This is a genomic window from Pseudomonas morbosilactucae (genome assembly GCF_023241715.1).
Taxonomy (GTDB): Bacteria; Pseudomonadota; Gammaproteobacteria; order Pseudomonadales; family Pseudomonadaceae; genus Aquipseudomonas; species Aquipseudomonas morbosilactucae.
In genome coordinates, this window is record NZ_JALQCW010000065.1 from 1 (window position 1) to 57,671 (window position 57,671).

At 62.3% G+C, this 57,671-nt stretch carries 46 protein-coding genes and 6 pseudogenes (1 of these 52 running past the window's edge); 31 read left to right on the top strand and 21 right to left on the bottom strand.

What is annotated here, in order from left to right; all coding sequences use genetic code 11:
- Window positions 1-327: 327 nt before the first annotated feature.
- The 4 genes from ntrC to glnA all read right to left on the bottom strand — a co-directional run bounded on the left by ntrC (window position 328) and on the right by glnA (window position 5,100).
- On the bottom strand, window positions 328-1,764 hold the full coding sequence (ntrC, locus tag M1B34_RS22560; protein ID WP_268262919.1) for a nitrogen regulation protein NR(I): 1,437 nt from the start codon (window positions 1,762-1,764) through the stop codon (window positions 328-330).
- Complete coding sequence (gene glnL, locus M1B34_RS22565; protein ID WP_123329234.1) at window positions 1,761-2,846, bottom strand: nitrogen regulation protein NR(II); 1,086 nt, start codon at window positions 2,844-2,846, stop codon at window positions 1,761-1,763. Before glnL ends, ntrC begins: the two co-directional genes overlap by 4 nt.
- A 296-nt stretch (window positions 2,847-3,142) precedes the next feature.
- Entirely contained in the window at window positions 3,143-3,511 is a 369-nt protein-coding gene (locus M1B34_RS22570; RefSeq protein ID WP_268266272.1) for a hypothetical protein, read from the bottom strand.
- A 182-nt stretch (window positions 3,512-3,693) separates the two neighbouring features.
- Window positions 3,694-5,100 (bottom strand): glutamate--ammonia ligase, encoded by a 1,407-nt coding sequence (gene glnA, locus M1B34_RS22575; RefSeq protein ID WP_123329238.1) that lies wholly within the window; start codon window positions 5,098-5,100, stop codon window positions 3,694-3,696.
- Between the two features lie 331 nt (window positions 5,101-5,431).
- On the opposite strand from glnA, the gene thiI reads away from it, so the two are divergent.
- Both thiI and typA read left to right on the top strand, forming a co-directional pair.
- On the top strand, window positions 5,432-6,886 hold the full coding sequence (thiI, locus tag M1B34_RS22580) for a tRNA uracil 4-sulfurtransferase ThiI (RefSeq protein ID WP_123329242.1): 1,455 nt from the start codon (window positions 5,432-5,434) through the stop codon (window positions 6,884-6,886).
- Window positions 6,887-7,025: 139 nt separating this feature from the next.
- Window positions 7,026-8,846 carry a translational GTPase TypA gene (gene typA / locus M1B34_RS22585; RefSeq protein WP_236485026.1) on the top strand — a complete coding sequence of 607 codons (1,821 nt, stop codon included), beginning with the start codon at window positions 7,026-7,028 and terminating at the stop codon, window positions 8,844-8,846.
- A 113-nt stretch (window positions 8,847-8,959) separates the two neighbouring features.
- Here typA and M1B34_RS22590 read toward each other — a convergent pair whose 3' ends face one another.
- Window positions 8,960-9,397 carry a YkgJ family cysteine cluster protein gene (locus M1B34_RS22590; RefSeq protein WP_123329246.1) on the bottom strand — a complete coding sequence of 146 codons (438 nt, stop codon included), beginning with the start codon at window positions 9,395-9,397 and terminating at the stop codon, window positions 8,960-8,962.
- Window positions 9,398-9,664: 267 nt separating this feature from the next.
- Between M1B34_RS22590 and M1B34_RS22595 the strand changes: the two genes are divergently transcribed.
- The 5 genes and pseudogenes from M1B34_RS22595 to M1B34_RS22615 all read left to right on the top strand — a co-directional run bounded on the left by M1B34_RS22595 (window position 9,665) and on the right by M1B34_RS22615 (window position 19,220).
- Entirely contained in the window at window positions 9,665-12,115 is a 2,451-nt protein-coding gene (locus tag M1B34_RS22595; protein WP_268266273.1) for a glycogen/starch/alpha-glucan phosphorylase, read from the top strand.
- Window positions 12,116-12,346: 231 nt separating this feature from the next.
- Window positions 12,347-16,051, top strand: coding sequence for a DUF2339 domain-containing protein (locus M1B34_RS22600; RefSeq protein ID WP_268266274.1), 3,705 nt, complete (start codon window positions 12,347-12,349; stop codon window positions 16,049-16,051).
- A 5-nt stretch (window positions 16,052-16,056) separates the two neighbouring features.
- Window positions 16,057-17,421 carry a DUF3999 domain-containing protein gene (locus M1B34_RS22605; protein WP_425273433.1) on the top strand — a complete coding sequence of 455 codons (1,365 nt, stop codon included), beginning with the start codon at window positions 16,057-16,059 and terminating at the stop codon, window positions 17,419-17,421.
- A gap of 182 nt (window positions 17,422-17,603) precedes the next feature.
- On the top strand, window positions 17,604-18,614 hold the full coding sequence (locus M1B34_RS22610; RefSeq protein WP_268262925.1) for a class 1 fructose-bisphosphatase: 1,011 nt from the start codon (window positions 17,604-17,606) through the stop codon (window positions 18,612-18,614).
- 3 nt (window positions 18,615-18,617) lie between these two features.
- Window positions 18,618-19,220, top strand: a pseudogene (locus M1B34_RS22615) (DUF924 family protein).
- A gap of 32 nt (window positions 19,221-19,252) precedes the next feature.
- Here M1B34_RS22615 and M1B34_RS22620 read toward each other — a convergent pair.
- From M1B34_RS22620 to M1B34_RS34145, 4 genes and pseudogenes are all read right to left on the bottom strand, one after another.
- On the bottom strand, window positions 19,253-19,621 hold the full coding sequence (locus M1B34_RS22620; protein WP_268266275.1) for a type II toxin-antitoxin system RelE/ParE family toxin: 369 nt from the start codon (window positions 19,619-19,621) through the stop codon (window positions 19,253-19,255).
- Window positions 19,618-19,890 carry a type II toxin-antitoxin system Phd/YefM family antitoxin gene (locus M1B34_RS22625; protein WP_268266276.1) on the bottom strand — a complete coding sequence of 91 codons (273 nt, stop codon included), beginning with the start codon at window positions 19,888-19,890 and terminating at the stop codon, window positions 19,618-19,620. The genes M1B34_RS22620 and M1B34_RS22625 overlap by 4 nt, the downstream gene beginning before the upstream one ends.
- 143 nt (window positions 19,891-20,033) lie before the next feature.
- Window positions 20,034-20,798 carry a methyl-accepting chemotaxis protein gene (locus M1B34_RS34140; RefSeq protein ID WP_425273535.1) on the bottom strand — a complete coding sequence of 255 codons (765 nt, stop codon included), beginning with the start codon at window positions 20,796-20,798 and terminating at the stop codon, window positions 20,034-20,036.
- Between the two features lie 93 nt (window positions 20,799-20,891).
- A pseudogene (locus M1B34_RS34145) lies at window positions 20,892-21,926 on the bottom strand (HAMP domain-containing protein); the annotation flags it as partial.
- 280 nt (window positions 21,927-22,206) lie between these two features.
- Between M1B34_RS34145 and M1B34_RS22635 the strand changes: the two are divergent.
- Complete coding sequence (locus M1B34_RS22635) at window positions 22,207-22,461, top strand: hypothetical protein (protein ID WP_011058771.1); 255 nt, start codon at window positions 22,207-22,209, stop codon at window positions 22,459-22,461.
- 31 nt (window positions 22,462-22,492) lie between these two features.
- On the top strand, window positions 22,493-23,062 hold the full coding sequence (locus M1B34_RS22640) for a lipocalin family protein (RefSeq protein ID WP_123329259.1): 570 nt from the start codon (window positions 22,493-22,495) through the stop codon (window positions 23,060-23,062).
- A 46-nt stretch (window positions 23,063-23,108) separates the two neighbouring features.
- On the opposite strand, the gene M1B34_RS22645 is transcribed toward M1B34_RS22640, so the two are convergent.
- On the bottom strand, window positions 23,109-24,473 hold the full coding sequence (locus tag M1B34_RS22645; protein ID WP_268262927.1) for a formimidoylglutamate deiminase: 1,365 nt from the start codon (window positions 24,471-24,473) through the stop codon (window positions 23,109-23,111).
- A 190-nt stretch (window positions 24,474-24,663) separates the two neighbouring features.
- Here M1B34_RS22645 and hutC point away from each other — a divergent pair, with 190 nt between their 5' ends.
- From hutC to M1B34_RS22740, 19 genes and pseudogenes are all read left to right on the top strand, one after another.
- Entirely contained in the window at window positions 24,664-25,332 is a 669-nt protein-coding gene (hutC, locus tag M1B34_RS22650) for a histidine utilization repressor (protein WP_259740352.1), read from the top strand.
- Window positions 25,329-25,901 carry a HutD/Ves family protein gene (locus M1B34_RS22655; protein WP_268266278.1) on the top strand — a complete coding sequence of 191 codons (573 nt, stop codon included), beginning with the start codon at window positions 25,329-25,331 and terminating at the stop codon, window positions 25,899-25,901. Before hutC ends, M1B34_RS22655 begins: the two co-directional genes overlap by 4 nt.
- A gap of 485 nt (window positions 25,902-26,386) precedes the next feature.
- Window positions 26,387-28,065 (top strand): annotated as a pseudogene (gene hutU / locus M1B34_RS22660) (urocanate hydratase).
- Window positions 28,066-28,176: 111 nt separating this feature from the next.
- Window positions 28,177-29,649, top strand: coding sequence for a purine-cytosine permease family protein (locus M1B34_RS22665; RefSeq protein WP_123329269.1), 1,473 nt, complete (start codon window positions 28,177-28,179; stop codon window positions 29,647-29,649).
- A gap of 68 nt (window positions 29,650-29,717) precedes the next feature.
- On the top strand, window positions 29,718-30,683 hold the full coding sequence (locus tag M1B34_RS22670; protein WP_268262930.1) for an ABC transporter substrate-binding protein: 966 nt from the start codon (window positions 29,718-29,720) through the stop codon (window positions 30,681-30,683).
- Window positions 30,684-30,753: 70 nt separating this feature from the next.
- Complete coding sequence (locus M1B34_RS22675; RefSeq protein ID WP_123329273.1) at window positions 30,754-31,605, top strand: ABC transporter permease; 852 nt, start codon at window positions 30,754-30,756, stop codon at window positions 31,603-31,605.
- Complete coding sequence (locus M1B34_RS22680; protein WP_123329275.1) at window positions 31,602-32,432, top strand: quaternary amine ABC transporter ATP-binding protein; 831 nt, start codon at window positions 31,602-31,604, stop codon at window positions 32,430-32,432. Before M1B34_RS22675 ends, M1B34_RS22680 begins: the two co-directional genes overlap by 4 nt.
- Before the next feature lie 69 nt (window positions 32,433-32,501).
- Window positions 32,502-34,023: pseudogene (locus M1B34_RS22685) on the top strand (HAL/PAL/TAL family ammonia-lyase).
- A gap of 116 nt (window positions 34,024-34,139) precedes the next feature.
- Window positions 34,140-35,678, top strand: a complete 1,539-nt coding sequence (gene hutH, locus M1B34_RS22690) for a histidine ammonia-lyase (RefSeq protein ID WP_123329279.1) — start codon at window positions 34,140-34,142, stop codon at window positions 35,676-35,678.
- A 141-nt stretch (window positions 35,679-35,819) separates the two neighbouring features.
- Window positions 35,820-37,228 (top strand): annotated as a pseudogene (locus M1B34_RS22695) (amino acid permease).
- 15 nt (window positions 37,229-37,243) lie between these two features.
- On the top strand, window positions 37,244-38,449 hold the full coding sequence (gene hutI / locus M1B34_RS22700; protein ID WP_268266279.1) for an imidazolonepropionase: 1,206 nt from the start codon (window positions 37,244-37,246) through the stop codon (window positions 38,447-38,449).
- Window positions 38,450-38,459: 10 nt separating this feature from the next.
- Window positions 38,460-39,260: an N-formylglutamate deformylase gene (gene hutG, locus M1B34_RS22705; protein ID WP_123329285.1), complete on the top strand. Its 801-nt coding sequence runs from the start codon at window positions 38,460-38,462 to the stop codon at window positions 39,258-39,260.
- 205 nt (window positions 39,261-39,465) lie between these two features.
- A complete protein-coding gene (pip, locus tag M1B34_RS22710; RefSeq protein WP_268262935.1) occupies window positions 39,466-40,437 on the top strand; it encodes a prolyl aminopeptidase in 972 nt (323 codons plus the stop codon).
- On the top strand, window positions 40,434-40,871 hold the full coding sequence (gene dtd / locus M1B34_RS22715; RefSeq protein WP_268266280.1) for a D-aminoacyl-tRNA deacylase: 438 nt from the start codon (window positions 40,434-40,436) through the stop codon (window positions 40,869-40,871). The genes pip and dtd overlap by 4 nt, the downstream gene beginning before the upstream one ends.
- A 276-nt stretch (window positions 40,872-41,147) precedes the next feature.
- Window positions 41,148-42,962, top strand: a complete 1,815-nt coding sequence (locus M1B34_RS22720; RefSeq protein WP_123329903.1) for a glucan biosynthesis protein G — start codon at window positions 41,148-41,150, stop codon at window positions 42,960-42,962.
- Window positions 42,955-45,525 (top strand): glucans biosynthesis glucosyltransferase MdoH, encoded by a 2,571-nt coding sequence (gene mdoH, locus M1B34_RS22725; RefSeq protein WP_123329291.1) that lies wholly within the window; start codon window positions 42,955-42,957, stop codon window positions 45,523-45,525. The genes M1B34_RS22720 and mdoH overlap by 8 nt, the downstream gene beginning before the upstream one ends.
- 231 nt (window positions 45,526-45,756) lie before the next feature.
- A complete protein-coding gene (locus M1B34_RS22730; protein ID WP_123329293.1) occupies window positions 45,757-46,554 on the top strand; it encodes a transporter substrate-binding domain-containing protein in 798 nt (265 codons plus the stop codon).
- A 109-nt stretch (window positions 46,555-46,663) separates the two neighbouring features.
- Window positions 46,664-47,623, top strand: coding sequence for an amino acid ABC transporter permease (locus tag M1B34_RS22735; RefSeq protein WP_123329295.1), 960 nt, complete (start codon window positions 46,664-46,666; stop codon window positions 47,621-47,623).
- Window positions 47,616-48,350 carry an amino acid ABC transporter ATP-binding protein gene (locus M1B34_RS22740; RefSeq protein ID WP_123329297.1) on the top strand — a complete coding sequence of 245 codons (735 nt, stop codon included), beginning with the start codon at window positions 47,616-47,618 and terminating at the stop codon, window positions 48,348-48,350. The genes M1B34_RS22735 and M1B34_RS22740 overlap by 8 nt, the downstream gene beginning before the upstream one ends.
- A 61-nt stretch (window positions 48,351-48,411) precedes the next feature.
- On the opposite strand, the gene M1B34_RS34150 is transcribed toward M1B34_RS22740, so the two are convergent.
- The 11 genes and pseudogenes from M1B34_RS34150 to ubiE all read right to left on the bottom strand — a co-directional run bounded on the left by M1B34_RS34150 (window position 48,412) and on the right by ubiE (window position 56,526).
- A complete protein-coding gene (locus tag M1B34_RS34150; RefSeq protein ID WP_425273435.1) occupies window positions 48,412-49,284 on the bottom strand; it encodes a methyl-accepting chemotaxis protein in 873 nt (290 codons plus the stop codon).
- Window positions 49,267-50,328: pseudogene (locus tag M1B34_RS34155) on the bottom strand (methyl-accepting chemotaxis protein); the annotation flags it as partial. The pseudogene M1B34_RS34155 and the gene M1B34_RS34150, both read right to left, overlap by 18 nt.
- Window positions 50,329-50,458: 130 nt before the next feature.
- A complete protein-coding gene (locus M1B34_RS22750; RefSeq protein WP_268262939.1) occupies window positions 50,459-51,166 on the bottom strand; it encodes a 16S rRNA (uracil(1498)-N(3))-methyltransferase in 708 nt (235 codons plus the stop codon).
- Window positions 51,163-51,957, bottom strand: coding sequence for a twin-arginine translocase subunit TatC (gene tatC, locus M1B34_RS22755; RefSeq protein ID WP_123329303.1), 795 nt, complete (start codon window positions 51,955-51,957; stop codon window positions 51,163-51,165). The genes M1B34_RS22750 and tatC overlap by 4 nt, the downstream gene beginning before the upstream one ends.
- Window positions 51,954-52,400, bottom strand: a complete 447-nt coding sequence (gene tatB, locus M1B34_RS22760) for a Sec-independent protein translocase protein TatB (RefSeq protein WP_268266282.1) — start codon at window positions 52,398-52,400, stop codon at window positions 51,954-51,956. The genes tatC and tatB overlap by 4 nt, the downstream gene beginning before the upstream one ends.
- A gap of 10 nt (window positions 52,401-52,410) precedes the next feature.
- Window positions 52,411-52,692, bottom strand: coding sequence for a twin-arginine translocase TatA/TatE family subunit (locus M1B34_RS22765; protein WP_123329306.1), 282 nt, complete (start codon window positions 52,690-52,692; stop codon window positions 52,411-52,413).
- Window positions 52,693-52,717: 25 nt separating this feature from the next.
- Window positions 52,718-53,050, bottom strand: coding sequence for a phosphoribosyl-ATP diphosphatase (locus tag M1B34_RS22770; RefSeq protein ID WP_123329308.1), 333 nt, complete (start codon window positions 53,048-53,050; stop codon window positions 52,718-52,720).
- A 2-nt stretch (window positions 53,051-53,052) separates the two neighbouring features.
- A complete protein-coding gene (hisI, locus tag M1B34_RS22775) occupies window positions 53,053-53,445 on the bottom strand; it encodes a phosphoribosyl-AMP cyclohydrolase (protein WP_123329310.1) in 393 nt (130 codons plus the stop codon).
- 86 nt (window positions 53,446-53,531) lie between these two features.
- Window positions 53,532-55,136, bottom strand: a complete 1,605-nt coding sequence (gene ubiB, locus M1B34_RS22780) for a ubiquinone biosynthesis regulatory protein kinase UbiB (protein ID WP_268262941.1) — start codon at window positions 55,134-55,136, stop codon at window positions 53,532-53,534.
- Window positions 55,133-55,756: a ubiquinone biosynthesis accessory factor UbiJ gene (locus M1B34_RS22785; protein WP_268266283.1), complete on the bottom strand. Its 624-nt coding sequence runs from the start codon at window positions 55,754-55,756 to the stop codon at window positions 55,133-55,135. The genes ubiB and M1B34_RS22785 overlap by 4 nt, the downstream gene beginning before the upstream one ends.
- Window positions 55,756-56,526, bottom strand: coding sequence for a bifunctional demethylmenaquinone methyltransferase/2-methoxy-6-polyprenyl-1,4-benzoquinol methylase UbiE (gene ubiE / locus M1B34_RS22790; RefSeq protein WP_123329316.1), 771 nt, complete (start codon window positions 56,524-56,526; stop codon window positions 55,756-55,758). The genes M1B34_RS22785 and ubiE overlap by 1 nt, the downstream gene beginning before the upstream one ends.
- 155 nt (window positions 56,527-56,681) lie before the next feature.
- Between ubiE and M1B34_RS22795 the strand changes: the two genes are divergently transcribed.
- The 3 genes from M1B34_RS22795 to M1B34_RS22805 form a co-directional block, all read left to right on the top strand.
- Window positions 56,682-56,957 carry a polyhydroxyalkanoic acid system family protein gene (locus M1B34_RS22795; RefSeq protein WP_123329318.1) on the top strand — a complete coding sequence of 92 codons (276 nt, stop codon included), beginning with the start codon at window positions 56,682-56,684 and terminating at the stop codon, window positions 56,955-56,957.
- A gap of 167 nt (window positions 56,958-57,124) precedes the next feature.
- Window positions 57,125-57,547, top strand: a complete 423-nt coding sequence (locus M1B34_RS22800) for a phasin family protein (protein WP_268266284.1) — start codon at window positions 57,125-57,127, stop codon at window positions 57,545-57,547.
- A gap of 10 nt (window positions 57,548-57,557) precedes the next feature.
- On the top strand, window positions 57,558-57,671 hold the 5' end (the start) of the coding sequence (locus M1B34_RS22805; RefSeq protein WP_268266285.1) for a phasin family protein. It continues 741 nt past the right edge of the window; only the first 114 of its 855 coding nucleotides appear in the window; the start codon lies at window positions 57,558-57,560; its stop codon lies off the right edge, out of view.

Below are 57,671 nucleotides of genomic sequence, written 5' to 3' on the forward strand. Positions count from 1 at the left end.
GGGAATCCCCGGCCTGCCTGTACCAAGGTCCCCGAAACTGGGTAGTGATGAGGTTATTGCAGAGGGCGTGCCAGTTTTCTCCGCGGGCGCGTTTATTCTTCGCCTGAGTGCCGCAAAGCCCCGGAATACGGGGCTTTTGCGTTTTCGAAGGCAAGGCTTTCGGATATGAAGATCCACTGCGCCGCCGCTGTCGGCGTGCCCGATCGAGGTTCACGGCGCCTTCAGGCAGTGCAGGCAGCCCATTGCGGTGCACAAAAAAAATCGCGGGCAACCCCGGCTCCCGTAGGAGTGGGCTTGCGCGATGGCGATGTGGCCGGTCAGTACGGCTTAGGCTTCATCGCCCTCGTCGTCATCACCGCCATCGACCTTCATTCCCAGCTCTTTGATCTTGCGAGTCAGGGTGTTACGGCCCCAGCCCAGCAGCACGGCGGCGTCGCGACGGCGGCCGGCGGTGTGCTTGAGGGCGGTCTCGATCATGATCCGCTCGAAGCTCGGCACGGCGCTGTCCAGCAGGCTCGATTGGCCGCGTGCCAGGGCCTGGTCGGCCCATTGGCGCAGGGCCTGTTCCCAGTTGGTCACTGGCGCCGAATCCTGAGGCAGGCTCAGCAGCTCCGGCGGCAGGTCGCTGATGTGCACTTCGCGTCCCGAAGCCATCACCGTGATCCAGCGGCAGGTGTTCTCCAGCTGACGCACGTTGCCCGGCCACGGCAGGTTCTTCAGGTATTCCTCGGTTTCGCTCTTCAGCAGCTTGGGCTCCACCGCCAGCTCCTGGGCGGCGCGGCTGAGGAAGTGCTTGGCCAGGGTCGGAATGTCTTCACGACGGTCCGACAGGCGTGGAATGTGGATGCGGATCACGTTGAGGCGGTGGAACAAGTCCTCACGGAATTTGCCTGCATGCACCAGGGTTTCCAGGTTCTGGTGGGTCGCCGCGATGATGCGCACGTCGACCTTGACCGGGGTGTGTCCGCCGACCCGGTAGAACTCGCCATCGGCCAGTACCCGCAGCAAACGGGTTTGGGTTTCGGCCGGCATGTCGCCGATTTCATCGAGGAACAGGGTGCCGCCGTCGGCTTGCTCAAAGCGTCCGCGCCGCAGGTTGGCCGCGCCGGTGAAGGCACCTTTTTCGTGGCCGAACAGCTCGGACTCCATCAGGTCCTTGGGGATCGCCGCCATGTTCAGCGCAATGAACGGCGAGGCCGCCCGCGGGCTGTGGCGGTGCAGGGCGTGGGCCACCAGTTCTTTACCGGTACCGGATTCGCCGTTGATCAGCACGGTGATATTGGAGTGGCTCAGGCGCCCGATGGCACGAAACACTTCCTGCATCGCCGGTGCTTCACCGATGATTTCAGGGGTGCGGGCCAGGGTCGGAGCCACTTCCAGGCCTTGCTGTTCCTGGGCGTGCTGGTTGGCGCGCTTGACCAGGGAAACGGCTTCGTCGACGTCGAACGGCTTGGGCAGGTACTCGAAGGCGCCGCCCTGATAGGACGCGACAGCGCTGTCCAGGTCAGAGTGGGCGGTCATGATGATCACTGGCAGGCGTGGGTGCAGCTCGCGAATCCGCGCCAACAGATCAAGGCCGCTGGCACCGGGCATACGGATGTCGGAGATGATCACGTCCGGCTGCTGGCGCGCCAGGCGACTCATCACCCCGTCGGCGCTGTCGAAGCTTTGGGTGGTCATGCCTTCTTGTTGCAAGGCTTTTTCCAGGACCCAGCGGATAGAACGGTCGTCATCGACGATCCACACGGTTTCACTACGGCTCATGTCGATGGGGCTCCTTGTTCCAGTGGCAGAAAGATCGAGAACGTGGTGTGGCCGGGATGGCTGTCACATTCGATCAGGCCCTGGTGCTGGCTGATGATGTTCTGAGTGATGGCCAGGCCCAGCCCGGTACCGTCCGGGCGGCCGCTGACCATGGGGAAGAAGAGGGTGTCTTGCAGCTCGGGCGGGATCCCCGGGCCGTTGTCGATGATTTCGATCTTGGTCACCAGGCGATGGCGCACATGGCCGATGGTGAACTGGCGCATGGTTCGGGTGCGCAGGCTGATGCGGCCCAGGCGCAACTCGTTCTGGCTGCTGATGGCCTGCATGGCGTTGCGCACGATGTTGAGCACCGCCTGGATCATCTGTTCGCGGTCGATCAATACATCGGGAATGCTTGGGTCGTAGTCGCGCACCAAAGTGATGCAACCCTGGCTTTCGGCTTCCACCAGGCTGCTGACCCGCTCCAGCACTTCATGGATGTTGGTCATGGCCAGGGACGGCAGCTTGTTCGAGCCGAGCATGCGATCCACCAGGTTTCGCAGGCGGTCGGCCTCTTCGATGATGACGTTGGTGTAGTCCTTGAGGCTTTCTTCCGGCAGTTCCCGGGCCAGCAACTGGGCCGCGCCGCGAATCCCGCCCAGGGGGTTCTTGATCTCGTGGGCCAGGCCGCGCACCAGCATCTTGCTGGTTTCCTGCTTGGACAGCTGGGCCTCTTCCTTGGTGATACGCAACAGGCGATCACGGGGGTGGACTTCCAGCAGCAGCAGGGTTTCGCCGTTACTGAGGATCGGCGTCACCGCGTAGTCCACGGTCAGGGTCTGGCCCGTCAGGGCGGTGAGCATCGCTTCGCGCTTGGTAAAGGGGTGGGCCTGCTCGACAGCCTGGCGCAGGGAGCTCAGGGCTTCGGCCGATTCGGTGAACAGTTCGCTGATGAATTGCCCATGGCTGCGCTGGCCGCTGATGGCCAGGAGCATTTCCGCCGCCGGGTTCATGTACTCAAGGCGTAGGTCGGCATTGAGCAGGATGGTGGCGGTGGTCAGGTTGTCGAGGAGCAGCCTGTGCAGTTGGTCGCTGATGGTCATGGGTACTGGTTGACCTCTTTTGAAGCAAGACGATCCGGGGCCGGTCCCGGATCGCGCGCGCGGGTAAAGCGCTGATATGGAGAAAATGCAAAAACCAAACCAAGGCTCCGCAAAGAAGCGTTAAAAGCCTGAAACAGGCGTTTGAGGCTCGATTGCGTGGCGTCCGTCCGGCTTTTCAGCGGTTTTTCGACCCAAAATGGGCAGTCGGGTGCCACGGGGTGCAATGGATTGCACCAATATAGTGCCGTTAGCTGAACGGCGTTGAAAAAGGCTCGGGTTCCTGTGCTTGCCCGGCTTTATCGGCGACGGGCCCGCTGCAGATGGAATACCTCGGGCTCGCTCTGTTGCACGACCTGCTCACCCTCCAGTACCTGCACCTCCAGGCTATGCCGGCCGCGGTCGACATCCACCAGCGACAGGTGGGTCCGCTCGCTGGGGCGGGTGTAAGGCCGGCCGTCGAGCAGCAGGCGCAGGCGGTGCTCGGGGCGCAGTGCGGGGTGCAGCTTGATATCGACGCTGACGCGGCCGTTGTTGGCGCGCAGGGTTGTGGGCAGGTTGCGTATCTCCAGTACGGAATACGCAGGGTCGGTGGCGTCGACGTGGCGGTGGCTCTCGGCGCTGGCCGGCAAGCTGGCCAGCATCAGGCAAAAAAGATAAATGCGCATGGAAGGTCGGTCTCTGGCTGTGCAGCCGTCATCTCTTGTTCGGGTACGGATTGACCATAGAGCAGCGACAAGGCTCGGGTCGGCAGCCTTAACCTTTGCTCACACAATGGGTGAAAATCGCCCATAAAAAAGGCCTCCCGAAGGAGGCCTCTCGTTACGCCGCTTGCGCGAGCGCGACTGGATTAGCAGCTGTAGTACAGCTCGTATTCCAGTGGGTGTACGAAGGTGCGTACTTTGATTTCTTCTTCGCTTTTCAGCTCGATGTAAGCATCGATGAAGTCGTCGCTGAAAACGCCGCCTTTGGTCAGGAACGCACGACCTTTGTCCAGCTCTTCCAGGGCTTCTTTCAGGCTGCCGCAAACTTGTGGGATTTCTTTGGCCTCTTCAGGCGGCAGGTCATACAGGTTTTTGTCAGCAGCGTCGCCAGGGTGGATCTTGTTCTGGATGCCGTCCAGGCCAGCCATCAGCAGTGCAGCGAAGCCCAGGTACGGGTTGGCTGCTGGATCCGGGAAGCGAGCTTCGATACGGCGAGCGCGTGGGCTGGACACGTAAGGAATACGGATCGAGGCGGAACGGTTACGGGCCGAGTAGGCCAGCATCACTGGAGCTTCGAAACCTGGGACCAGACGCTTGTAGGAGTTGGTCGACGGGTTGGTGAAGCCGTTCAGGGCCTTACCGTGCTTGATGATGCCGCCGATGAAGTACAGGGCGGTGTCGGACAGGCCGGCATAGCCTTCGCCAGCGAAGGTGTTCTTGCCATCTTTGGCGATGGACAGGTGAACGTGCATACCCGAGCCGTTATCGCCGTACAGAGGCTTAGGCATGAAGGTTGCGGTGCGGCCGTAAGCGTCAGCCACGTTGTGTACGCAGTACTTCAGGGTCTGAACTTCGTCAGCCTTGGCTACCAGGGTGTTGAACTTCACGCCGATTTCGTTCTGGCCGGCAGTCGCCACTTCGTGGTGGTGAACTTCGATGACCAGGCCCATTTCTTCCATGGCGTTGCACATGGAGGTACGGATTTCGTGGTCGTGGTCGAACGGCGGAACTGGGAAGTAGCCGCCTTTGACGCCTGGACGGTGGCCTTTGTTGCCGCCTTCCACGTCCTGGTCGGACATCCACGAGCCTTGCTCGGAGAAGATTTTGAACATGGAACCAGAGATGTCGGACTTGAACTTCACTTCGTCGAAGATGAAGAACTCAGGCTCTGGACCTACAAATACGGTGTCACCGATACCGGTGGACTTCAGGTATTCCTCGGCACGCTTGGCGATCGCACGTGGGTCGCGGTCGTAGCCTTGCATGGTCGAAGGCTCGATCACGTCGCAAACCAGGATCAGGGTCGGCTCTTCGGTGAACGGGTCCAGCACGGCAGTGCTGTCGTCCGGCATCAGGATCATGTCGGAGGCTTCGATGCCTTTCCAGCCAGCGATGGAGGAACCGTCGAACATTTTGCCTTCTTCGAAGAAGGCGTCATCCAGCGCGTCGCGAGCCGGCATGGTCACGTGGTGCTGAGTGCCTTTGGTATCCGTGAAGCGCAGATCAATCCACTTGACGTCATGATCTTTGATGAGTTGAACCGACTTCGACATATGTCCTCCGGGGTGGCTTCGGGCTAAGTAGTGGAGTGCCCTTAGAATGTGGGTGATGCCGGCGCGAATACTCTGCCAAGGCAACCTGCCTCACAAGGGAGCAAATTGCATGCCAGTGCCCCGAGTTGGGTTTTTTGCCCCAAATCCACGCATATAAAGGCTAATTGGCCTGGATTTGGATTTTTAGCGCACCGCAATGTGGCGCTGGATTCTGAAAATGACCTGTTTTGGTGCGGCTAAAACCAACTGCACATTAACTGGTTAAACCTTGAGCAATTTCCGCTATAATCCGCGCCCCCCTTTTTCGGCTGGCCCTGCGCGCGCTGTTTTCATGAAACTAATAGTTAAAGTTTTCCCGGAAATCACCATTAAGAGCCGCCCGGTACGGATGCGTTTCATCCGCCAGTTGGCCAAAAACATCCGTGCCGTGCTCCGCGATCTGGACCCGGCTGTGGTGGTCAATGGTGTGTGGGACAACCTTGAACTGGAAACCGCCCTCAGTGACCCCAAAGCCTTGAAGGAGCTGACTGAGCGCCTGACGTGTATGCCGGGTATCGCGCATTTCCTGCAGGTCGACGAGTACCCGCTGGGCGACTTCGACGACGTCGTTGCCAAGTGCAAGCAGCACTTCGGCGATGCCTTGCCCGGGAAGATTTTTTCCGTGCGTTGCAAGCGCGCCGGCAAGCACGAATTCAGCTCCATGGACGTGGAAAAATACGTTGGCAGCCAGTTGCGTCGTCAGTGCGGCGCCGCCGGGATTTCCCTGAAAGACCCGGAAATCGAAGTGCGTATGGAAATTCGCGACCAACGGTTGTTCGTGATCCATAGCCAGCACAACGGCCTGGGTGGCTACCCGCTGGGTGCCCTGGAACAGACCCTGGTGTTGATGTCTGGCGGTTTCGATTCCACGGTGGCGGCCTACCAGATCATGCGCCGCGGCCTGATGAGCCACTTCTGCTTCTTCAACCTGGGCGGGCGTGCCCACGAATTGGGCGTGATGGAAGTCGCGCACTATATATGGAAGAAGTACGGCAGCTCCCAGCGCGTGCTGTTTGTCAGCGTGCCGTTCGAGGAAGTCCTGGGGGAAATCCTCAGTAAAGTCGACAACAGTCATATGGGCGTCATTTTGAAGCGTATGATGTTGCGCGCGGCGTCCCGAATCGCCGATCGCCTGGAGATCGACGCGCTGGTGACCGGCGAGGCGATTTCCCAGGTGTCGAGCCAGACGCTGCCCAACCTGTCGGTGATCGACTGTGTGACCGAGAAGCTGGTATTGCGCCCGCTGATCGCCAGCCACAAGCAGGACATCATCGACCTAGCGCAGGAAATCGGCACCGCCGACTTCGCCAAGCACATGCCCGAGTATTGCGGGGTCATCTCGGTGAACCCCAAGACCCACGCCAAGCGCCCGCGTGTGGAGCATGAAGAGAAAGAATTCGACATGGCGATTCTGGAGCGTGCGCTCGAGAACGCCAAACTGGTACCGATCGATCGGGTGATCGACGAGTTGGGCCAGGATTTGCAGATTGAAGAAGTCAGCGAGGCGTTGGCCGGTCAGATCGTCATCGACATCCGTCACCCGGATGCCGAGGAAGATGACCCGCTGCAACTGGCTGGCGTCGAAGTACAAGCGATGCCGTTCTATGCACTGAACGCGCGCTTCAAGGAACTGGACCCTACTCGCCAGTACCTGCTGTATTGCGACAAAGGCGTGATGAGTCGCCTGCATGCTCACCATTTGCTCAGTGAGGGGCATGCCAATGTGCGCGTTTATAGACCGAGCTAAGTGCCCGGGGATGTTTGCCTGTGGCCTGCGTCACCGGCCCCCCGACGCCGCCGCCAAGCTGTAACGGCAAGGCCTGACTCTATTGTTAATCGCTGCCATCTGTTGTCAGCACACCGAATCCTCTGATCGAGATACACAAGTGATCGAAAATCTACGCAACATCGCCATCATTGCTCACGTTGACCATGGTAAAACCACCCTGGTAGACAAACTCCTGCGTCAATCCGGCACCCTGGAGCGCAACGAGCTCAACGACGAGCGCGTGATGGACTCCAACGACCAGGAAAAAGAGCGCGGTATTACCATTCTGGCGAAAAACACCGCCATCAACTGGAACGGCTACCACATCAACATCGTGGACACCCCGGGCCACGCCGACTTCGGCGGTGAAGTTGAGCGCGTAATGTCGATGGTTGACTCCGTGCTGCTGCTGGTCGACGCCCAAGACGGCCCTATGCCGCAAACCCGTTTCGTGACCAAGAAGGCGTTCGAAGCCGGCCTGCGTCCGATCGTGTGCATCAACAAGGTTGACCGTCCAGGCGCGCGTCCGGACTGGGTTCTGGACCAGATCTTCGACCTGTTCGACAACCTGGGTGCCACCGAAGAACAGCTGGACTTCAAAGTCGTCTACGCCTCGGCCCTGAACGGTATTGCCGGTCTGGACCACAACGACATGGCTGAAGACATGACCCCGCTGTACCAGTCGATCGTCGACAACGTACCCGCGCCGTCTGTTGACCGTGATGGTCCGTTCCAGATGCAAATCTCCGCTCTGGACTACAACAGCTTCCTGGGTGTTATCGGTGTTGGCCGTATCGCTCGCGGTACCGTCAAGCCGAACACTCCGGTCGTGGCTATCGGTGCCGACGGCAAGAAGCGCAACGGTCGTATCCTGAAGCTGATGGGTCACCACGGTCTGCACCGTGTGGACGTTGAAGAAGCAGCTGCAGGCGACATCGTGTGCATCAGCGGTATGGACTCGCTGTTCATCTCCGATACCCTGTGCCACCCGGATACCGTCGAGGCGATGAAGCCTCTGACCGTTGACGAGCCAACCGTTTCCATGACCTTCCAGGTCAACGACTCGCCATTCTGCGGTAAAGAAGGCAAGTTCGTGACGTCCCGTAACATCAAGGAACGTCTGGACAAAGAGCTGCTGTACAACGTTGCACTGCGCGTTGAAGAAGGCGACTCGGCTGACAAGTTCAAGGTTTCCGGCCGTGGTGAGCTGCACCTCTCGGTACTGATCGAAACCATGCGTCGCGAAGGCTTCGAAATGGCTGTAGGCCGTCCAGAAGTGATCATCCGTCTGGTTGACGGCGTGAAGCACGAACCGTTCGAAAACGTCACCATCGACCTGCCGGAAGAATCCCAAGGCAAGGTCATGGAAGAGATGGGCCTGCGTAAGGGCGACCTGACCAACATGGTGCCGGATGGCAAAGGCCGTGTTCGTCTGGAATACAACATCCCTGCTCGCGGTCTGATCGGTTTCCGTAACCAGTTCCTGACCCTGACCAACGGTGCTGGCATCCTGACCTCGATCTTCGACCGTTACGACGTGATGAAGTCCGGCGACATGTCCGGCCGTCAGAACGGCGTTCTGGTTTCGGTTGAAACCGGCAAGGCGCTGACCTACTCCCTGGAAACCCTGCAGGCTCGTGGCAAGCTGTTCGTTGAACACGGCCAAGAGATCTACAACGGTCAAATCGTTGGCCTGAACAGCCGCGACAACGACCTGGGCGTCAACCCTACCAAGGGCAAGAAGCTCGACAACATGCGTGCTTCGGGTAAAGACGAAACCATCGCTCTGGTTCCACCTGTTCGCTTCACCCTGGAACAGGCTCTGGAATTCATCCAGGACGACGAGCTGTGTGAAGTGACTCCTAAGTCCATCCGTCTTCGCAAGAAGATCCTGGACGAAAGCGAGCGCACCCGCGCTGCCAAGAAAGCCAAGGCATAAGCTTTAGCCCCGGCTAAAAAAACGCCCCCGACCGCAAGGTCGGGGGCGTTTTTGTTTGTCTGGCGAAAACACCGGCCAAGGCGGGCGCCAATCAATGGCGCGCCGGCCTTGGGTCAGAAGCGTTCCAGGGTCCGGCGGCCCGTCTCGCGTTCCACTGCCTTGGGCTTGTAGGCGCAGTAACCTGGGCGTGGGCCGATGCGCGGGTGGTTGCGGCAGGTATCCGGGCGCTTGTCATAAATGGTGCACAGGCGGCTCTTACGATCCAGATACAGGCAGTCGTTGTTGCTCATGCGCTGCAGGGTGAAGATCTCGGACTTCTGGTTGTAGCGCTCGACAATGCCTTCTTTCTGCAGGCGCTTGGCGATGTTCTTCGGCGGATCGCCCAGCTCGAACTCATCGACGATGCCGATGCGCACCAGGTCTTTGATCTTCACTTCCACCGGCAGCGTGCAGCAGCTGGAAACGCAGGAACCGCACATGGGCGCGGTGAATTTGGCCCAGGTATCGAGTCGGTCGATTTCCGCGGCGGCGATCAGGTTGGGCTTCATCATGGGGCGTTTCCAGCGTGTTTCAGGGCGCGCGATCATACCGGGACTGGTGAAATTTTAAACAGCCTTTTGACGGATATTTCTGATCGGTGCCAAGGACATTTCCTCTCGGCACGGCATCTGCATCTTTTTAGCCGTCGCCGACAGGGAGATCGGGTCACTGACCGGGCCTTGGCAAAAAAGCGCCGAACCAGAGCCTTTGCCTCCTGTCAGACCGACTAGGCTCAGACCATTCCATGCTCACTGTCTATCTCGCTCGAGGTCGTATCGATGACTCAGGAACCACTAGTTCGCGACGCAGAGGTGGCCGCATTCCGCGAAGCCGTCTTGACCAAACTCACTTACGCGGTGGGCAAGGACCCGGATCACGCCTTTGACCATGACTGGTTTGAAGCCATCGCTCTCGCGGCCCGTGATCACATGGTCGAACACTGGATGGACCACACGCGGCAGATCTACCGCAAAGGCCAGAAGCGTGTGTATTACCTCTCCCTGGAATTCCTCATCGGCCGTCTGCTCTACGACAGCCTGAGCAACCTCGGGTTGCTGGACGTGGCCCGCGAAGCCCTCACCGAACTGGGTGTGGACCTGGAGCGCATTCGCTTGCTGGAGCCCGACGCGGCCCTGGGCAACGGCGGCCTCGGGCGCCTGGCGGCGTGCTTTATGGAAAGCATGTCGACCCTGGGCATTGCCGGTCACGGCTACGGCATTCGTTACGAGCACGGGTTGTTCCGCCAGGCCATCGTCGATGGCTGGCAGCAGGAACAGACCGAGCACTGGCTGGATTTCGGCAACCCCTGGGAGTTCGAACGCCCGGAGGTGATCTACCCCATCGGCTTTGGCGGCGGCGTGGAAACCGTGACCGACGAGGCCGGCCACACCAAGCAAGTCTGGACGCCGGGGGAAACCGTGCGCGCCGTGGCCTATGACACGCCCGTGGTGGGCTGGCGCGGGGCCAGTGTCAACACCTTGCGCCTGTGGCGAGCGCGGGCCATGGAAGATTTGCACCTGGAGCGTTTCAACGCCGGCGACCACTTGGGCGCGGTGGCGGAAGTGGCTCGGGCCGAAAGCATCTCCCGGGTGCTGTACCCGGCTGACAGCACCGAAGCGGGGCAGGAACTGCGCCTGCGCCAGGAATACTTCTTTGTCTCGGCGTCCCTGCAAGACCTGCTGCGCCGGCACAAAAACATGCACGACTCGGTGCTCAGCCTCGGCGAGCACGCGGCCATCCAGCTCAACGACACGCACCCGTCGATCGCTGTGGCCGAACTGATGCGCCAACTGGTGGACTTGCACGGCATTGCCTGGGAAGCGGCGTGGCAAGTCACCGTTGAAACCCTGTCCTACACCAACCACACCTTGCTGCCCGAAGCCCTGGAAACCTGGCCGGTGGGCCTGATGGAGCGCATGCTGCCGCGGCACATGCAGATCATCTACCTGATCAACGCCCAGCACATCGATTCGCTGCGGGCCAAGGGCATCCACGACTTTGACGTGTTGCGCGCGGTGTCGCTGATCGAAGAAGACAACGGCCGCCGAGTGCGCATGGGCAACCTGGCGTTCCTCGGGTCCCACAGCGTCAACGGTGTGTCCGGGCTGCACACCCAACTGATGCGCAGCACGGTGTTTTCCGAGTTGCACAAACTCTATCCCGATCGAATCAACAACAAGACCAACGGCATCACCTTCCGCCGCTGGCTGTACCAGGCCAACGCTGAGCTGACCTCGATGATGGTCGACGCCCTGGGCCCCGAGCTGCTGGATAACCCCGAGGAGTTGTTGATCGGGCTGGAACCCTTCGCCGAGAAGCCCGGCTTTCGCAAGCAGTTTGCCGAGCAGCGGTTGCACAGCAAGCGGGCGCTGGCGGCGATCATCCATGAGCGCCTGGGGATTGCGGTCAACCCGGCGGCGATGTTCGACGTGCAGGTCAAGCGCATCCACGAGTACAAGCGCCAGTTGCTCAACCTGCTGCACACCGTGGCGCTGTACCAGGCCATTCGTGCCGAGCCGGAAATCGACTGGGTGCCACGGGTGAAGATCTTCGCCGGCAAGGCGGCGGCCAGTTATCACCAAGCCAAGCTGATCATCAAGCTGACCAACGACATTGCCCGTACCGTCAACAACGACCCCACCGTGCGCGGCCTGCTCAAGGTGGTGTTCCTGCCCAACTACAACGTCAGCCTGGCGGAAAGCATCATCCCGGCGGCGGACCTGTCGGAGCAAATTTCCACCGCCGGCTTCGAGGCCTCGGGCACCAGCAACATGAAGTTCGGCCTCAATGGCGCCCTGACCATCGGCACCCTGGACGGCGCCAACGTGGAAATGTGCGAGCAGGTGGGGGCCGAGCATATGTTTATCTTCGGCCTCAGCGCCCAGCAGGTGGAGGCACGCAAGCGCAATGGCGAGTTCAGTGCGGCCCCGGACATCGCCGCGTCCCATCGCCTCAACGACGTGTTGCAGGCGATCCGCGGCGGGGTGTTCTCGCCGGATGACCCGTCGCGCTACACCGGCTTGATTGATTCGCTGATCCAGTACGACCGCTTCCTGGTCTGTGCCGACTTCGATTCCTACTGGAGTGCCCAGGCCCGGGTCGAGGAGCGCTGGCACGATTCCAAGGAGTGGTGGCGCTCGGCGGTGCTCAACAGCGCGCGCATGGGCTGGTTCTCCTCGGACCGGACCATTCGCGAGTACGCCACGGAAATCTGGAAAGCCCTGGAGTAACCCGGGCGCGGATTTTTGCTGGTAAGTGTGCGCAAGGCCCAACGACAGTTGGGCCTTGTCGATATACTGAGCGCCAGTTTTGACCTGCCGCAGCAGTGCCTCTTGTCGCCATCGTCCCCCACCGTACCTGCCTGATCGGCAGGCGCCGGCTGGTCGGTGAGGGCGCCAGTGCTGCCCGCAGGTCTTCAAACGCCGACGCCTCTTGCGGCGGGCCGCTTAGGGATATCGACCATGCAATGGATTTTCATACTGACGGGGCTGGTGCTGGGCGGAGTGCTCGGTGAGTCCTTCAGCGGTGTGCTGATCGGCGCTTTGCTGGGGCTGGGCCTTGGCCAAGCCCTGCGTCTGACGGCCTTGAGTGCCCAGGCGGCAAAGCAGCAAGAGGAGCTGGACCAGGCGCGGCAAGCGGTGCTGAACCTGGGCCAACGCCTGGGCGCCCTGGAGGCGGCCACTTCACCGGCTGACGCTGCATCTACGGCGCCCAGCTTCAGCGCGGCCGCCGAGCCTGTGCCTGAGCCACGCTCGCCCATTGTCCAGGCACCGCCAGCGGTCGACCCGCAACCCGCCAGTTCCGGCCTGGTGTGGGTACTGCCGGCAGAACTCGAACCCCAGACCCGCGCGCCTGCAGAGGCCAGTCAGCCGTTGCCGGCTAATATCTGGACCCCGCAGCCAGCGGCCCAGGATGCGTCGCCCACACCCCGTGAAACGCCGCCACCGCCCCTTCGTCCAGCCGCGTCCATGCAGCGTGAAGAGCCTCTTGAAGGGCCCCGGCGTGCGGCTCCGGCCATCGTCCTCGAACCGAACCTGATCGAGCGCGCCATCGAAGGGGCGCGCAACTGGCTGTTTGGCGGTAACACCGTGTTGCGTGTGGGGGTGCTGCTGTTGTTCCTTGGCCTGGCCTTCCTCTTGCGCTACGCCACTGAAGGCATGGTGGTGCCGATCGAAGTGCGTTACGCCGGGGTCGCCGCTTGCGCTTTGGGCTTGTTGGGGCTGGGTTGGTGGCTGCGACTGCGCAACAGCTATTACGCCTTGATGTTGCAAGGCACGGGGATCGCGGTGCTGTACCTGACGGTGTTCGCCGCCATGCGCCTGCATCCGCTGTTGGACCCGGGCGCGGCCCTCGGTCTGTTGGTGGCGGTCACGCTGTTCTCGGCCATCCTGGCGGTGACCCAGGACGCCTTGGGCCTGGCTGCGGCGGCGGCCCTGGGCGGGTTCGCTGCCCCCATCCTCACGTCCACCGGCGCGGGCAGCCATGTGGCGCTGTTCAGTTATTTCGCCCTGCTCAATGCCGGGATCCTCGCCATTGCCTGGTTCAAGGCCTGGCGCCTGCTCAACCTGATCGGTTTTGTCGGCACCTTCGGCATCGGCTTCGCCTGGGGCTTGAGGTCCTACACCCCTGAGTTGCTGTGGAGCACCGAGCCGTTCCTGATTCTGTTCTTTGTCATGTACCTGCTGATCGGCCTGCTGTTCGCCCGGCGCAAGCTGCTGGAGCTCAGCGATGCGCCCGCGGACGACAGTCGCCAGGCGCTGCTGCACTGGTCTGCCCGCAAGGGTGACTACGTCGATGGCAGCATGCTGTTCGGCCCGCCGCTGGTGGGCTTTGGCTTGCAATGGGCGCTGGTCCAGCACTTGGAGTTCGCCGCCGCCTTCAGCGCCCTGGCGCTGGGCCTGATCTACATGGGGCTGGCCCGTTGGTTGTCCGGCGGCCGTGCCTTGCTGCTGGGGGAAACCTGCCTGGCCCTGGGGGTGATCTTTGCCAGCCTGGCAATTCCCCTGGGGTTGGATGCCCGCTGGACCAGCGCGGCCTGGGCAGTGGAGGGTGCGGGCATCTTCTGGCTCGGCCTGCGTCAGCAACGGCCCTTGGCCCGTGTCTTCGCTTTGCTGCTGCAGGTCGGTGCGGCCCTGGCATTTCTCAGTGAATTGCGCCCGGGTGAGGACAGCCTGCTCGACGGCGCGCCTCTGGGGGCCTTGCTGCTGGGGGGGGGCCTGTTGTTCAGCTTCCTGCAACTGCGCAAGGCGCAGCCTGAGCACGTGGCGAGCTGGGAACTGGCAGTGGCGCCGATGCTCGCTGTCGCTGGCTTGAGCTTTGTCTACCTGCTGGCACCGCTGTTCCTGCAGGTCCATGGCACGGCCATCAGTTGGGCCTTGGCGGGCTTGGTGACCCTGGTGGCCGGCCTGCGCCTGCAATCGCGGACTTTCCTGTTCAGTGCCTTTGGCGTGCAACTGCTGGGCGGTGCCTTGTTCCTGTTGCGTCTGCAAGGTGCCGACGGCGACTCGGCGGCGGTGTTCAGTGCCGGTTGGAGCGGGCTGCTGAGCGCCTCGCTGATTGGTCTGGCGCTGATCGGCGGCATGCTTCTGGCGGCTCGTGACGACATGGTGCGCAACGACCCGCGGCTGCTGCGCGGGTTGTCGGTGGTGCTGCTGGCCGGCTTGTTGATGATCAACCTGGCGGTGCTGTTCGTCCTGCCTTGGCGCACGGCCAGCGGTGTCTGGGCCGCCAGTGGTGTGCTGATCATCTGGCTGAGCCTGTACCTGCAACAACGCGCGAGCTTTGTGTTTGGCCTGCTGTTGCAGGTGATCGGCGGCGTGGCTTTCCTGTTGGCCAGTGCCGATTGGTTCGGCCCGTTGCCGGGCGAGGGGCTGCGACCCCTGGCCAATATGAACTTCGGCACGCCGCTGGTGCTGGCCTTGGCGGCGCTGGTGGGTGCCTGGCGCTTGCAGCGTGGCGACCAGGGCTCGGCGTTCGCCACCTTGCCCCTGGGGCGCCTGTCCGATCTGTTGTTGGCCTGGGGCGCCGGCTGGTGGGCCCTGGCCCTGGTCAGGGAAGTGCTGGTGTTCGCCCCGCCGCACCTGCAAGGGACCTTGTTGTTGCTGGTCGCCGCTGTCAGCGTGGCGCTCTGCACACTGCTGGCAGCGCGTTTGAAGTGGCCGTCCCTCGGGCTGCTCAGCGGACTGTTGATGCCGGCTGCGTTGCTGGTGCTGCTGAGTGCCTGGCAGGGCCGCTATCACCCGGCGGCGGATGCCGGTTGGCTGGTCTGGCCGCTGTTATTTGCCGTGCATTTCTTCAGCCTGCGGCGCCTGGCGACGATGCTGCCGGCCCAAGTGCTGAGCGCCGCCCATGTGCTGGGCTGCTGGATGCTGCTCGGGGTCCTGGCCCTGGAACTGCGCTACGGCCTGCTGCTGTTGTCCGAGCACTACAACGCCTGGCGCTGGCTGGGCTGGGCGCTGCTGCCGAGCCTGTACCTGGTGCTGATGGCGACGCCGCGCAGCCTGCCTTGGCCGGTGGCCGCCTACGCCCGTGAATACCGGGTGTACGCTGCGCTGCCCCTGGCGCTGCTGATGCTGGGCTGGTTCTGGCTGGCCAATCTGTTCAGCGATGGCAGTGCCGAGCCGTTGCCTTACCTGCCGCTGCTCAATCCGCTGGAACTGGGGCTGCTGTTTGCTGTGTTCGGTGTGTTTGTCTGGTCGCGCAGCGCGGCGCAGGTGCTGGCGATCCCGGCCGAGCGGGTCGAACGTATCAGCCAGGGGGTGGCGGCGTTGTCGTTGTTCGCCTTCTTTACCCTGCTGGTGATGCGCACCGCCCACCATTGGGGCGGTGTACCGTTTCAGGCGGATGCACTGCTGGAGTCGATGCTGGTGCAGGCGGGCTTGTCCATCGTCTGGACCCTGATTGCCCTGGGCCTGATGATCGGTGGGCATCTGCGCCACCGGCGCGAGGTCTGGCTGGTGGGCGCCGCGTTGATCGCGGTGGTGGTGGCCAAGCTGTTCCTGGTGGAATTGAGCAACCGCGGCGGGCTGGCGCGGATCGTGTCGTTTATCGGCGTGGGCGGTTTGCTGTTGGTGGTGGGTTACTTTGCCCCGCTGCCGCCCAAGCGCGCCGAAGCCGAGCCGGATCAAGCCGCGCCGGTCAATGCAAATGAAGGAGTGTCGTCTTGAGTCGGATGTCGAGCCTGGGCTGGTTGGGGGCTGTCGGGTTGTGTGTGGCGCTGTCGGCCACGGCCCAGGAAACACCGGGGGATTTTAAGTCCCAAGCGCCGTTGGCCCTGAGTGGGGAGGGGCCCTGGTACCGCCTCGACGTGCCGTTGGCGCTGCAACTGCATGCCAGCCATAGCGATCTGCGGGACATCCGGGTGTTCAACGCTGCCGGTGAGCCCCAGGCGTACGCCCTGGCCCGTCAGCAGGCGCAGACCACCGAACAGCGTAGCCTGCACGAGGTGAAGTGGTTCCCGCTGTACAACTCGGCCGAGGCCAGCGATGCCACGCCGAGCGTGCGCGTGCAGTCCAACGCCAACGGCACCCTGGTGGAAGTACAACCCTCCACCCAATTGGAAGCCGGCGAGGAAGTGCTGCGTGGCTGGCTGCTGGACGCCAGTGGTATCCATGCACCATTGCAGCAACTGGTGCTGGACTGGACCAGCGAGCGTGATGGCTTCCAGAACTTCAGCATCGAAGCCAGTGACGACCTGCAGCATTGGCAAGCCTGGGGTGAAGGCCAGGTGGCCCGCCTATCGTTTGCCGATGAGCGCATCGAGCAGCATGAAGTCGGCCTGCCCGGGCAAACTGCGCGTTACCTGCGGCTGCTCTGGAACAGCCCCCAGCAGGCACCGGTGTTGACCTCGGTGCAACTGGAAAGCACCAGCACCAGCAGCGTGCCCTCGCCGCTGCAGTGGTCCCAGCCGTTGGCGGGGCAGACGGCCAAGGCCGGTGAATACACCTGGGAGTTGCCCGCGGACTTGCCCCTGGAGCGTCTGCAAGTGGCGCTGGACCAGGCCAATAGCCTGGCGCCGGTAACCCTCTATGGCCGGCAGAACAGCAGCCAGCCCTGGCAGGTGCTGACCAGCGGCCTGCTGTATCGCCTGACTCAGAATGGCCAGGACGTGCAGCAGAACGAATTGCAGTTGGCGGGGCAGAAGTGGCGCCAGTTGAAGCTGGAAGTGGATGAGCGCGGCGGTGGCCTGGGTGCGCAGGCGCCGGCTTTGCGCTTTGCCGTGCGTGGTGTGCAGTTGGTGTTCCTGGCGCGGGGCGCGGGGCCTTATCGCCTGGCCCTGGGCAATCCGGCTGCGGGGCCGGCGAATCTGCCTTTGGCCACCCTGATTCCTGACTACAGCCCGCAGCGCCTGGCAGGCCTGGGCCAGGCCCGGGTCGAGGGCGCTCCGCAACAGGTTGCACCCGTCATTGCGGCAGTGCCGGTGGCGCCGACGACCGATTGGAAGAAGATCGGCCTGTGGACGGTGTTGTTGCTGGGCGTGCTGGCGCTGGCGGGTATGGCCTTCAGCCTGTTGCGCAAGCCGGTTGCCAAGCCCTAGGAATGACGTCGCCGCTGATCGTCGGCAAGGCGCTCCGGGGAGGGGGCGTTTTCGCGGTTTCTGGCTAGCCTCAAGCGGGTGCATGAACTCAATCAGGCACTTCCCTGTCTGAGAGGAGGAAATGCGCCACGACTCGCGCTAAACTGCGCGGGTTTTTACCCCCCATTCCTCCGGAGCCGTCCATGTCCCGCGTTACCCTGAGTCGCTATTTGATTGAGCAGACCCGCAGCAACAACACTCCTGCCGATCTGCGCTTCCTGATCGAAGTGGTGGCGCGTGCTTGCAAGGAGATCAGCCACGCCGTGTCGAAAGGCGCCCTGGGTGGTGTTCTGGGCAGCATGGGCACTGAGAACGTGCAAGGCGAAGTGCAGAAGAAGCTCGACGTGATCTCCAACGAGATCCTGCTCGAAGCCAACGAATGGGGCGGTCACCTGGCCGGCATGGCGTCCGAGGAAATGGACAATGCCTACCAGATCCCGGGCAAATACCCGAAAGGCGCCTACCTGCTGGTGTTCGACCCACTGGACGGTTCGTCCAACATCGACATCAACGCACCGGTTGGCACCATCTTCTCGGTACTGCGCTGCCCTAACGAATACCTGAGCCAGAACGAAGCCCTGAACGAAAAGGCCTTCCTGCAGCCAGGTACCGAGCAGGTCGCTGCCGGTTACGCCATCTACGGCCCACAGACCATGCTGGTGCTGACCCTGGGCGACGGCGTCAAAGGCTTCACCCTGGACCGTGAAATGGGCAGCTTCGTGCTGACTCACGAAGACATCAAGATCCCGGAATCCACCCAGGAATTCGCCATCAACATGTCCAACGAGCGTCACTGGGAAGCCCCGGTCAAGCGCTACGTTGATGAGCTGCTGGCCGGCGACACCGGTCCACTGAAAAAGAACTACAACATGCGCTGGGTCGCTGCCATGGTGGCTGACGTGCACCGTATCCTGACCCGTGGCGGTCTGTTCATGTACCCACGTGACAGCCGCGAGCCGGAGAAACCGGGCAAGCTGCGCCTGATGTACGAAGCCAACCCGATGTCGTTCCTGGTGGAACAGGCCGGCGGCGCGTCCACCGACGGTCACAAGCGCATTCTCGACATCCAGCCTGAAGGCCTGCACCAGCGTGTAGCGGTGTTTCTTGGCTCCAAGGAAGAAGTGGCTCGCGTCACCGCGTACCACAAGGAATAAAACATGGCCGCGCCCTGGCAGCCCTTGCTCGATTGGTGGTTCGGTTCAGCCGACAAACCGGCGGACATCGTGGCAGACAAGGGCCGGCTGTGGTTCGGCAAGCATGACAGTCAGGACCTTGAGGCGCGTGAGCGCTTCGGGGCCTTGGTGGAACAGGCACTGGCCGGCGGATTGACCGAGTGGACGCAACGTCCCCAAGGTTGGCTGGCCCTGGTGCTGTTGCTCGATCAGCTCCCGCGAATGATCTTTCGCGACACCGCCCAAGCCTTCTCTGGTGACCCGCGTGCTCAAGCGCTGGTGGCCTAGGGCATCGCCGCGGATTTTGACCGGCAATTGCCGGCCATGCAGCGCAGCTTCATCTACCTGGTGTTCGAGCATTGCGAGCATCTGGCGGTGCAGAACGAAGGGGTTTCGCGTTTTGCCGCGCTGCACGATGAGCAACCGCTGGAAGACCGCGCCGTGTTCGCCGACCACTTGGATTACGCCGAACGGCACCAGAAAGTCATTGCCCGCTTCGGGCGCTTCCCCCATCGCAACGCCATCCTCGGCCGCGAATCCACCGCCGAAGAACGGGCCTTCCTGCGCGAGCCGGGCTCGCACTTCTGATCGCGACATCGACATCGCCGGCAAGCCGGCTCCTAGATCGCCGTTGTCGGTGATGCTAACAATTCACCCCTTGCTTGAAATCCCAACAGTCGCTTAATCAGCAACGACTGCAGGTCTTTGCGTGTGTCCGCGATGATGTGGATGTAAACGGTCTGCTCCCGCACTTCATAGATCACCCGGTTCATTCCGGAAAGAACCTGGCGGTAGCGGCGAAGATCAAGCTGCTGGATTTCGGCGGGGACGCTGCCGGCGTAAGGCGTGGTCGCCAGTTGGGCCACAACGGTTTTCAGGTGCAGGTAGGTGCTGTGCCAGGTCTGCGTGGAAAACTGACGGATTACGTAGCGTTTAAGCTCTTTGAGGTCGTTTTCTGCCGAGCGCAGAATGACCACCTGGAAATTCACTGCGGATCGTCCGCCTCCAGGTCGGCAAACACGTGGTCTGCATCACGGAACTGGCCGGCCTCGATTTCCCTGTTGCCCAGGGCCAGCAGTTTCAGCAACGCCAGGGTTGCTTCCTGCTCTTCGAAACTTTGTACATCCATCACCACCAGCTTGGCTTCACCGTTCTGAGTAATGACCAGCGGCTCGCGACTCTCTGTCAGTTGCTTGACGATCTCGGCGGTGTGGCTTTTCAGATAACTGATGGGCTTGACCTGGGATGACAGCTTCATGGAAAGGGCTCGACTGGAAAGGCAGGGCTGAGTTTAGCCTTAATTCACCCCTGTAGTGGGGCCCCTGACCACTGACTGTGTTGCGGATTGTCGACAAACCGCTCCTACCCTTGTAGGAGCCGGCTTGCTGGCGATGCGGTGCCTTAGATGCGGAAGCTGCCCACCAGTTGCTTGAGGCGGGACGCTTGCTGCTCCAGGTCGGAGCAGGCGCGCAGGGTGGCCTGGAGGTTTTCCACGCCTTCCTGGTTGAGGGTGTTGATCTCGCTGATGTCGACGTTGATCGACTCCACCACGGCGGTCTGTTCTTCGGTGGCGGTGGCCACGGACTGGTTCATGCCGTCGATCTCGCCGATGCGCTGGGTCACGCTGAGCAGGCGCTCGCCGGCCTGGTTGGCGATGCCGACGCTGCTCTCGCTCTCGCGCTGGCTCTCGGTCATGGTGTTGACCGCCTCGCGTGCCCCCACTTGCAGCTCCTCGATCATCTTCTGCACTTGCTGCGCCGAGTCCTGGGTGCGGTGGGCGAGGTTGCGCACTTCATCGGCAACCACCGCAAACCCGCGTCCGGCTTCACCGGCCCGGGCGGCTTCGATGGCGGCGTTGAGGGCCAGCAGGTTGGTTTGCTGGGAGATGCTGGTGATGACTTCGAGAATCTGCCCGATGTTCACGGTGTTGCTGTTGAGGGTCTCGATGTTGCCGCAGGAGTCGCTGATCTTCGCCGACAGTTGATGCATGGCCGAGATGGTTTTATCCACCACTTGCTGGCCGTCTTCCGCCAGGCTGCGGGCGTCGCTGGAGTGCTGCGATGCCAGGGCCGCGTTCTGGGCGATTTCCTGGGCGGCGGCACCGAGTTGGTTGATGGCTGCGGCCACGCTGTTGGTGCGCGAGGCTTGCTGGTCGGAGTTGAACATCGACGAGTTGGAGGCCGCCACCACCCGCAGCGCCACTTCGTTGACCTGGCCGGTGGCCGAGGACACTTCGCGGATCGAGCCGTGGATGCGTTCGACGAAACGGTTGAAGGACTGGCCCAGGGCGCCGAATTCATCGTTGCCATGGATGGTCAGGCGCTTGGTCAGGTCGCCTTCGCCTTCGGCGATGTCATGCATGGCGCGGCCCATCACGTGCAGCGGCTGCATCAGCATGCGGATCAGCATCCCCAGCAGGCTGATGATGATCACCACGGCAATGGCCATGGCGATGATCGCCGAGGTGCGAAACTCGCTGAGCATGGCGAAGGCGGTGTCTTGTTCGAGCACCAGGGCCACGTACCAATTCGCCGAGGGCACGCCTTTGACCTGGGTGAAGGAGATGAACTGGGTCTTGCCGTTGACCGTGACTTCCTTCATCCCCGGGCTGACCTGCGGGGCGCCATCGGGATAGGCCTCGCTGAGGCTCTTGAGGATCAGCTTGCTCTCGGGGTGGATCAGGATCTTGCCGTCAGCGCTGACGATAAAGGCATGGCCGTGGCCGCCGAAGTTCAGCGAGTTGATGATGGCGCTGACGCTGGACAGGTCGATGTCGGCACCGGCGACGCCGATGAACTGGTTCTGGTGCTGCACCGGTGTGGCCACGGTGATCACCAGCTTGCCCGACGAGGCGGCGATGTAGGGTTCGGTGACAACGGTCTGGCCGGCGCCGGTAGCCGCCTTGAACCAGCCGCGGGCGCGCGGGTCGTAATCCGCCGGGCGGTTGCCGGCGGGTACCGAGAACATCACGCCGTCCTGGCCGCCGAAATAACTGAGCTGGAAATTGCCGGTGTAGGCGGGCAGGCCGACGCTGCGTTTCAGGCTGTCGGCGCCGTTGCCGTCCACGGCGATCTGCTGGGCCAGGGACTGCAACAGCTGCATGCGGCTTTCCAGCCAGGTCTGGATGTTGCTGGTGGTCAGGCTGCCCAGTTCCTGCATCGAGGATTCGGTGCTGCTGCGCAATGCCTGGCGCTGGCGGTAGTCGTTGAACAGGATGAAACAGGCAAATGCCACGGCGACCACAAGGGCGGCGGCAAGCAGGATCTTGTGGCTGAATTTCATGTTTCTGGTCATGGGGGGAAAACTACCGCGAGGGGGTCAACGAATATTGGCAATTTGCCATATGACGGGGTTTTACGCTGCATTTATGTCGACTTGCCAGCGCCAAAGATTAGTCAGTTTCGGGGAAAGCCGACGAAATGCTTTTTGCCGGGCAAAAGTGCCTGATTTATGGAGCAAATCTGCGAATTGGTCCGCAATAAATACCCGCTTCACTGGGGAACCAGAAGGGGGTTTTCTCTTCTAAGCTTCTGGTTGGCTGCCATGCCTTCCCCCGTCCGCCCAGGAGTTCACCATGTCGCTGCGTTCTCTCGCTCTGTTGTCGTTTTGCGTGCTGTTGGCTGCGTGCAGCAAGGTCAATCAGGAAAACTATTCCAAGCTTTCGGCAGGCATGCCCAAGGCCGAAGTTGAGCAACTGCTGGGCAAACCGACTGACTGTTCCGGCGCGCTGGGCATGTCCAGCTGCACCTGGGGTGACAAAAACAGCTTTATCAGCGTGCAGTACGCCGGTGACAAAGTGCTGATGTTTTCCGGGCAAGGCCTGAAGTAAACCGGGGCTGCGTGCCCACGGGAGAAAAATAATGATGCGTTTTGTATTCACCCTTCTGGTCGGCCTGATCTTGGCCGGATGCGCCACGTCCCGGGACGATTCGCTGGCGCCCAAGACCGTCAACCACGTCGACCTCAAGCGTTACCAAGGGACTTGGTACGAGTTGGCGCGGTTGCCGATGTACTTCCAGCGCAACTGTGCGCAATCCGAAGCCCGCTACACCTTGCTGCCCGAGGGCAATATCGCGGTGCTCAACCGCTGCCTGACGCCGGAGTGGCAATGGGAAGAGGCCCGGGGCACGGCCAAGCCCCAGGTGCCGGGCAAGACCGACAAGCTCTGGGTCGAGTTTGACAACTGGTTCTCTCGATTGCTGCCTGGCGTGGCCAAGGGCGATTACTGGGTGCTGTACGTCAGCGATGACTACAAGACGGCCATTGTCGGCAACCCGAACCGGCGCTACCTGTGGCTGCTGTCGCGTTCGCCGGAGGTCAGTGAGACGGTACGCGAGGATTTGCTGAGCAAGGCGCGTCAGCAGGGCTATGACACCACGCGGCTGATCTGGCGGGTGTCGGATTCGGCCATGGCCAAGACCTCGAAATAAACCGTTACCCGTAGCCGCCGGCAAGCCGGCGCCTACGGGCAGAGGTTCAGTTGAGGAGGTCGCGCAGCACCTGGGTGAAGGCTCGGCTGCTGTCCTCTTCTTGGGCATGGCGGCCCTCACGCACCACCCATTGCCCAGCCACCATCACATCGCGTACCTGGCGATCACCACCAGCGAACAGCCAGCGGTTGAGAATGCCATCGCCGTCGGCGGTGGCCAGGTACGGATCGTTGCCATCGAGCACCAGCCAGTCAGCCCGTTTGCCCACTTCAAGGGCACCGATCGGTTGCCCCAAGGCCTGGGCGCCGCCGTCCAGGGCCGCGTCGTACAGGGTGCGCCCCACCATCGGCTGATCGCTGCGGTACAGGCGGTTACGCCGCTGATCACGCAGGCGCTGGCCGTATTCCAGCCAACGCAGCTCCTCCACCACACTCAAGGACACATGGCTGTCGGAGCCGATCCCCAGGCGTCCGCCCTGGGCCAGGAAGTCCACGGCCGGGAAGATCCCGTCACCGAGGTTGGCTTCAGTGGTCAGGCACAAGCCGGCAATGGCCCGGCTCTTGGCCATAAGGCTGACTTCTTCCGGGTTGGCGTGGGTGGCGTGGACCAGGCACCAGCGCTGATCGACCTCGGTGTTTTCATACAGCCATTGCAGCGGGCGGCGGCCACTCCAGTTGAGGCAGTCATCGACTTCCTTTTGCTGTTCGGCAATGTGGATATGCACCGGGCACTGACTGTCGCTGGCGGCCAGGACGTCGCGGATCTGCTCCGGCGTCACCGCGCGCAGCGAGTGGAAACACAGGCCCAGGCGTTGCGCCGGTTGTTGCGCCAGCAGCGGCTGCAGCCGGGCGTGCAGGGCCAGGTAATGCTCGGTGCTGTTGATGAAACGCCGCTGGCCGTCGTTGGGTGCCTGGCCGCCAAACCCCGAATGGCTATAGAGGACTGGCAACAGGGTCAGGCCGATGCCGGCCGCGCTGGCCGCCTGGCTGATGCGTAGCGAGAGTTCGGCTGGGTCGCTGTAGGGGCTGCCGTTGTGGTCGTGGTGCACGTAGTGGAATTCCGCCACCGAGGTGTAACCGGCCTTGAGCATCTCGATGTACAACTGGCGGGCGATGATTTCCAACTGCTCGGGGCTGATCTTGCCCACCAGCCGGTACATCAGGTCGCGCCAGGTCCAGAAGCTGTCGTTGGGGTTGCCGGCCACTTCCGCCAGCCCGGCCATGGCCCGCTGAAAGGCGTGGGAGTGCAGGTTGGGCATGCCTGGCAACAGCGGGCCCTTGAGCCGTTCCGCGCCTTGCGCGCTGGCGTTGGCCTGGATGTGGGTCAGTTGGCCATCGGCGCCGACCTCAAGACGTACATCATTGGCCCATCCACTAGGCAGCAGCGCGCGTTCGGCAAAGAAGGCGGACATGGTTCAATTACCCCATCGTGTGTTTATTTGTATATACATATACAGACGTTTGCCTGCCCGGTAAACTCCGGCAAGCTAGCCACCTTCTACTTTCGAACAAGGATTCCCTGTGCCGACTCCGACTGCCAACTCACCGCTGGCCGCCCACCTGGGCGATAGTCCGGCGCCCTTGTACGCCCGCGTCAAACAAATGATCACGCAGCAGATCGAGAGCGGAAACTGGCCGCCCCATTACCGCGTGCCGTCGGAAAGTGAGCTGGTCAACCAGTTGGGTTTCAGCCGCATGACCATCAACCGCGCGCTGCGCGAGATGACCGCCGAAGGCATGCTGGTGCGCATGCAGGGCGTGGGCACCTTCGTCGCCGAACCCAAGAGCCAGTCGGCGCTGTTTGAAGTGCACAACATTGCCGACGAGATCGCGTCCCGCGGTCATCGCCACACGTGCAAGGTCATCACCCTGGGCGAAGAGGCTGCCGGCTCCGAGCGCGCCCTGGCCCTGGACATGCGTGAAGGGCAGCGGGTGTTCCATTCGTTGATCGTGCATTTCGAAAACGACATCCCGGTGCAGATCGAAGACCGCTTCGTCAACGCGCTGGTGGCGCCGGAGTACCTCAAGCAGGACTTCACCCTGCAAACCCCCTATGCCTACCTCAACCAGGTCGCGCCGCTGACCGAAGGCGAGCACGTGGTCGAGGCTATTCTCGCCGAGCCGGAAGAATGCCGGCTGTTGCAGATCGAGCGCGGCGAGCCGTGCCTGCTGATTCGCCGCCGCACCTGGTCCGGGCGCCAGCCAGTGACCGCCGCGCGCTTGATTCACCCCGGTTCCCGTCATCGTCTGGAAGGGCGTTTTCATAAATGAGCCAGTTGCACCTTTTACGCGCGGCCGATTACCCGCGCATGCCGTGGAAGAACGGCGGCGGTAGCACCGAAGAAATCACCCGCGACGCGGGCCAGGGCCTGGACGGTTTTGGCTGGCGCCTGTCGATTGCCGATATCGGCGAGTCCGGCGGGTTTTCGAGCTTTGCCGGATATGAGCGGATCATTACCGTGCTGCAAGGCGTGGGCATGACCCTGAACATCGACGGCCAGGATGCGCGGCCCTTGCTGCCGCTGGACCCCTTCGCCTTCAGTGGCGCCAGCCACGTCAGTTGCACCTTGCTCGACGGGCCGATTCGCGACTTCAACCTGATTTACGCCCCCGACCGTTACCGCGCCCGCTTGCAGTGGTTCGAGCGCGAGCAGCGCTTCTTTACCCAGGCCACCACAGTGCTGATCTTCAGCGCGGCGCCCCAGGTGCTGGTGGAGTTGGACAACGTTGCTACCCAGGAACTGGGGCAGCACGATTGTTTGAAGCTAGAAGGTAACGCCGGCGTGCTGGAAATCGCCGTCAGTGGCCTGTGCTGTGTGATTGAACTGAGCCACGCCTGAACCACGCCTGGCCCCGGCCTGATCCGGGGCCGCTGCCCTTGCCTGTATTCCCCCGCCCTTCTTGAAAACCCTTCCGGGCCTGACCTTTGACGCGTCGCGCGTCGACACCCCGCATTGCTTTTTAAATGGCGCTGACGGCTGTTTCCTGGGCGCACCAATTTGTTACCGAATGCCCCAGGCTGGCGCAAAACTCGCGCCAGGTAACGATCGTTGCCCCGTGCAAAAAAACCTCGTTAAAAAAATCCCTTCAGCCAAAGCCTTTATTTAGGCGGCTTCTAGCCATTTCCCCAGGTTTCTTCAGCGTCGATTTGGCGAGTTGGCCGCTTGATTGCATATGCTTGTATGTACAAGTAAATATGTGTGCGTAAGAGTCGACGCAATCCTCTTCGCACCGTGCCTGATTTGTTTGTCGCGCACAGGCTGCGCGCAAGCTTCCCCACCCACTGCCTGGGTGGGTCCGGACTGATCGCTGAGGAGTTTCTTTCGTGACCGAGAACACCAACACCAAGTACCGCAACGTTGAGATCCGCGCCGCCCGTGGCAACCAGCTCACGGCCAAGAGCTGGTTGACCGAAGCACCGCTGCGCATGTTGATGAACAACCTCGACCCGGAAGTCGCGGAAAACCCTAAAGAGCTGGTGGTGTATGGCGGTATCGGTCGCGCGGCGCGCAACTGGGAGTGCTACGACAAAATCGTCGAAAGCCTGACTAATCTGAACGACGACGAGACCCTGCTGGTGCAATCCGGCAAGCCGGTCGGCGTGTTCAAGACCCACAGCAACGCGCCACGCGTACTGATCGCCAACTCCAACCTGGTGCCGCACTGGGCCAGTTGGGAGCACTTCAACGAACTGGATGCCAAGGGCCTGGCCATGTACGGCCAGATGACGGCCGGCAGCTGGATCTACATCGGCAGCCAGGGCATCGTCCAGGGCACCTACGAAACCTTCGTCGAAGCCGGTCGCCAGCACTACGATTCCAACCTCAAGGGCCGTTGGGTCCTGACCGCCGGCCTGGGCGGCATGGGCGGCGCGCAACCGCTGGCCGCCACCCTGGCCGGTGCCTGCTCGCTGAACATCGAATGCCAGCAGGTCAGCATCGATTTCCGCCTCAACAGCCGTTATGTCGATGAGCAAGCCACCGACCTCGACGACGCCCTGGCGCGCATCGCCAAATACACCCAGGAAGGTAAGGCGATCTCCATCGCACTGCTGGGCAACGCGGCGGAAATCCTCCCGGAACTGGTCAAGCGCGGCGTGCGCCCGGACATGGTCACCGACCAGACCAGCGCCCACGACCCGCTCAACGGTTACCTGCCGGCCGGCTGGACCTGGGACGAATACCGCGCCCGCGCCAAGACCGAGCCCGCTGCCGTGGTCAAGGCCGCCAAGCAATCCATGGCCGTCCACGTCAAAGCGATGCTCGCCTTCCAGAAAATGGGTATTCCGACCTTCGACTACGGCAACAACATTCGCCAGATGGCTCAGGAAGAGGGCGTCGAGAATGCCTTCGATTTCCCGGGTTTCGTACCGGCCTATATCCGTCCACTGTTCTGTCGCGGCATCGGCCCGTTCCGCTGGGCGGCGCTTTCCGGTGACCCGCAAGACATCTACAAGACCGACGCCAAGGTCAAGGAGCTGATCCCGGACGACGCCCACCTGCACAACTGGCTGGACATGGCCCGTGAACGCATCAGCTTCCAGGGCCTGCCGGCGCGGATCTGCTGGGTTGGCCTGGGCTTGCGCGCCAAGCTGGGCCTGGCCTTCAACGAAATGGTGCGCAGCGGCGAGCTGTCGGCACCGATCGTTATCGGTCGCGACACCTGGACTCCGGCTCCGTGGCCAGCCCGAACCGTGAAACCGAGTCGATGCAGGACGGTTCCGATGCCGTTTCCGACTGGCCATTGCTCAACGCCTTGCTCAACACCGCCAGCGGCGCGACCTGGGTGTCCCTGCACCACGGTGGTGGCGTCGGCATGGGCTTCTCTCAGCATTCGGGGATGGTCATTGTCTGTGACGGTACTGATGAAGCGGCTGAGCGTATTGCCCGGGTACTGCACAACGACCCGGCCACCGGGGTGATGCGTCACGCCGATGCCGGCTACCAGATCGCTATCGACTGCGCCAAGGAAAAGGGCCTGAACCTGCCGATGATCACCGGCTGATACCGCTAGGGGCCGGCTTTCGCCAGGGTGGTGTGCTTGAGGGCGCCATCGTCGGGCAGTCGGCTCCTACTGGGTTTGTGTGCAAAACAATCCATCAGAGGTTGAACATAAATGGCTGCAAATGACGCACGTGCAAGCAACAAGCCGTTGATCGAAAGGCGTTCGATCGACTACATCCCGGAAGCGGAAAGACACGGTCGTCTATTGAGTCAGTTCACCCTGTGGCTGGGTGCCAACCTGCAAATCACCGCGATTGTCACCGGGGCCCTGGCCGTGGTGCTGGGCGGTGATGTGTTCTGGTCGTTGATCGGCTTGCTGATCGGGCAACTGCTCGGCGGCGGGGTGATGGCGTTGCATGCGGCGCAAGGGCCCAAGCTTGGCCTGCCGCAGATGATTTCCAGCCGCGTGCAGTTCGGTGTTTATGGTGCGGCTATCCCGATCGTGCTGGTGTGCTTGATGTACCTCGGTTTCACCGCCACCGGAACCGTACTTTCCGGTCAGGCCCTGGGCCAGTTGTTTGGCGTCAGCGACAGCGTCGGCATCCTGATCTTCGCCAGCGTCATCGTGCTGGTCACGGTGCTCGGGTATCGGGTGATTCACTTCATCGGCCGGGTCGCCAGCGTCATTGGGGTGATTGCCTTCGTTTACCTGTTCAGCCGCTTGATGGGCCAGGCGGATATCGGTGCATTGCTGAACATTCGCCACTTCAGTTGGAGCAGCTTCTTGCTCGCGGTGTCACTGGCGGCCTCCTGGCAGATCGCTTTCGGTCCGTACGTGGCGGACTATTCACGCTACCTGCCGAGCAGTATTTCTTCGGTGAAAACCTTTCTCGCTGCCGGTGCGGGTTCGGTGATCGGCGCCCAAGTGGCGATGATCCTCGGTGTGTTCGCCGCCGCAACGGCCAATGGGCAATTTGCCGGTCACGAAGTGGCCTACATCGTGGGTCTGGGCGGAACCGGTGCTACCGCTGCGTTGCTGTACTTCAGCATCGCGTTCGGCAAGGTCACCATTTCCACGCTGAACTCCTACGGCAGCTTCATGTGCATTGCGACCGTCATCAGCGGGTTCCGTGGGCACCTGCAGGTATCGCGCTTGCAGCGCCTGATATTCGTGCTGCTGATCGTCGGCACTGCGACGCTGATTGCGTTGCTCGGCCAGCACTCGTTCCTCGGCGCGTTCAAGTCTTTCATCCTGTTCCTGCTGGCGTTCTTCACGCCTTGGAGCGCAGTCAACCTGGTGGATTACTACTGCATCACCCGTGAGCGTTACGACGTACCGGCGCTGGCCGATCCGAACGGTCGCTATGGCCGTTGGAACGTTTTGGGTATCAGCGTCTATGTCTTCGGGGTGCTGGTGCAGCTGCCGTTTATCTCCACCAAGTTCTATACCGGCCCGCTGGTAGAGACCCTGGGGGGTGTGGATATCTCCTGGATCATCGGTCTGGTGATTCCCGCTGCCCTGTATTACGTGTGTGCAAAAAAATGGCACGGTTCCGTGCCCGATCACCTGATTCTGCCGGTCGAGCAGGACAGTGATGTTCAGCCTGAAACCCGCGGTGCCGGTCGCGCTGCGGCGCAGGCCTGATTGGACGTGGACAGGGCTGGATGCCTCTTGACTGCCGTAAGCCCATTCATGATTAGGAGCGTCACACAATGAGAATGCAAAAGACCCTGCTGACCACGTTGCTGTCCCTAGGCCTGGTGGCCGCATCCGGTGCCCAGGCTGCGGGTTGGTGCGAGTCGGGCAAGCCGGTGAAATTCGCCGGTTTGAATTGGGAAAGCGGCATGTTGCTGACGGATGTCCTGCAGTTCGTCCTGGAGAAGGGCTACGACTGCAAGACCGACAGCCTGCCGGGCAACTCCATCACCATGGAGAACGCCCTGAGCAGCAATGACATCCAGATTTTCGCCGAGGAGTGGGTGGGCCGTAGCGAGGTCTGGAACAAGGCCGAGAAGGCCGGCAAGGTGGTGGGCGTCGGCGCGCCGGTGGTGGGGGCCATCGAAGGCTGGTACGTGCCGCGCTATGTGATCGAAGGCGATGCCAAGCGCAAGCTGGAAGCCAAGGCCCCGGGGCTGAAAAACATTGCCGACCTGGGCCAGTATTCTGCGGTGTTCAAAGACCCGGAAGAGCCGAGCAAGGGGCGCTTCTATAACTGCCCGGCCGGCTGGACCTGCGAGCTGGACAACAGCGAGATGCTCAAGAGCTACGGCCTGGAAAGCAGCTACACCAACTTCCGTCCGGGCACCGGCCCGGCCTTGGATGCGGCGGTGCTGTCGAGCTACAAGCGTGGCGAGCCGATCCTTTTCTACTACTGGTCGCCAACCCCGCTGATGGGCCAGGTGGACCTGGTCAAGCTCGATGAAAAGCCTGGCGTGGACAAGAGCGTGAGCATCAAGGTCGGTCTGTCCAAGACCTTCCACGAACAGGCCCCGGAACTGGTGGCCGTGCTGGAGAAGGCCAACCTGCCGATCGACCTGCTCAACCAGAACCTGGCGCGCATGACCAAGGAGCGCATCGAGTCGCCGAAACTGGCGAAAATCTTCCTCAAGGAACACCCTGAAGTCTGGCACCCCTGGGTGAGTGAAGAGGCCGCCAAGAAAATCGACGCAGCCTTGTAGGCCGGATTTTTCCGGCGGTCCGCAAGGGCCGTCGGATGCGGCGCCACACCCCTTTGATCGAGAGCCTCCTATGTTTCCTGAAAGCTTCACCTTTTCCATCGCCGACTGGGTCAACGGCTGGGTCGACTCCCTGGTGACCAATTACGGCGACGTGTTCCGGCACATCTCCGACACCTTGTTGTGGGCCATCGTCAACCTCGAAGGGATGCTGCGCGCAGCGCCCTGGTGGCTGATGCTGGCGATCGTCGGTGTGGTGGCCTGGCACTCGACCCGCAAGCTGGTGACCACGGCGGTGATTGTCGGCTTGCTGTTCCTGGTGGGCGCGGTGGGGCTCTGGGACAAGCTGATGCAAACCCTGGCGCTGATGCTGGTGGCCACGCTGATTTCGGTGCTGATCGGCATTCCCCTGGGAATCCTCTCGGCCCGCAGCAACCGCCTGCGTTCGGTGCTGATGCCGTTGCTGGACATCATGCAGACCATGCCCAGCTTCGTGTACCTGATCCCGGTGCTGATGCTGTTCGGCCTGGGCAAGGTGCCGGCGATTTTTGCCACGGTGATCTACGCTGCGCCGCCGCTGATCCGCCTCACCGACCTGGGCATTCGCCAGGTGGACGGTGAAGTCATGGAAGCCATCAACGCCTTTGGCGCCAACCGCTGGCAGCAGCTGTTCGGTGTGCAACTGCCCTTGGCCCTGCCGAGCATCATGGCCGGGATCAACCAGACCACCATGATGGCCCTGTCGATGGTGGTGATCGCCTCGATGATCGGTGCCCGTGGCCTGGGCGAGGATGTACTGGTGGGGATTCAGACCCTCAACGTCGGGCGCGGCCTGGAAGCCGGGCTGGCGATCGTGATTCTGGCGGTGGTGATCGACCGCATTACCCAGGCCTACGGTCGGCCACGCCATGAGGTGAACAAATGAGCAACCCAGCCATCAGCAAGATCGAAGTCAAAAACGTATTCAAGATTTTCGGCAACCGTTCCGCCGAGGCGCTGGCGATGATTGGCCAGGGCAAGACAAAGGACCAGGTGCTGGCTGAAACCGGCTGTGTGGTCGGGGTCAACGACCTGTCCCTGAGCATCGGCACGGGCGAGATTTTCGTCATCATGGGCCTTTCCGGTTCCGGCAAGTCGACCCTGGTGCGCCACTTCAACCGCCTGATCGACCCCACCAGCGGCGCGATCCTGGTGGACGGCGAGGACATCCTGCAATACGACATGGAGGCCCTGCGCCAATTCCGCCGGCACAAGATCAGCATGGTGTTCCAGAGCTTCGGCCTGCTGCCCCATCGCAACGTCCAGGACAATGTGGCGTACGGCCTCAAGGTGCGTGGCGAGAGCAAAGAAGTCTGCGCCGAGCGGGCGCTGCACTGGATCAACACCGTGGGCCTCAAGGGCTACGAGAAGAAGTACCCGCACCAGCTGTCTGGCGGCATGCGCCAGCGGGTCGGCCTGGCCCGGGCCCTGGCGGCGGACACTGACATCATTCTGATGGACGAGGCCTTTAGTGCCCTGGACCCGCTGATCCGCGCCGAAATGCAGGACCAGTTGCTGGAGCTGCAGAAGACCCTGCACAAGACCATCGTGTTTATCACCCACGATCTGGATGAGGCCGTGCGCATCGGCAACCGCATCGCGATCCTCAAGGATGGCCGGCTGATCCAGGTCGGCACGCCGAAAGAGATCCTGCATTCGCCGGCGGATGAATACGTCGACCGTTTCGTCCAGCGCCGCGCTGCCACCGTGTAGGAGCCGGCTTGCCGGCGAAAGGTCCGGCAAAGCGGTACAGAACCCAAGGTTTGCATGAAGAGGTCCACGATGTCCCAGGCTGAAAAAATCGTCATCGCCAACGCCCCTCTGGGGTGGCAGGAGGTGGTCGCCGTTGCCCGTCATGGCGCACAGCTCGAGCTGTCGGCCGCGGCCTGGGCGCGGATCGACAACGCCCAGGCGATCGTCCAGCGCATCGTCGCCAGCGGCGAGCGCGCCTATGGCGTGAACACCGGCCTGGGTGCGCTGTGCAATGTGTCCCTGCAAGGCGAGCAACTCAGCCAACTGTCGCGCAACACCCTGCTCAGCCATGCCTGTGGCGTGGGCGCGCCCCTGGCTGACGAACAAACCCGGGCGATCCTCTGCGCCGCCATCCTCAATTACAGCCACGGCAAGTCCGGCATCCATCGGCAGGTGGTCGCGGCCCTGCTGGCCTTGCTCAATCGGGGCATCACCCCGCAAGTGCCGTCTCAGGGCTCGGTGGGTTACCTGACTCACATGGCCCACATCAGCATCTGCTTGCTGGGGGTGGGGCAGGTGAGTTACCGCGGGCAAGTGGTCAGCGCCGCCCAGGCCCTGGCCGAAGAGGGGCTGGAGCCTGTGCAACTGGGGGCCAAGGACGGCCTGTGCCTGGTCAATGGTACGCCGTGCATGACCGGCCTCAGTTGCCTGGCCCTGGCCGACGCCCACCGCCTGCTGCAATGGGCCGACGTGATCGGTGCCATGAGTTTCGAGGCCCAGCGCGGGCAGATCGCGGCGTTTGATGCAGAGATCATCGCCCTCAAGCCGCACCCGGGCATGCAGCGCGTGGGCGATAACGTACGGGCGTTGCTGGCGGGCAGCGAAGTCATCGCCGCCAGCCTGGGGATTCGTACCCAGATGCTCTGAGCATCCGTTCCATTCCCCAGGTGCACGGCGCCGCCCGGGACCAATTGGCCCATGCCACGGCGCAGATCGAGACCGAGCTCAATGCCGCCACGGATAACCCGTTGCTGCTGGGTACGCCGGAGCGTTACCGGGTCATGTCCCAGGCCAACCCCCATGGCAGTCGGTGGCCCTGGCGGCAGACTTGCTGGCGATTGCCATGGCCGAGATCGGCTCGATTGCCGAGCGCCGCCTGGATCGCCTGATCAACCCTCACGTCAGCGGCTTGCCGGCGTTTTTGGTGAGCAACCCCGGGGTCAATTCCGGAATGATGATCGTGCAGTACGTGGCCGCCTCGTTGTGCGCGGAAAACCGCCAACTGGCACAGCCGGCAGTGCTCGACAATTACGTCACCTCCGGGTTGCAGGAGGACCATTTGAGCCTGGGCACCAATGCCGCCTTGAAGCTGTTGCGGGCCCTGGAGAACTGCACGCAGATCCTCGCCATCGAGTACCTGCTGGCGGCCCAGGCGTTCGAGTTTCTCAAGACCCAGCGCTTTGGCGCAGGCACCGACATCGCGTGGCGGCTGTTGCGCGAGCAGGTGCCGCCCTATGACCAGGACCGCTGGCTGGCGCCAGACATCGCCTGTGCGGCCGCGTTGCTCAAAGACCCGGCTGCGCTGCAGCGGGCATTACCCCATGTGCACTGAATAGAACCCGACCATCGCCAGCGTGCCAAGGCGCCACAGCTCAAAAAAGCCTGTGGCGACGGATAACGGAAGCTTCCGGAGCGACTGGCAGTTATTACAAAACTCTCAAAAGGAGCATGAATGTGACTGCGCTTAACCTGATTCCCGGCCAACTGACCCTGGCCCAACTGCGTGCCATCTACCAGCAGCCGACCCGCCTGACCCTGGACGACAGCGCCTCGGCGCAAATCGATGCCAGCGTCGCCTGCGTCGAGCAGATCCTGGCCGAGAATCGCACCGCCTATGGCATCAACACCGGTTTTGGCTTGCTGGCCTCGACCCGGATTGCCAGTGACGACCTGGAAAACCTCCAGCGTTCCCTGGTGCTGTCCCACGCCGCCGGTGTCGGGCAGCCCCTCAGCGACGACCTGGTGCGCTTGATCATGGTACTCAAGGTCAACAGCCTGAGCCGTGGTTTTTCCGGGATCCGCCGCGTGGTGATCGACGCCTTGCTGGCGCTGATCAACGCCGAGGTTTACCCGCACATTCCGCTCAAGGGGTCGGTGGGCGCGTCCGGCGACCTGGCGCCGCTGGCCCACATGTCCCTGGTGCTGCTGGGGGAGGGCAAGGCCCGCTACAAAGGTGAGTGGCTGGACGCCACCGCCGCGCTGGAAGTGGCCGGCCTGAAGCCGCTGACCCTGGCGGCCAAGGAAGGCCTGGCGCTGCTCAACGGCACCCAAGTGTCCACGGCGTTCGCTTTGCGCGGCCTGTTTGAAGGTGAAGACCTGTTCGCCGGCGCCCTGGTGTGCGGCGGCCTGACCGTGGAAGCGGTGCTGGGCTCGCGCTCGCCGTTCGACGCGCGGATCCATGCCGCTCGCGGCCAGCGCGGGCAGATCGATTCGGCTGCGGCCTATCGCGACCTGCTCGGCGACAGCAGCCAGGTGTCCCAGTCGCACCAGAACTGCGACAAGGTCCAAGACCCGTACTCCCTGCGTTGCCAGCCGCAAGTGATGGGTGCCTGCCTGACCCAATTCCGCCAGGCCGCTGAAGTGCTGGTGGTCGAAGCCAACGCCGTGTCGGATAACCCGCTGGTGTTCGCGGCCGAAGGCGATGTGATTTCCGGTGGCAACTTCCACGCCGAACCGGTGGCCATGGCGGCGGACAACATGGCCCTGGCCATTGCCGAGATCGGTTCCCTGAGCGAGCGCCGCATCTCCCTGATGATGGACAAGCACATGTCCCAGTTGCCGCCGTTCCTGGTGGGCAATGGTGGGGTGAACTCGGGCTTCATGATTGCCCAGGTCACCGCGGCGGCACTGGCCAGCGAGAACAAGGCGCTGTCCCATCCCCATTCGGTGGACAGCATCCCGACCTCCGCCAACCAGGAAGACCACGTGTCCATGGCCCCGGCTGCCGGCAAACGCCTGTGGGACATGGCCGAAAACACCCGTGGCGTACTGGCGGTGGAATGGCTGGCGGCGTGCCAGGGCCTGGACCTGCGCGAAGGCCTGAAGACCTCCACCAAGCTGGAACAGGCCCGCAGCATCCTGCGTGAGCAGGTGGCGTTCTATGAGAAGGACCGTTTCTTCGCGCCGGACATCAACGCCGCGAGCGAACTGCTGGCCAGCCGCTGCCTGAATGAATTGGTCCCGGCCAAGCTGCTGCCAAGCCTGTAACTGCACCACCCTCCTGTAGGAGCCGGCGTGCCGGCGATCCGCACAACGCGGTGTGCCCGCCACACCGCCATCGCCGGCAAGAGCTGGGTGCCCAGCCGGCTCCTACACGTTTCTCGGGATAACAATAAATAAGGAAGAGAAATGCACCAGCAAGAGAAGGGTTTGAAACGCGGGCTGTCTGCCCGACATATTCGCTTTATGGCACTGGGGTCGGCGATCGGCACCGGGCTGTTCTACGGTTCTGCCTCGGCCATCCAAATGGCGGCCCGGCGGTGCTCCTGGCCTACTTGATCGGTGGCGCCGCGGTGTTCATGGTGATGCGCGCCCTTGGCGAAATGGCCGTGCACAACCCGGTGTCCGGCTCGTTCGGTCAGTACGCCAGCACCTACCTGGGGCCCATGGCCGGCTTTATCCTCGGCTGGACCTACGCCTTTGAAATGATCATCGTCTGCCTGGCCGACGTCACCGCCTTCGGCATCTACATGGGGTTCTGGTTTCCCGAGGTGGCCCGCTGGGTCTGGGTGCTGGGCATTGTCTTTCTGATCGGCGGCCTGAACCTGTGCAACGTCAAAGTCTTTGGCGAAATGGAGTTCTGGCTGTCGTTGCTCAAGGTCGGCGCCATCGTCGCGATGATCCTCGGCGGCTTCGGCATCATGCTGTTCGGCATTCATTCGGCGGGCGAGACTCAGGCTGGCGGCCTGAGCAACCTGTGGGCCCACGGCGGCTTCATGCCCAACGGCATCGGCGGTCTGATTGCCTCCCTGGCGGTGGTGATGTTCGCCTTTGGTGGCATCGAAATCATCGGCATCACCGCCGGTGAAGCCAAGGACCCACAGCGGGTCATCCCCAAGGCGATCAACGCCGTGCCGCTGCGCATCCTGTTGTTCTACGTGCTGACGCTGTTTGTGCTGATGGCCATCTACCCGTGGCCGCAGATCGGCAGCCAGGGCAGCCCGTTCGTGCAGATATTCAACAACCTGGGCATCGGCTCGGCGGCGACCATCCTCAATATCGTGGTGATCTCGGCGGCGGTCTCGGCCATCAACAGCGACATCTTCGGTGCCGGCCGCATGATGTACGGCCTGGCCCAGCAAGGGCAGGCGCCCAAAGGGTTTGCCCAGTTGTCGAAACAGGGCGTGCCGTGGATGACCGTGGTGGTGATGGGCGCGGCTTTGTTGGGTGGCGTGCTGCTCAACTACCTGATTCCGGAAAACGTGTTCCTGCTGATTGCCTCGATTGCCACCTTCGCCACGGTCTGGGTGTGGCTGATGATTCTGTTCACTCAGGTGGCCATGCGTCGCTCGATGAGCAAGGAGCAAGTCGCCGAGCTGAAATTCCCGGTACCGTTCTGGCCCTATGCGCCAGCGGCGGCCATCGTGTTCATGCTGTTTGTATTTGGCGTGCTGGGTTATTTCCCCGACACCCAGGCCGCCCTGATTGTCGGCGCCGTGTGGATCGTGCTGCTGGTGATTGCCTATCTGCTGTGGGTCAAGCCTGCAGCCGGGCAAGCCGCCAGGGTTCACCGCGACCCGGCTTTGTCTCACCGTTAACTTATGGAGGCGTTGATGAAAACGCTTTGGCAACACTGCCACGTCGCAACCATGGCCCAGGGCACGTACTCGATCATCGAGGATGCCGCCCTGGTCACGGCGGGTGCGCTGATCGAGTGGATCGGCCCGCGTAGCCAGGTGCCGGCGGCGGACTACGCCCAGGTGCATGACCTGCAAGGGGCGTGGGTCACCCCCGGGCTGATCGACTGCCACACCCACACGGTGTTCGGTGGCAATCGCAGCGGGGAATTCGAGCAACGGCTGCAAGGCGTGAGTTACGCCGAGATTGCCGCGGCCGGCGGTGGCATTGCCAGCACCGTGCGCGCCACGCGTGCCGCCACCGAGGATGAGTTGTTCGCCAGCGCTCACAAACGCTTGCGCAGCCTGTTGCGCGATGGCGTGACCACGGTGGAGATCAAGTCCGGCTATGGCCTGGACCTGGCCAGCGAGCGCAAATTGCTGCGGGTGATTCGTCGCCTTGGCGAAGCGCTGCCGGTCAGCGTGCGCGCCACCTGCCTGGCGGCCCACGCGTTGCCGCCGGAGTTTAAGGACCGTGCGGATGACTACATCGACCACATCTGCAGTGAGATGCTGCCGGCCCTGGCGGCTGAAGGGCTGGTGGACGCCGTGGATGCCTTCTGCGAATACCTGGCGTTTTCCCCCGAACAGGTGGAGCGGGTGTTTAAAGTTGCCCGGCAACTCGGCCTGCCCGTGAAGCTGCACGCCGAGCAACTGTCGTCGCTGCACGGCTCCAGCCTGGCTGCACGTTACCAGGCGCTGTCGGCGGACCACTTGGAGTTCATGACCGAAGACGATGCCATCGCCATGGCCGCCTCGGGCACCGTTGCGGTCTTGCTACCGGGCGCGTTCTACTTTCTGCGGGAAACCCAATTGCCGCCGATGGACGCCCTGCGCAAGCACGGGGTGAAGATCGCCATCGCCAGCGACCTCAACCCCGGTACCTCACCCGCGCTGTCGGTGCGCCTGATGCTGAACATGGCCTGCACCCTGTTCCGCATGACCCCGGAAGAAGCCCTGGCCGGTGCCACGCTGCACGCCGCCAGCGCCCTGGGCATGGGCCATAGCCACGGCTCACTGGAGGTGGGCAAGGTGGCGGATTTTGTCGCCTGGCAAATCGATCGTCCCGCCGACCTGGCTTATTGGCTGGGCGGTGATCTGGAAAAACGTGTCGTGCGCCACGGCGCTGAAGTGACTGTGTAGGAGAAGGCTTGTGGATAAGGTTCTGAGCTTCAAACAAGGCCGGGTGCCGCTGCTGATCAGCATGCCCCATGCCGGCGTGCGCCTGACGCCCACGGTGGCCGCCGGGCTGGTGCCCGAGGCGCAAAGCCTGCCGGACACCGATTGGCATATCCCGCTGCTGTACGAGTTCGCCGAGGCATTGGGAGCCAGCACCCTGGCGGCCGAGTATTCGCGGTTTGTCATCGACCTGAACCGGCCGTCCGACGATGCACCTTTATACGTCGGTGCCACCACCGGCCTCTATCCCGCCACCCTGTTCGACGGCGTGCCGTTGTTCCGTGAGGGGCTGGAACCGTCGAAGGCCGAGCGGGCGGATTATCTGCAGCAGGTATGGATGCCGTATCACACCACCCTGCAGCAGGAGCTGGCGCGGCTTAAGGCCGAGTTCGGTTATGCCTTGCTGTTCGACGCCCATTCGATCCGTTCGCTGATCCCCCATCTGTTCGAGGGCCGGCTGCCGGACTTCAACCTGGGCACCTTCAACGGGCACAGCTGCGATGGCCAGTTGGCCAGCCAGCTGGAAGCGGTTTGCGCGGGCCACAGCGACTACACCCACGTGCTCAACGGGCGCTTCAAGGGCGGCCATATCACCCGCCACTACGGCAACCCGGCCGAAGATATCCACGCGGTCCAGCTGGAGCTGTCCCAGGCAACGTATATGGAAGAGTTCGAACCGTTCCGTTATCGGGCAGACCTGGCGGCCCCGACCCAGGTGGTGCTCAAGGCCCTGCTGCAAACGTTTTTGAGCTGGGGGCAGCAGCGCTACGCCTGAATGGGCGCGCTCGATTGGCAGCGGGCCGGCGCCTCTCGGCTGCACCTTTTGCCAGCCCGGTCGCTGCGGGCTGGCCGGCGGTTGGGGCAGCGAAGCCACAAATTCTTCAAGGGCATGCTGATTACGCGATTCGGGTTTATGATGCCGAACGGCAAAATAATTGAAGTCCCCCCAGGGATGAACCCGACCCCTTACGGAGCGCGTGATGCAGACTTTGTACCCGCAGATCAAACCCTACGCCCGGCACGATCTGGCCGTCGACGAGACTCATGTGCTGTATGTCGACGAAAGCGGTTCTCCGGAAGGTTTGCCGGTGGTGTTCATCCACGGTGGCCCGGGCTCCGGTTGCGATGCCGCGAGCCGTTGCTACTTTGATCCGAACCTGTACCGCATTGTCACCTTCGACCAGCGCGGTTGCGGTCGTTCCACGCCCTACGCCAGCCTGGAAAACAACACCACCTGGGACCTGGTGGCCGACCTGGAGCGCATTCGCCTGCACCTGGGTATCGACAAATGGGTGCTGTTCGGCGGCTCTTGGGGTTCGACCCTGGCCCTGGCCTACGCTCAAACCCACCCTGAGCGGGTGCACGGTCTGATTGTGCGGGGCATCTTTCTTGCCCGTCCCCAGGAAATCGAATGGTTCTACCAGGCCGGCGCCAACCGCCTGTTCCCCGACTATTGGCAGGACTATGTGGCGCCGATCCCCCAGGATGAGCGGCATGACCTGCTCAGCGCTTTCCACAAACGTCTGACCGGCACCGACCAGATCGCCCAGATGCACGCGGCCAAGGCCTGGTCCACTTGGGAAGGTCGCACCGCCACCCTGCGCCCCAACCCGCAGGTGGTGGATCGTTTCACCGAGCCACAGCGTGCGCTGTCCATCGCCCGGATCGAATGCCACTACTTCACCAATAACGCCTTCCTTGAGCCCAACCAGTTGATTCGCGACATGGGCAAGATTGCCCATTTGCCCGGGGTGATCGTGCACGGCCGCTACGACGTGATCTGCCCGCTGGACAATGCCTGGGAACTGCACCAGGCCTGGCCCAACAGCGAACTGCAGGTGATTCGCGACGCGGGCCACGCGGCTTCCGAGCCGGGCATCACCGATGCCTTGGTGCGCGCTGCCGATCAGATGGCCCGGCGCCTGCTCGACCTGCCTCTCGAAGAAGCATGAGGGGGCTGTTGCAGCGCGTTGGCAACGCGCGGGTGGAAGTCGCCGGCGAAATCGTCGGCGCGATCGATCGGGGCTTAATGGTGCTGGTGGCGGTGGAGCCTGGGGACACCCGGGCCAGCGCCGACAAATTGCTGCATAAGCTGCTTAACTATCGGGTGTTCAGTGACGCCGAGGGCAAGATGAATCTGTCCTTGGCCGATGTGGCAGGCGGTTTGTTGCTGGTGTCGCAATTCACCCTGGCCGCGGACACCAAAAGCGGGTTGCGCCCGAGCTTTTCCACGGCCGCTGCACCCGCCTTGGCCGAGGAGCTTTTCGACTACCTATTGGGCAAGGCGCAACAGTTGCATGGCAAAGTGGCTGCGGGGCGTTTTGGCGCCGATATGCAGGTGCATCTGGTCAATGATGGCCCGGTAACCTTCCTGTTACAGGTCTGAAAGCGCCTGAAACATCTTTTTCCGCCGATTTGGGCCGCAAACAGCTGTTTTTCGCGATAAATACTTTGTTACCCCTGATGCGTTGTAACGCGGCCTACTAGATAATCGCGCGCTACGGGGATCAGCGTTCGTTGGTCCATTTTGATTTAGGTAGAGACTTGTCCGCGACCGTTTGGGGAATCATTTAGCCCCATCGGAGTCGGAACAATGCTCGCCAACCTGGCATATAGATAGCTGGCCGTTGGTTTTTTGATCTGTTTTCGGCGAGGGTTGCTCGTGATTGTTAGTCCCTGTAATGCACCAAAATTGTCGGCCAAAGGGTTACGAAACGCGTTGCTGACAGGCTCTGCACTGCTTTGCCTGTTGGGCGCCGGCCCACTGATGGCTTTCAATCTGGATGATGTATCGGCCAAGGCTAAAGAGCTGGCCGGGCAGAAGTACGAAGCCCCGCGCAGTAACCTGCCGAACGAATTTCGTGAGATGAAGTTCGCGGATTACCAAAAAATCCGTTTCCTCACTGAAAAAGCCGAATGGGCCAATCAAAAGACCCCGTTCAAGCTGTCGTTCTATCACCAGGGCATGCACTTCGATACGCCGGTGAAAATCAACGAAATCACCGCCAACACCGTTGAAGAGATCAAGTACGACCCGAATCGCTTCGATTTCGGCGACCTCAAGTTCGATCCCAAGGCCACCGAAAAGCTCGGCTATGCCGGCTTCCGCGTGCTCTACCCGATCAACAAGGCTGACAAGCAAGACGAGATCATGACCATGCTCGGCGCGAGCTACTTCCGCGTCGTTGGCAAAGGCCATACCTACGGTTTGTCTGCCCGTGGCCTGGCGATCGATACCGCCTTGCCGTCCGGGGAAGAGTTCCCGCGCTTCACCGAATTCTGGATTCAGCAGCCCAAGCCGACCGACAAGCACCTGGTGATCTTCGCCTTGCTGGACTCGCCACGGGCTTCCGGCGCCTATCGCCTGACCCTGCGTCCGGGCAGCGACACCATCGTTGACGTCAAGGCTCGTGTCTTCCTGCGGGACAAAGTCGGCAAGCTGGGCATCGCTCCGCTGACCAGCATGTTCCTGTTCGGCGCCAACCAACCGTCGAAAGTCCTCAACTACCGTCGCGAGCTGCACGACTCCAGCGGCCTGTCGATCCATGCCGGCAATGGCGAGTGGATCTGGCGCCCACTGAACAACCCGAAACACCTCGCCGTGAGCAACTTCTCGGTCGAGAACCCGCGTGGTTTTGGCCTGCTGCAACGCGGTCGCGACTTCAGCCACTACGAAGACCTCGACGACCGCTACGACAAGCGCCCAAGCGCCTGGATCGAGCCGAAGGGCGATTGGGGCAAAGGCACCGTCGACCTGGTCGAGATTCCGACCGCCGACGAAACCAACGACAACATCGTGGCCTTCTGGAATCCGGAAAAGCAGCCTGAGCCAGGCCAGCCGATGGACTTCGCCTACCGCCTGCACTGGACCATCGATGAAGCGTCCCTGCATTCCCCGGACAGCGCCTGGGTCGAGCAGACTCTGCGTTCTACGGGTGATGTGAAACAGTCCAACCTGATTCGTCAGCCGGACGGCAGCGTGGCGTACCTGGTGGACTTCGAGGGCCCATCCCTCAAGGCCCTGGCCCAGGATGCCCAGGTTCGCAGCCAGGTCAGCGTCGGCGACAACGCCGAACTGGTGGAAAACAGCGTGCGCTACAACCCGGAAACCCAGGGCTGGCGCTTGACCCTGCGCTTGAAGATCAAAGACCCGAGCAAGTCCACCGAGATGCGTGCTGCACTGGTGCGTGACGTGGTCGAGTCCGAGCCGGTCAAGGCGACAGTGCCGGCCTCCAGCTCGGCTGTAGCCAAGGCGGACAAGGTCGCGGCCAAGCAGCAGGAGAAGAAAGACAAGGAAGCCAAGCAGGCTGAAGCCAAACAGGCCGATGCCAAGCCGGCGAAAGATGCCAAGGATAAGGACAGCAAAGACGCCAAGCAGCCTGCTGCTGCGGACGCGGCCCCAGCCACACCGGAACCGGTTAAAACTGAACAAGTCTTGACCGAGACCTGGAGCTACCAGTTGCCTGCCGATGAGTAACTCTCAAGCCCAGCCAGAGTCTCTGCTCGAGTACCTGGCGCACCTGCCGATGAGCGATGAGCAGCGCGCGGAACTCGCGGGCTGCACGTCCTTCAGCGAACTCCACGAGCGACTCTCGTCCTCGACCTTCGACGCTCCTGCCGATGCCGCCCAGGCTTCGGTGGGTCGCCGGCTGACCCTGAGCACTGCCCAGGAACTGGAAGAGGCCGAGATGCTGGCCGTCGACGCCAGCGGTCGGGTCTGCCTCAAGGCCACGCCGCCGATCCGTCGGACCAAGGTGGTTCCGGAGCCGTGGCGCACCAATATCCTGGTGCGTGGCTGGCGCCGCCTGACCGGGCGCACCAACCCGCCGGCACCGCCGAAGGATGAACGTGTGCTGCCGGCTGCGCGCTGGCGCACCGTGGGTTCGATCCGTCGCTACATTCTGTTGGTGTTGATGCTCGGCCAGACCATCGTCGCTGGCTGGTACATGAAAGGCATCATGCCGTACCAGGGCTGGTCCTTCGTCGACCTGGAAGAAGTCCTGCACCAGCCGTTGATGCAGACCGCGACCCAAGTGCTGCCCTATGCCCTGCAAACCAGCATCCTGATCCTCTTCGGGATTCTCTTCTGCTGGGTCTCGGCGGGTTTCTGGACCGCGTTGATGGGCTTCCTCGAACTGCTCACCGGCCACGATAAGTACCGCATCTCGGGGGCCAGCGCCGGTAACGAGCCGATCGCCAAGGACGCGCGCACTGCGCTGGTGATGCCGATCTGCAACGAAGACGTGCCTCGGGTGTTTGCCGGTTTGCGCGCGACCTTCGAGTCGGTGGCTGCCACCGGTGACCTGGATCGCTTCGACTTCTTTGTCCTCAGCGACAGTAACGATTCCGATATCTGCGTGGCCGAACAGCAGGCCTGGTTGGACGTCTGCCGGGAAGCCAAGGGCTTCGGCAAGATTTTCTACCGTCGCCGTCGCCGTCGGGTAAAGCGCAAGAGCGGCAACCTCGACGACTTCTGCCGTCGCTGGGGTGGCGATTACAAGTACATGGTGGTGCTCGACGCCGACAGCGTAATGAGCGGCGAATGCCTGACCAGCCTGGTGCGCCTGATGGAAGCCACGCCGGACGCGGGCATCATCCAGACCGCGCCACGGGCGTCGGGCATGGACACGCTGTATGCGCGCATGCAGCAGTTCGCCACTCGGGTCTACGGCCCGCTGTTCACCGCCGGCCTGCACTTCTGGCAGTTGGGCGAATCCCACTACTGGGGCCACAACGCGATCATCCGCATGAAGCCGTTTATCGAGCACTGCGCCCTGGCGCCGTTGCCCGGCAAAGGGGCCTTCGCCGGTGCGATCCTGTCCCACGACTTCGTCGAAGCAGCGCTGATGCGCCGTGCCGGCTGGGGTGTGTGGATTGCCTATGATCTGCCGGGTAGCTACGAAGAGCTGCCGCCGAACCTGCTGGATGAACTCAAGCGTGACCGTCGCTGGTGCCACGGCAACCTGATGAACTTCCGCCTGTTCCTGGTCAAGGGCATGCACCCGGTGCACCGTGCGGTGTTCCTTACCGGTGTGATGTCCTACCTGTCGGCGCCGTTGTGGTTCTTCTTCCTGGTGCTGTCCACGGCCTTGCTGGCGGTCAACACCCTGATGGAGCCGCAGTACTTCCTCGAGCCTCGGCAGCTGTATCCGCTGTGGCCGCAGTGGCACCCGGACAAGGCCATCGCGCTGTTCTCCACGACCATCGTGCTGCTGTTCCTGCCGAAGTTGCTGAGCATCATCCTGATCTGGGCCAAGGGTGCGAAAGAGTTCGGTGGCAAGTTCAAGGTCACCCTGTCGATGCTCCTGGAGATGCTGTTCTCCATGCTGCTGGCGCCGGTGCGGATGATCTTCCACACCCGGTTCGTGCTGGCCGCGTTCCTCGGCTGGGCCGCGACCTGGAATTCGCCGCAGCGTGACGACGACTCCACGCCCTGGAGCGAAGCCGTGCGTCGCCACGGTCCACAGACCCTGCTGGGCTTCTGCTGGGCCCTGCTGGTGATCTGGCTGAACCCGAGCTTCCTCTGGTGGCTGGTGCCCATCGTCGGTTCGCTGATGCTGTCGATCCCGGTGTCGGTGATCTCCAGTCGTGTCGGCCTGGGCCTGAAGTCCCGTGACGAAAGCCTGTTCCTGATCCCTGAGGAATATGCGCCGCCACAGGCCTTGCTGGCGACTGATCAGTACACCCATGAAAACCGTTGGCACGCGCTCAACGACGGCTTTATCCGGGCCGTGGTCGATCCGCAGCAGAACGCCCTGGCCTGCGCCTTGGCGACCTCGCGCCACGGTCTGGCCGAGCCGATCGAATGGCTGCGTACCGAACGGGTGCGCCACGCCTTGAAAGTCGGCCCGGCGGGCTTGAACAACAGCGAGCGCCTGGCGCTGTTGAGCGACCCGGTAGCCCTGGCGCGCCTGCACGAGCAGGTGTGGAGCGAAGGTCATGCAGACTGGCTGAGTGCCTGGCGCCAGTCGGTGGACGCCGACCCTCATGCGCCGCTGCTACCGTTGCAGCCGCTCACCGCCCAGGCTGTTCCGGCCTGAGTCAAAGCCCCGCTTTAGAGCGGGGCTTTTTTTTGCCTGGACCGGCGGTCGCCCTGCGACGTTTTTGTCACAAACAAATCCTGCCTAAACCCTTGTGCAAATGAGCGAGTGCGTTAGCATCGCTCCCCGAATTGGAGCGCATGGACAACAAACTGTCCGTATCTGTTGGTTTTCCAAGGAAAACCCGGCGCGCGCCCGGCACACAATAAAATGGGTTCAGGGGACATAACGATGAAAAAGTACCTTTCGATGCTGCTGCTCGGCGTCTCGGCGCTGGTTGCGGTCAATGCGGCCCAGGCAGGCGCCATCGATGACGCCGTTAAGCGCGGCACGCTGAAAGTCGGCATGGACCCGACCTACATGCCGTTCGAGATGACCAACAAGCGCGGCGAGATCATCGGTTTCGAAGTCGATCTGCTCAAGGCCATGGCCAAGTCCATGGGGGTCAAGCTGGAAATGGTCTCCACCGGTTACGATGGCATCATCCCGGCCCTGCTGACCGACAAATTCGACATGATCGGCAGCGGCATGACCCTGACCCAGGAACGTAACCTGCGCCTGAACTTCAGCGACCCCTTCATTGTGGTTGGCCAGACCTTGCTGATCCGCAAGGAACTGGAAGGCACCATCAAGTCCTACAAAGACCTGAACAGCGCCGACTACCGCATCACCTCCAAGCTGGGGACCACCGGCGAGATGGTGGCCAAGAAGCTGATCGCCAAAGCCAAGTACCACGGCTATGACAACGAGCAGGAAGCCGTGCTCGACGTGGTCAACGGCAAGGCTGACGCCTTCATCTACGACGCCCCGTACAACGTGGTGGCACTGAGCAAGGTCGGCAACGGCAAGCTGGTGTTCCTCGACAAGCCGTTCACCTATGAGCCCCTGGCCTTCGGCCTGAAGAAAGGCGACCACGACAGCCTGAACTTCATCAACAACTTCCTGCACCAGATCCACGAAGACGGCACCTACGATCGCATCCATGACAAGTGGTTCAAGAGCACCGAGTGGCTCAAGGACATGGAATAACGCGGCATCCCTTCGCCGGCCAGCCGGCTCCTGCAGAGTGATGTGTGGGAGCCGGCGGGTCGGCGAAAGCGTCTGAATTGGCGACACCCACCCCGGAACCTGCACAGCAATGAAACAGAACAAAGCCCAATGGCCCTGGCACCTGCTAACGGTACTGGTGTTGATCGGCCTGGCCGGCGCCCTGTATTACGCCACCTCGCTGATGTCTTACGAATGGCGTTGGAACCGTGTGCCGCAGTACTTTGCCTATCAGGCCGAGGAGTCCCAGCGGGCGGCGGAGATCTCCACCGTCACCGAACTGGTGCGCCAGGGCGGCAAGGCTGAAGTCACCTTGCGCAACGAGGCCGGTGAAGAGCAGCGCCTGAGCGTCGATGACAACAGCCTGCAAGTGGCCCGTGGCGACGACGTGGCGGAAGGCGATGTGATCGGCGTGACCCGGCATTGGGCCGCAGGGCCGCTGTTGTGGGGCTTGTGGACCACGGTGTGGTTGTCGCTGGTGTCCGGGGTGCTGGGCCTGCTGATTGGCTTGGGCACGGGGCTGTGCCGCCTGTCGAGCAACCCGACCCTGCGTGACCTTTCGGCTATTTATGTCGAGCTGGTGCGCGGAACGCCGCTGCTGGTGCAGATATTTATCTTCTATTTCTTTATCGGCACGGTGCTCAACCTGTCCCGGGAATTTGCCGGGATTGCCGCGCTGTCGCTGTTCACGGGCGCCTATGTGGCGGAAATCATCCGCGCCGGGGTGCAGTCCATCGCCCGGGGCCAGAATGAGGCCGCGCGTTCCTTGGGGCTCAGTGCCGGCCAGTCCATGCGTCACGTGGTGTTGCCGCAGGCCTTCAAACGCGTGCTGCCGCCCCTGGCCGGGCAGTTTATCAGCCTGGTCAAGGACACTTCCCTGGTGTCGGTGATCGCCATCACCGAGCTGCTCAAGAGTGGCCGGGAAGTCATCACCACCTCGTTCTCGCCGTTCGAAATTCTGTTCTGCGTGGCGGGCCTGTACCTGTTGATCAACCTGCCGCTGTCGAAGATGGCCAGCCGGCTTGAGCGGAGGCTCGCGCAAAGTGATTGAAGTCCGCGATCTGGTAAAAGTCTTCGACACCCGTGGCCAAGTGGTCCGGGCCGTGGATAACGTCACCACTCAGGTGGCCAAGGGTGAAGTGCTGGTGGTGATCGGTCCGTCCGGTTCCGGCAAGTCCACCTTCCTGCGTTGCCTCAATGGCCTGGAAGAGTTCGATTCCGGCTCGGTGAGCATCGACGGCCTGCAACTGGCTGACCCCAAGACCGATGTGAACGCCTATCGCCGGGAAGTCGGCATGGTGTTCCAGCATTTCAACCTGTTCCCCCACATGACCGTGCTGGAGAACCTCTGCCTGGCGCAGAAGGTGGTGCGCAAGCGCGGCAAGAAGGAGCGCGAGGCCAAGGCCCTGGCGTTGCTGGAAAAGGTCGGCATTGCGCAGAAGGCCAATGAGTTTCCGTCGCGCCTGTCCGGTGGCCAGCAGCAACGGGTGGCGATCGCCCGGGCATTGGCCATGGAGCCCAAGGTCATGCTGTTCGATGAGCCGACCTCGGCCCTGGACCCGGAAATGGTCGGCGAAGTGCTGGACGTGATGAAGACCCTGGCCGTGGAAGGCATGACCATGGTCTGTGTAACCCACGAAATGGGCTTTGCCCGGGAAGTGGCGGATCGGGTGCTGTTTTTCGATCACGGCAAACTGCTGGAAGATGCCGCGCCGGAGGTGTTCTTCGCCGCGCCGAAAGACCCTCGCGCCCAGGCCTTTTTGCGCCAGGTGCTGTGACCGCTCCAAGCCGGCTCCCACATCCCCTGTAGGAGCCGGCTTGCCGGCGAAGCCCTTCAAATCAGACCCTGAAGCGCCCCACCAAGGTCTGCAGATGAGTCCCCAACCGCGCCAGCTCGACGCTGGAGGCCGCGGTCTCTTCACTGGCTGCCGAGGTCTGCTCGGACACGTCCCGTACATTCAGCACGCTGCGGTTGATCTCTTCCGCCACGGCGCTCTGCTGTTCGGCCGCTGCGGCGATCTGCTGGTTCATGGCCTGGATCGCTGACACGGTGCGGGTGATGTTCTCCAGGGAACTCCCGGCACGGCGGGTCAGTTCGACGCTGCTGTCGGTCAGGCTACGGCTGTTGTCCATGATGCTGGCCACTTGTTGGGTGCCGCTTTGCAGGCCGACGATCAGCTCTTCGATTTCCTCGGTGGACTTCTGGGTGCGCTGGGCCAGGCTGCGCACTTCATCGGCGACCACGGCGAACCCGCGACCGGCTTCACCGGCCCGGGCGGCTTCGATGGCGGCGTTGAGTGCCAACAGGTTGGTTTGTTGTGCCACTGACTTGATCACGTCGAGGACGCTGCCGATCTTGTCGCTTTCCTGCTTCAGGTGGCTCATGGCGTCGGTGGAATTGCCCACCTCGCTGGCCAGGCGCTCGATCTGGGCGATGGCTTCGTTCACTACTCGATCACCCTCACGGGCTTGCTGATCGGCAGCCACAGCGGCTTCCGAGGCCTCCTCAGCGTTGCGCGCCACTTCTTGAACGGTGGCGGCCATTTCATTCATGGCGGTGGCGACCTGGTCGGTCTCGACTTTCTGGTTGTTGACCCCGGCGCTGGTCTGCTCGGTGACGGCCGACAGCTCCTCGGCGGCGCTGGCGATCTGGGTGACCCCATCGCTGATGCCACCGATCAGTTCCCGCAGGTTCAGGGTCATGCGCTGCATGGCACTTTGCAGTTGCCCCAGCTCGTCGCGTCGCTGCACGTCGAGGTTCTCGCTGAGGTCTCCCGAGGCCACGCGCTCCACGACTTTCAGGGTTTGCTGCAGGGGCACGACTATCTGCCGGGTAATGCTCCAGGCGGCGATCACGCCAAACACCAGGGCCAGCAGGGTGACAATTGCCAGGGTGCTTTTGGCTTGTGCCGCGTCGCTGTCACGCTTGTCGGTCTGTGCGCTGGTGAGTTGCTTGCTCAGCTCCATCAGGCGCGAGCCCTGGTCCGCCATGCGCTTGAGGGCGACGGCACTGGCTACTTGGGAATCACGGAATTCGCTGACGGCGGCGCGGTAGCCCTTGAGGGAGTCGGTGGCCTGTTGCAGGTTGGCGATGTGTTGCTCTGGCAGCTTGGCCGGCAGGCTGACCAGGTTGTTCAGGGCATTGTCGATGGCGTCCAGGGCAGGGCGTTCCGCTTCGACCTTGCCGCTGTAGGTGTAGCCGCGGACTTGGAAGCGCGCTTGCTGGATCAGTTTGGAGAGGTCGATCACGCTGTTGAACTGGGCCACGCTGTCGCCCTGCAACAGCGATTTTTCTACTTCGGCCACACGTGCTACGGCGTTATCGGCGGTGGCGCCCAGTTTGCTCCGGGCCGCTTCACGGCTGTCGGTGGCGCGGGTCATGTCGGTGAAGGCGGCCTTGTACTCGGCGACGGCGGCCAGTTGCTGGTCGATCATGCTGATGCTTTCAGGTTGCTCCAGCTGGGTGCGGGCTTTCTGCAAGCCCTCGTCGAGCTGTTTGAGCAAGCCGGACACCTCGGCGGGGCCCTTTTCGCCACGGGTCATTTCGTAGTTCAGGCGGGCGATCCGCAGGTCTTTGGTCAGTTCGTTGAGGCTGGAGATATACCCCAGCTTGTCGCCGCGCTCGATCACGCTGCCCAGGCCCGTCCAGCCGGTGGCGGTGATCAATACCGTGAGCAGCAGCACCAGGCCGAAGCCGGTCCCCAGTTTTCGATTGACGCTTATATTCCCCAGGGTTTGGGCGAGCCAGCGGTACATGGGTGAACTCCCTTCTTGCCGATTGGGTTTATCCAAGGTTTATCGGCGGGCGCGGGCGTTCCTGTAGCGTCGGTTTGTCGGCGCCCGCGCTGGCGGGTCGCGGGCAAACCAGTCATTTCGAGGGAGGGGCTTAGAACAGGCGGGAGAGCAAGGCGGTGACGGCGGTTTCAACTCGCAGGATGCGCTCGCCCAATTGCACAGGCGCAAGGCCGGCCTTGCCCAGCAGGTCGATCTCGTAGGGGATCCAGCCGCCTTCCGGGCCGATGGCCAGGGTCACGGGTTCATCCAGGCCCCGTGGGCAGGGCGGGTACTGGCCGGGATGCCCTACCAGGCCCAGGGTGCCATCGGCGAGGGCTGGCAGGCGGTCTTCGACAAACGGCTTGAAGCGCTTTTCGATCAGCACCTCAGGCAGCACCGTGTCCCTTGCCTGTTCCAGGCCCAGGATCAGCTGTTCGCGCACGGCCTCGGGTTCCAGGAAGGGCGTCTGCCAGAAGCTTTTCTCGACCCGGTAGCTGTTGACCAGCACCAATCGAGGCACGCCCATGGCGGAGACGGTCTGCAATACCCGGCGCAGCATCTTCGGGCGCGGCAGGGCCAGGACCAGGGTCAGCGGCAGTTTGCCGGGTGGCGGCTGGTCGAGGCTGACCTGCAACTCGGCTTCACGGGCTTCCAGGCGCAGTACTTCGGCCGAACCCATCAGGCCGCCGATGCGTCCGACCCGCAGGCTGTCACCCACGGCGACGCGATGCACGTCCTGCATGTGGGTCAGCCGGCGATCGCTCAGGATGACCCGGTCGGCCGCAATGAAGTCGGCCTCTTCGAGGAGCAGCAGGTTCACGCTTGGGTCGCTGGCGGCTGGTCGTTGTGATCGTCAGCCGGCGCATCGTCCGGGTGCTCGCCACGTTTGCTGATCAGCCCGGCGAACAGCACGCCGATCTCGAACAGCAGCCACATGGGCACGGCCAGCAGGGTTTGCGAGAAAATGTCCGGCGGGGTCAGGATCATGCCGACCACGAAGCAGCCGATGATCACGTAAGGCCGGATTTTTTTCAGGTAGACGACGTTGACCACACCGATCCATACCAGCAGGACCACGGCCACGGGGATCTCGAAGGCTACGCCAAAGGCGAAGAACAGGGTCATCACGAAATCGAGGTAGCTGGTGATGTCGGTCATCATCTCCACGCCGGCGGGTGTGGCCGCGGCGAAGAACTTGAAGATCAGTGGGAACACCAGGAAGTAGGCGAAGGCCATGCCGGTGTAGAACAGCAGGATGCTCGACACCAGCAGCGGTACGGCGATGCGTTTTTCATGCTTGTACAGGCCGGGGGCGATAAAGCCCCAGATCTGATGCAGGATCACCGGGATCGCCAGGAACAGCGAGACCATCATGGTCAGCTTCAGCGGCGTCAGGAACGGCGACGACACGTCAGTGGCGATCATCGTCGCGCCTACCGGCAGGTATTGGCGCAGCGGCGTCGAGACGAAGGTGTAGATCTGCTGGGTGAAGGCAAACAACCCGGCGAAGATGATGAAGATCGCCGCGACGCAGCGTAGCAGGCGGGTACGCAACTCGGTGAGGTGCGACACCAGCGGCATGTGTTGGTCGTTCTCTGGGATATCGCTCATGGGGCTCGCGGCGGCAATGTAGGGTCGTGGGGTGGCGGTGTGACAGGCGCCGGTTCGCTGGCCGCTGGCGGCACGCTGGGCGTCGTTTCAACGAGAGCGTTGGCCAAGGGCGCGGCCGGGGCCTGCGCTGGCGTTTCGATGCCAGGGGCGTGAATCGTCGGCTCGACCACAGGCTCGACCGGGGTCGGCTGTTGCTGGGTCGGGGAGAGGATTTTTCGCGCTTCCTGCTCCAGCGACAGAATGTGCTCGTTGTGCAGCTGCCGACGGATTTCATCGGCACCGATTTCCCGTTCAACTTCCTGTTTTATTGCGTTGAAACTGCGCTTCAAGCGACCGACCCAGAGGCCGGCGGTACGCGCAGCGCCGGGCAGGCGCTCGGGGCCGAGCACCAGCAGGGCCACCAGGCCCACCAGCAGCAGTTCAGAGAAGCTGATACCAAACATTAGTCAGTGCTCACGAGTCTTTGCGGATCGGCTCTTCGACTTTCTGCGCCTGCACGTCGATGGTGTGCGGCGGGTTGGCCTGAGCGGTGGCATGTGGCTGGACCGGTGGCACAGGTTGTGCGGTCGGTGGTACCACGGGCTCGGCGGGTTTTTCGTCGTCGTTCATGGCCTTGCGGAAACCCTTGATCGATTCGCCGACGTCGGTGCCCAGGTTCTTCAGCTTCTTGGTGCCAAACACCAGAACCACGACAACCAGAATGACGACCCAGTGTTTCCAGTCAAAAATGCCCATGCTGCGTTTCCTCTTAGAAAGTTGTTCAGGCGGACGGTCGCGAGGCTTTCTCAGCGTGTCCGGACAGACCGAAGCGGCGGTCGAGTTCGTCGAGAACGGCCTGCGGATGTTGCCCCAGTTGGGCCAGCATGACCATGCTGTGGAACCACAGGTCCGCGGTTTCGTAGATCACATCGCTGCAGTCACCGCTGACGGCGGCGTCCTTGGCCGCGAGGATGGTTTCTACCGACTCTTCGCCGACTTTTTCCAGGATCTTGTTCAAACCCTTGTGGTACAGGCTGGCCACGTAGGAGCTGTCGGCGGCTGCGCCCTTGCGCTCTTCCAGCACTTGGGCCAGACGGTTGAGGGTGTCGTTCATGTTCAGTGTCCTGCCGAGTAAATCGCGTGCGGGTCTTTGAGGACCGGTTCGACGGTCTTCCACTGGCCTTCTTCGAAGACGCGGTAGAAGCAGCTGTGGCGGCCGGTGTGGCAGGCGATGTCGCCGATCTGTTCGACCATCAGGATGATCACATCGGCATCGCAGTCCAGGCGCATTTCATGGAGCTTTTGCACGTGGCCGGACTCTTCGCCCTTGCGCCACAGCTTGCCACGCGAGCGTGACCAATAAATGGCGCGCTGCTCGGCGGCGGTCAGGCTCAGGGCCTCGCGGTTCATCCAGGCCATCATGAGTACGCGCCCGGTCTTGTGATCCTGGGCAATGGCCGGCACCAGGCCGTCCGCGTCCCATTTGATCTCGTCCAGCCAATCTTTCATCTTCGACTCCGACTACCAGGCCCAACCCGTTGGTTGCGCCTCGGCGATGTGAACTTGAACAGTTTGCCAGCAGCCCGCGCCAGTGGCTATCGGCGCACGACCAGATACAAACCCACGGCAATCATGATCCCGGCCGGCCAATGGCTCAGCTCCTGCAGCGGCCCGCCGGCGGCCAGCACCGCGCCACCGCCCAGATGGGCACAGCCCAGCAGACGCAGGAACCAGTCGTCCTTGCGCTGACGCCACGGCGCCGGCGGATCGGCCGCATGGGGCTGGGACATGCGCTCCAGCAGATCGCGGGTCATGTTGGCCAGGTGCGGCAGCTGCTCGACCTGGCTGTGCAGGTTGCCCAGCAGGGTTTTCGGGCTGACGCGCTCGCGCATCCAGCGTTCCAGGAAGGGTTGGGCGGTGTTCCACAGGTCCAGGTCCGGGTACAGCTGGCGGCCCAGGCCTTCGATGTTGAGCAGGGTTTTCTGCAACAGCACCAACTGCGGCTGGACTTCCATATTGAAGCGCCGGGCCGTCTGGAACAGGCGCATCAGCACCTGGCCGAAGGAAATATCCTTTAACGGTTTTTCGAAGATCGGTTCGCACACGGTGCGAATCGCCGCTTCGAATTCGTTGAGTTTGGTTTCCGCCGGGACCCAGCCCGAATCGATGTGCAACTGCGCCACACGGCGGTAGTCGCGTTTGAAGAAGGCGAACAGGTTGCGTGCCAGGTAGTCCTGGTCTTGCGGGGTCAGGCTGCCGACGATGCCGCAGTCGATGGCGATGTACTGCGGGCTCCACGGGTTGACGGTGCTGACGAAAATGTTGCCCGGGTGCATGTCGGCGTGGAAGAAGCTGTCGCGGAACACCTGGGTGAAGAAAATCTCCACGCCACGCTCGGCCAGCATCTTCATGTCGGTGCGTTGGTCGGCCAGGGTCGCCAGGTCGGTAACCTGGATGCCGTAGATGCGCTCCATGACCAGCACTTTCGGCCGGCACCAGTCCCAATAGACTTGCGGCACGTACAGCAGCGGCGAACCTTCGAAGTTGCGCTTGAGCTGGCTGGCGTTGGCCGCTTCACGCAGCAGGTCGAGTTCGTCGTAGATGGTTTTTTCGTAGTCGCTGACCACGTCCACCGGGTGCAGCAGGCGGGCGTCGGCCGAGAGTTTTTCAGCCGCGCGGGCGAGGATGAACAGCCACGCCAGATCCTGGGCAATGATCGGCTTGAGGCCTGGGCGGATGACCTTGACCACCACTTCTTCGCCGCTTTTCAGTTGCGCGGCATGCACTTGAGCCACCGAGGCCGAGGCCAGGGGCTCGACGTCGAAGCGGCTGAACACCTCGCTGATCTTCTGGCCCAGTTGCTCCTCGATCAGGGCCATGGACTTCTGCGAGTCGAAGGGCGGCACCCGGTCTTGCAGCAGCATCAGTTCGTCGGCGATGTCTTCCGGCAGCAGGTCGCGGCGGGTGGAGAGGATCTGCCCGAACTTGATAAAGATCGGCCCCAGGTCCTGCAACGCCAGGCGCAAGCGAGCGCCACGGGTCAGCGTCAGGGTCTTGCGCGGGAACCAGCGCCACGGCAGGGCGAAGCGCACGGCCAGGAGGAACCAGGGCAGGGGCAGGGCGAACAGCAGGTCATCGAGGCGGTAGCGGATCACGACGCGCTGGATGCGCAACAGACGGCGGACGGCAAGCAGCTTCATGCGTTATCGCTTGGGTCAAGGGAGCGGGCAAGGCGCTCGAAGCGCGCCTCGAGACGTTCCAGGTCGAGTTTGGCCTGGTCCAGTTCGCGAAAGCGGGCTTCGGCTTCGCGCTGGCCCACCAGGGTGCGTGATTCTTCCGCCAGGTATTCGGCGAGGTTCTGGTTGAGGCTGGCGAACCCTTGCTGGTACCAGCGAGCGCGGCTGCGCACGTGGCCGCTGAACAGTTGCGTGGCCACCGGGCCGAGCCAGCGCGAGAGTTCGTATTCCCAGTCCAGCTCCAGGTCCTGGAGGACGGCGGCCAGCTCCAGCAGCACGCTGCTGTCGCCTTCCAGTTCCACCTCGGGGCCGTGGAGGATGGCGGTCTTGTCCTTGCTCAGCGCCAGGCGCAGCAGGCTCGAGGCCGGCGCGCGCAAGGTGCAGTCGCTGTCGGCGGCCCAATGGGAGGCCAGCATCAGGCCTTCATCGCTTGGCAGGATAAACAGCTGCAGGGCCGGGTTACGGCAATCCACGGCGATGACTTTACCGCTCAGGTGCTGCAGGCGCGGCAGGGCCGTGCTATCGAGACGCAGCACCCGGTTGATGCCGGTCTCGACGCTGGCGAGCAAGCCGCTGAGCAACATCAGGGCTTGATGCCGCGGTGCAGGGCGACGATGCCTGCGGTCATGTTGTGGTAGGTCACGCGGTCGAAACCGGCCTCGACCATCATCGACTTCAGGGTTTCCTGGTTCGGGTGCATGCGGATCGATTCGGCCAGGTAGCGATAGCTTTCCGAGTCGTTGGTGATCAGCTTGCCCATCAGCGGCATGAAGGCGAAGGAGTAGGCGTCATAGGCCTTGGACATCAGGGTGTTGGTCGGCTTGGAGAACTCGAGCACCAACAGGCGACCGCCGGGCTTGAGCACCCGCAGCATGGAGCGCAGGGCGTCTTCCTTGTGGGTCACGTTGCGCAGGCCGAAAGCGATGGTCACGCAGTCGAAATGGTTGTCCGGGAAGGGCAGTTTTTCGGCGTCGGCCTGGACGAACTCGATGTTGCCGGCCACGCCTTTGTCCAGCAGGCGGTCACGACCGACCTTGAGCATGGAGGCGTTGATATCGGCCAGGACCACTTGGCCAGTCGGGCCAACCAGGTGGGAGAACTTGCGGGTCAGGTCGCCGGTGCCGCCAGCGATGTCCAGCACTCGGTTGCCAGCACGCACGCCGGACAGTTCGATGGTGAAGCGTTTCCACAAACGGTGCATGCCGCCGGAGAGCAGGTCGTTCATCAGGTCGTACTTGGCGGCGACAGAGTGGAACACCTCAGCGACTTTTTCCGCCTTCTGGCTTTCCGGAACGTTCTTGAAACCGAAGTGAGTGGTGGGTTCGGCATCGCTGCCTTTGCGCTGATCAGTCATATCGCTGTCACCAAAAGAGAATGCGGGACATTCTAATGCCGGTGGCGGTCTTTGTCTTGGCAAGGCTGAATGTAAGATAGTCAGCCGCCGGGACGTTTTGACGCAGCCAAGGTCAAGATGCTTCCGCCAAGTCCCTATCGAACAGGAGCCCTTTAATGGCCCATATCAGTGTTGAGCGTGCCCATGGCCTGGGTAAGGAAGCCGCCCGAGCCAAGGCGGAACAGTTGGCACAAAAACTGGCTGACCAGTACGGCCTGGAGCCCAAGTGGGCAGGTGACACCCTGAACCTCAAGCGTTCTGGGGTCAAAGGCGCGGTGCAGGTGGGGGATGACTCGATCAAGGTCGATGTTGAACTGGGCCTGTTGATGTCGGCCATGAGCGGCATGATCAAATCCGAAATCGAAAAAGCCCTGGATAAAGCCCTGGCCTGAATCTGCATGCAGGGGCGGGCGTGGCAGCAATTGCCGCCGCTCCTGCATGGAGCGCACAGGGTTTTATTGCATTCGTTAGGGTGCCGATTCTAATTTTTCTCACTACTTTTGGCCTCACTCCCACTTCCGTGGGCGGTTCCTCAAACCTTCCAAGCGTGAGGTGCACCATGGCCAAAGTCATTCTGAAGAAAAAAGTCGATGTTCAATCGACGGCTCTGAACGAAGTCAAATCCTATGCCCGCAAGATCTGGCTGGCAGGCCTGGGTGCTTACGCCAAGGTCGGCCACGAGGGCAGCGAGTACTTTCAAGAGTTGATCAAGACCGGTCAAACAGTTGAAAAGAAAGGCAAAAAAGTTGTGACTGAACAACTTGAAGCCGCCAACAGTCAGATTGATAGCGTCAAGGGCGACGTCAGTAGTCTCAAGGGTAAAGTCGAAGTGCAGTTGGACAAGGTTGAAAAGGCCTTCGACAGCCGTGTTGCCAGTGCCTTGAATCGCATCGGCATTCCGTCTAAACATGACGTTGAGACACTCTCTGCTAAGCTCGATGAGCTGACGGCATTGCTCGAACGTGTCGCACGCAAACATTAAGGAGAACGGGATGGCTGGTAAAAAGAATACTGAAAAAGAAGGCAGCTCGTGGATCGGGAAAGTCGAAGAATACTCCCGTAAAATTTGGCTCGCCGGTTTGGGTGTGTATTCGAAGATCGACACT

Coding starts and splice junctions, on each gene's coding strand:
- ntrC (WP_268262919.1), bottom strand. CDS start 1,764: ATGAGCCGTAGTGAAACCGTGTGGATCGTCGATGACGACCGTTCTATC.
- glnL (WP_123329234.1), bottom strand. CDS start 2,846: ATGACCATCAGCGACCAACTGCACAGGCTGCTCCTCGACAACCTGACC.
- M1B34_RS22570 (WP_268266272.1), bottom strand. CDS start 3,511: ATGCGCATTTATCTTTTTTGCCTGATGCTGGCCAGCTTGCCGGCCAGC.
- glnA (WP_123329238.1), bottom strand. CDS start 5,100: ATGTCGAAGTCGGTTCAACTCATCAAAGATCATGACGTCAAGTGGATT.
- thiI (WP_123329242.1), top strand. CDS start 5,432: ATGAAACTAATAGTTAAAGTTTTCCCGGAAATCACCATTAAGAGCCGC.
- M1B34_RS22590 (WP_123329246.1), bottom strand. CDS start 9,397: ATGATGAAGCCCAACCTGATCGCCGCCGCGGAAATCGACCGACTCGAT.
- M1B34_RS22595 (WP_268266273.1), top strand. CDS start 9,665: ATGACTCAGGAACCACTAGTTCGCGACGCAGAGGTGGCCGCATTCCGC.
- M1B34_RS22600 (WP_268266274.1), top strand. CDS start 12,347: ATGCAATGGATTTTCATACTGACGGGGCTGGTGCTGGGCGGAGTGCTC.
- M1B34_RS22605 (WP_425273433.1), top strand. CDS start 16,057: ATGTCGAGCCTGGGCTGGTTGGGGGCTGTCGGGTTGTGTGTGGCGCTG.
- M1B34_RS22610 (WP_268262925.1), top strand. CDS start 17,604: ATGTCCCGCGTTACCCTGAGTCGCTATTTGATTGAGCAGACCCGCAGC.
- M1B34_RS22625 (WP_268266276.1), bottom strand. CDS start 19,890: ATGAAGCTGTCATCCCAGGTCAAGCCCATCAGTTATCTGAAAAGCCAC.
- M1B34_RS34140 (WP_425273535.1), bottom strand. CDS start 20,798: ATGTTCAACTCCGACCAGCAAGCCTCGCGCACCAACAGCGTGGCCGCA.
- M1B34_RS22635 (WP_011058771.1), top strand. CDS start 22,207: ATGTCGCTGCGTTCTCTCGCTCTGTTGTCGTTTTGCGTGCTGTTGGCT.
- M1B34_RS22640 (WP_123329259.1), top strand. CDS start 22,493: ATGATGCGTTTTGTATTCACCCTTCTGGTCGGCCTGATCTTGGCCGGA.
- M1B34_RS22645 (WP_268262927.1), bottom strand. CDS start 24,473: ATGTCCGCCTTCTTTGCCGAACGCGCGCTGCTGCCTAGTGGATGGGCC.
- hutC (WP_259740352.1), top strand. CDS start 24,664: ATGATCACGCAGCAGATCGAGAGCGGAAACTGGCCGCCCCATTACCGC.
- M1B34_RS22655 (WP_268266278.1), top strand. CDS start 25,329: ATGAGCCAGTTGCACCTTTTACGCGCGGCCGATTACCCGCGCATGCCG.
- M1B34_RS22665 (WP_123329269.1), top strand. CDS start 28,177: ATGGCTGCAAATGACGCACGTGCAAGCAACAAGCCGTTGATCGAAAGG.
- M1B34_RS22670 (WP_268262930.1), top strand. CDS start 29,718: ATGAGAATGCAAAAGACCCTGCTGACCACGTTGCTGTCCCTAGGCCTG.
- M1B34_RS22675 (WP_123329273.1), top strand. CDS start 30,754: ATGTTTCCTGAAAGCTTCACCTTTTCCATCGCCGACTGGGTCAACGGC.
- M1B34_RS22680 (WP_123329275.1), top strand. CDS start 31,602: ATGAGCAACCCAGCCATCAGCAAGATCGAAGTCAAAAACGTATTCAAG.
- hutH (WP_123329279.1), top strand. CDS start 34,140: ATGAATGTGACTGCGCTTAACCTGATTCCCGGCCAACTGACCCTGGCC.
- hutI (WP_268266279.1), top strand. CDS start 37,244: ATGAAAACGCTTTGGCAACACTGCCACGTCGCAACCATGGCCCAGGGC.
- pip (WP_268262935.1), top strand. CDS start 39,466: ATGCAGACTTTGTACCCGCAGATCAAACCCTACGCCCGGCACGATCTG.
- dtd (WP_268266280.1), top strand. CDS start 40,434: ATGAGGGGGCTGTTGCAGCGCGTTGGCAACGCGCGGGTGGAAGTCGCC.
- mdoH (WP_123329291.1), top strand. CDS start 42,955: ATGAGTAACTCTCAAGCCCAGCCAGAGTCTCTGCTCGAGTACCTGGCG.
- M1B34_RS22730 (WP_123329293.1), top strand. CDS start 45,757: ATGAAAAAGTACCTTTCGATGCTGCTGCTCGGCGTCTCGGCGCTGGTT.
- M1B34_RS22735 (WP_123329295.1), top strand. CDS start 46,664: ATGAAACAGAACAAAGCCCAATGGCCCTGGCACCTGCTAACGGTACTG.
- M1B34_RS34150 (WP_425273435.1), bottom strand. CDS start 49,284: ATGCAGCGCATGACCCTGAACCTGCGGGAACTGATCGGTGGCATCAGC.
- tatC (WP_123329303.1), bottom strand. CDS start 51,957: ATGAGCGATATCCCAGAGAACGACCAACACATGCCGCTGGTGTCGCAC.
- tatB (WP_268266282.1), bottom strand. CDS start 52,400: ATGTTTGGTATCAGCTTCTCTGAACTGCTGCTGGTGGGCCTGGTGGCC.
- M1B34_RS22765 (WP_123329306.1), bottom strand. CDS start 52,692: ATGGGCATTTTTGACTGGAAACACTGGGTCGTCATTCTGGTTGTCGTG.
- M1B34_RS22770 (WP_123329308.1), bottom strand. CDS start 53,050: ATGAACGACACCCTCAACCGTCTGGCCCAAGTGCTGGAAGAGCGCAAG.
- hisI (WP_123329310.1), bottom strand. CDS start 53,445: ATGAAAGATTGGCTGGACGAGATCAAATGGGACGCGGACGGCCTGGTG.
- ubiB (WP_268262941.1), bottom strand. CDS start 55,136: ATGAAGCTGCTTGCCGTCCGCCGTCTGTTGCGCATCCAGCGCGTCGTG.
- M1B34_RS22785 (WP_268266283.1), bottom strand. CDS start 55,756: ATGTTGCTCAGCGGCTTGCTCGCCAGCGTCGAGACCGGCATCAACCGG.
- ubiE (WP_123329316.1), bottom strand. CDS start 56,526: ATGACTGATCAGCGCAAAGGCAGCGATGCCGAACCCACCACTCACTTC.
- M1B34_RS22795 (WP_123329318.1), top strand. CDS start 56,682: ATGGCCCATATCAGTGTTGAGCGTGCCCATGGCCTGGGTAAGGAAGCC.
- M1B34_RS22800 (WP_268266284.1), top strand. CDS start 57,125: ATGGCCAAAGTCATTCTGAAGAAAAAAGTCGATGTTCAATCGACGGCT.